This window comes from Kitasatospora sp. NPDC057965, assembly GCF_042887135.1.
GTDB lineage: Bacteria > Actinomycetota > Actinomycetes > Streptomycetales > Streptomycetaceae > Kitasatospora.
Map to the genome: position 1 here is coordinate 59,674 of NZ_JBHVPZ010000029.1, position 48,007 is coordinate 107,680.

52 protein-coding genes and 2 pseudogenes are annotated in these 48,007 nt (G+C 72.9%); 46 read left to right on the forward strand and 8 right to left on the reverse strand.

The window, feature by feature from the left end:
• Positions 1-122: 122 nt before the first annotated feature.
• Together ACFVVU_RS30515 and ACFVVU_RS30520 are read right to left on the reverse strand one after the other, a co-directional pair.
• Positions 123-1,370, reverse strand: a complete 1,248-nt coding sequence (locus tag ACFVVU_RS30515; RefSeq protein ID WP_387793462.1) for a tyrosine-type recombinase/integrase — start codon at positions 1,368-1,370, stop codon at positions 123-125.
• Positions 1,367-1,645: a helix-turn-helix domain-containing protein gene (locus ACFVVU_RS30520; protein ID WP_387793463.1), complete on the reverse strand. Its 279-nt coding sequence runs from the start codon at positions 1,643-1,645 to the stop codon at positions 1,367-1,369. Before ACFVVU_RS30520 ends, ACFVVU_RS30515 begins: the two co-directional genes overlap by 4 nt.
• A 492-nt stretch (positions 1,646-2,137) precedes the next feature.
• Between ACFVVU_RS30520 and ACFVVU_RS30525 the strand changes: the two genes are divergently transcribed.
• Positions 2,138-3,037 (forward strand): DUF5655 domain-containing protein, encoded by a 900-nt coding sequence (locus tag ACFVVU_RS30525; RefSeq protein WP_387793464.1) that lies wholly within the window; start codon positions 2,138-2,140, stop codon positions 3,035-3,037.
• Positions 3,038-3,109: 72 nt separating this feature from the next.
• Here ACFVVU_RS30525 and ACFVVU_RS30530 read toward each other — a convergent pair whose 3' ends face one another.
• The 6 genes and pseudogenes from ACFVVU_RS30530 to ACFVVU_RS30555 all read right to left on the reverse strand — a co-directional run bounded on the left by ACFVVU_RS30530 (position 3,110) and on the right by ACFVVU_RS30555 (position 9,775).
• Positions 3,110-3,940: a hypothetical protein gene (locus ACFVVU_RS30530; RefSeq protein ID WP_387793465.1), complete on the reverse strand. Its 831-nt coding sequence runs from the start codon at positions 3,938-3,940 to the stop codon at positions 3,110-3,112.
• Between the two features lie 259 nt (positions 3,941-4,199).
• Positions 4,200-6,584 carry a DUF317 domain-containing protein gene (locus ACFVVU_RS30535; RefSeq protein WP_387793466.1) on the reverse strand — a complete coding sequence of 795 codons (2,385 nt, stop codon included), beginning with the start codon at positions 6,582-6,584 and terminating at the stop codon, positions 4,200-4,202.
• Positions 6,585-6,610: 26 nt separating this feature from the next.
• Positions 6,611-7,288: pseudogene (locus tag ACFVVU_RS30540) on the reverse strand (DUF317 domain-containing protein); the annotation flags it as partial.
• On the reverse strand, positions 7,249-8,100 hold the full coding sequence (locus tag ACFVVU_RS30545; protein WP_387793467.1) for a DUF317 domain-containing protein: 852 nt from the start codon (positions 8,098-8,100) through the stop codon (positions 7,249-7,251). The pseudogene ACFVVU_RS30540 and the gene ACFVVU_RS30545, both read right to left, overlap by 40 nt.
• On the reverse strand, positions 8,097-8,861 hold the full coding sequence (locus tag ACFVVU_RS30550) for a DUF317 domain-containing protein (RefSeq protein ID WP_387793468.1): 765 nt from the start codon (positions 8,859-8,861) through the stop codon (positions 8,097-8,099). Before ACFVVU_RS30550 ends, ACFVVU_RS30545 begins: the two co-directional genes overlap by 4 nt.
• A gap of 167 nt (positions 8,862-9,028) precedes the next feature.
• Positions 9,029-9,775, reverse strand: coding sequence for a DNA-methyltransferase (locus ACFVVU_RS30555; RefSeq protein ID WP_387793469.1), 747 nt, complete (start codon positions 9,773-9,775; stop codon positions 9,029-9,031).
• A gap of 501 nt (positions 9,776-10,276) precedes the next feature.
• Between ACFVVU_RS30555 and ACFVVU_RS30560 the strand changes: the two genes are divergently transcribed.
• The 45 genes and pseudogenes from ACFVVU_RS30560 to ACFVVU_RS30780 all read left to right on the forward strand — a co-directional run bounded on the left by ACFVVU_RS30560 (position 10,277) and on the right by ACFVVU_RS30780 (position 48,003).
• A complete protein-coding gene (locus tag ACFVVU_RS30560; protein WP_387793470.1) occupies positions 10,277-11,389 on the forward strand; it encodes an NlpC/P60 family protein in 1,113 nt (370 codons plus the stop codon).
• A 94-nt stretch (positions 11,390-11,483) separates the two neighbouring features.
• Positions 11,484-11,792, forward strand: coding sequence for a DUF6112 family protein (locus ACFVVU_RS30565; RefSeq protein WP_387793511.1), 309 nt, complete (start codon positions 11,484-11,486; stop codon positions 11,790-11,792).
• On the forward strand, positions 11,793-12,485 hold the full coding sequence (locus tag ACFVVU_RS30570; RefSeq protein ID WP_387793471.1) for a hypothetical protein: 693 nt from the start codon (positions 11,793-11,795) through the stop codon (positions 12,483-12,485).
• Positions 12,486-12,602: 117 nt separating this feature from the next.
• Positions 12,603-14,096, forward strand: a complete 1,494-nt coding sequence (locus tag ACFVVU_RS30575; protein ID WP_387793512.1) for a conjugal transfer protein TrbL family protein — start codon at positions 12,603-12,605, stop codon at positions 14,094-14,096.
• A 117-nt stretch (positions 14,097-14,213) separates the two neighbouring features.
• The gene (locus ACFVVU_RS30580; RefSeq protein WP_387793513.1) at positions 14,214-15,668 is read left to right on the forward strand and encodes an SCO6880 family protein; all 1,455 of its coding nucleotides are present in this window, start codon (positions 14,214-14,216) and stop codon (positions 15,666-15,668) included.
• Between the two features lie 23 nt (positions 15,669-15,691).
• Positions 15,692-16,126, forward strand: coding sequence for a DUF6238 family protein (locus ACFVVU_RS30585; RefSeq protein WP_387793472.1), 435 nt, complete (start codon positions 15,692-15,694; stop codon positions 16,124-16,126).
• A 23-nt stretch (positions 16,127-16,149) separates the two neighbouring features.
• Positions 16,150-17,709, forward strand: coding sequence for an ATP-binding protein (locus ACFVVU_RS30590; RefSeq protein ID WP_387793473.1), 1,560 nt, complete (start codon positions 16,150-16,152; stop codon positions 17,707-17,709).
• Positions 17,710-17,820: 111 nt separating this feature from the next.
• Positions 17,821-18,600, forward strand: a complete 780-nt coding sequence (locus ACFVVU_RS30595) for a ParB N-terminal domain-containing protein (protein WP_387793514.1) — start codon at positions 17,821-17,823, stop codon at positions 18,598-18,600.
• Between the two features lie 11 nt (positions 18,601-18,611).
• Positions 18,612-19,121, forward strand: coding sequence for a hypothetical protein (locus ACFVVU_RS30600; protein ID WP_387793474.1), 510 nt, complete (start codon positions 18,612-18,614; stop codon positions 19,119-19,121).
• Between the two features lie 44 nt (positions 19,122-19,165).
• On the forward strand, positions 19,166-19,723 hold the full coding sequence (locus ACFVVU_RS30605) for a hypothetical protein (RefSeq protein WP_387793476.1): 558 nt from the start codon (positions 19,166-19,168) through the stop codon (positions 19,721-19,723).
• Positions 19,724-19,800: 77 nt separating this feature from the next.
• Positions 19,801-20,184, forward strand: a complete 384-nt coding sequence (locus tag ACFVVU_RS30610) for a hypothetical protein (protein ID WP_387793477.1) — start codon at positions 19,801-19,803, stop codon at positions 20,182-20,184.
• Complete coding sequence (locus tag ACFVVU_RS30615; RefSeq protein ID WP_387793478.1) at positions 20,181-20,924, forward strand: hypothetical protein; 744 nt, start codon at positions 20,181-20,183, stop codon at positions 20,922-20,924. Before ACFVVU_RS30610 ends, ACFVVU_RS30615 begins: the two co-directional genes overlap by 4 nt.
• 36 nt (positions 20,925-20,960) lie before the next feature.
• Positions 20,961-21,917 (forward strand): hypothetical protein, encoded by a 957-nt coding sequence (locus tag ACFVVU_RS30620; protein ID WP_387793479.1) that lies wholly within the window; start codon positions 20,961-20,963, stop codon positions 21,915-21,917.
• Positions 21,918-22,021: 104 nt separating this feature from the next.
• Positions 22,022-23,155 carry a hypothetical protein gene (locus ACFVVU_RS30625; RefSeq protein WP_387793480.1) on the forward strand — a complete coding sequence of 378 codons (1,134 nt, stop codon included), beginning with the start codon at positions 22,022-22,024 and terminating at the stop codon, positions 23,153-23,155.
• A gap of 18 nt (positions 23,156-23,173) precedes the next feature.
• A complete protein-coding gene (locus ACFVVU_RS30630; protein ID WP_387793481.1) occupies positions 23,174-23,668 on the forward strand; it encodes a hypothetical protein in 495 nt (164 codons plus the stop codon).
• Entirely contained in the window at positions 23,575-24,336 is a 762-nt protein-coding gene (locus tag ACFVVU_RS30635) for a hypothetical protein (RefSeq protein WP_387793482.1), read from the forward strand. Before ACFVVU_RS30630 ends, ACFVVU_RS30635 begins: the two co-directional genes overlap by 94 nt.
• Positions 24,333-25,163 (forward strand): hypothetical protein, encoded by an 831-nt coding sequence (locus ACFVVU_RS30640; RefSeq protein WP_387793483.1) that lies wholly within the window; start codon positions 24,333-24,335, stop codon positions 25,161-25,163. The genes ACFVVU_RS30635 and ACFVVU_RS30640 overlap by 4 nt, the downstream gene beginning before the upstream one ends.
• Before the next feature lie 159 nt (positions 25,164-25,322).
• Entirely contained in the window at positions 25,323-26,156 is an 834-nt protein-coding gene (locus ACFVVU_RS30645; protein ID WP_387793484.1) for a hypothetical protein, read from the forward strand.
• Positions 26,153-26,587: a hypothetical protein gene (locus ACFVVU_RS30650; RefSeq protein ID WP_387793485.1), complete on the forward strand. Its 435-nt coding sequence runs from the start codon at positions 26,153-26,155 to the stop codon at positions 26,585-26,587. The genes ACFVVU_RS30645 and ACFVVU_RS30650 overlap by 4 nt, the downstream gene beginning before the upstream one ends.
• A 299-nt stretch (positions 26,588-26,886) precedes the next feature.
• The gene (locus ACFVVU_RS30655; protein WP_387793486.1) at positions 26,887-27,279 is read left to right on the forward strand and encodes a hypothetical protein; all 393 of its coding nucleotides are present in this window, start codon (positions 26,887-26,889) and stop codon (positions 27,277-27,279) included.
• A gap of 17 nt (positions 27,280-27,296) precedes the next feature.
• Positions 27,297-27,767 carry a hypothetical protein gene (locus ACFVVU_RS30660; RefSeq protein ID WP_387793487.1) on the forward strand — a complete coding sequence of 157 codons (471 nt, stop codon included), beginning with the start codon at positions 27,297-27,299 and terminating at the stop codon, positions 27,765-27,767.
• 157 nt (positions 27,768-27,924) lie between these two features.
• Positions 27,925-29,694, forward strand: a complete 1,770-nt coding sequence (locus ACFVVU_RS30665; protein WP_387793515.1) for a type IV secretory system conjugative DNA transfer family protein — start codon at positions 27,925-27,927, stop codon at positions 29,692-29,694.
• Between the two features lie 68 nt (positions 29,695-29,762).
• The gene (locus ACFVVU_RS30670; protein WP_387793516.1) at positions 29,763-30,596 is read left to right on the forward strand and encodes a hypothetical protein; all 834 of its coding nucleotides are present in this window, start codon (positions 29,763-29,765) and stop codon (positions 30,594-30,596) included.
• Positions 30,597-30,651: 55 nt separating this feature from the next.
• Positions 30,652-32,109 carry a DNA cytosine methyltransferase gene (locus ACFVVU_RS30675; RefSeq protein WP_387793488.1) on the forward strand — a complete coding sequence of 486 codons (1,458 nt, stop codon included), beginning with the start codon at positions 30,652-30,654 and terminating at the stop codon, positions 32,107-32,109.
• 102 nt (positions 32,110-32,211) lie between these two features.
• Positions 32,212-33,345: a DnaB-like helicase N-terminal domain-containing protein gene (locus tag ACFVVU_RS30680; RefSeq protein WP_387793489.1), complete on the forward strand. Its 1,134-nt coding sequence runs from the start codon at positions 32,212-32,214 to the stop codon at positions 33,343-33,345.
• A gap of 193 nt (positions 33,346-33,538) precedes the next feature.
• Entirely contained in the window at positions 33,539-34,027 is a 489-nt protein-coding gene (locus tag ACFVVU_RS30685; RefSeq protein WP_387793490.1) for a hypothetical protein, read from the forward strand.
• On the forward strand, positions 34,024-34,728 hold the full coding sequence (locus ACFVVU_RS30690; protein ID WP_387793491.1) for a hypothetical protein: 705 nt from the start codon (positions 34,024-34,026) through the stop codon (positions 34,726-34,728). The genes ACFVVU_RS30685 and ACFVVU_RS30690 overlap by 4 nt, the downstream gene beginning before the upstream one ends.
• 58 nt (positions 34,729-34,786) lie before the next feature.
• Positions 34,787-35,308 (forward strand): hypothetical protein, encoded by a 522-nt coding sequence (locus ACFVVU_RS30695; RefSeq protein WP_387793492.1) that lies wholly within the window; start codon positions 34,787-34,789, stop codon positions 35,306-35,308.
• 466 nt (positions 35,309-35,774) lie between these two features.
• Positions 35,775-36,569, forward strand: coding sequence for a hypothetical protein (locus ACFVVU_RS30700; RefSeq protein WP_387793493.1), 795 nt, complete (start codon positions 35,775-35,777; stop codon positions 36,567-36,569).
• Positions 36,566-37,087, forward strand: a pseudogene (locus ACFVVU_RS30705) (DNA cytosine methyltransferase); the annotation flags it as partial. The gene ACFVVU_RS30700 and the pseudogene ACFVVU_RS30705, both read left to right, overlap by 4 nt.
• A gap of 184 nt (positions 37,088-37,271) precedes the next feature.
• Entirely contained in the window at positions 37,272-37,508 is a 237-nt protein-coding gene (locus ACFVVU_RS30710) for a hypothetical protein (protein ID WP_387793517.1), read from the forward strand.
• Between the two features lie 396 nt (positions 37,509-37,904).
• A complete protein-coding gene (locus tag ACFVVU_RS30715; protein ID WP_387793494.1) occupies positions 37,905-38,522 on the forward strand; it encodes a DUF4913 domain-containing protein in 618 nt (205 codons plus the stop codon).
• Positions 38,523-38,542: 20 nt separating this feature from the next.
• Entirely contained in the window at positions 38,543-38,905 is a 363-nt protein-coding gene (locus ACFVVU_RS30720) for a hypothetical protein (RefSeq protein WP_387793495.1), read from the forward strand.
• Between the two features lie 59 nt (positions 38,906-38,964).
• On the forward strand, positions 38,965-39,843 hold the full coding sequence (locus ACFVVU_RS30725; RefSeq protein ID WP_387793496.1) for a winged helix-turn-helix transcriptional regulator: 879 nt from the start codon (positions 38,965-38,967) through the stop codon (positions 39,841-39,843).
• Positions 39,844-39,856: 13 nt separating this feature from the next.
• Positions 39,857-40,723 (forward strand): DUF317 domain-containing protein, encoded by an 867-nt coding sequence (locus ACFVVU_RS30730; RefSeq protein ID WP_387793497.1) that lies wholly within the window; start codon positions 39,857-39,859, stop codon positions 40,721-40,723.
• Between the two features lie 13 nt (positions 40,724-40,736).
• A complete protein-coding gene (locus ACFVVU_RS30735; RefSeq protein WP_387793498.1) occupies positions 40,737-41,198 on the forward strand; it encodes a hypothetical protein in 462 nt (153 codons plus the stop codon).
• Positions 41,199-41,244: 46 nt separating this feature from the next.
• Positions 41,245-42,465: an MFS transporter gene (locus tag ACFVVU_RS30740; protein ID WP_387793499.1), complete on the forward strand. Its 1,221-nt coding sequence runs from the start codon at positions 41,245-41,247 to the stop codon at positions 42,463-42,465.
• On the forward strand, positions 42,462-43,151 hold the full coding sequence (locus tag ACFVVU_RS30745) for an HAD family hydrolase (protein ID WP_387793500.1): 690 nt from the start codon (positions 42,462-42,464) through the stop codon (positions 43,149-43,151). Before ACFVVU_RS30740 ends, ACFVVU_RS30745 begins: the two co-directional genes overlap by 4 nt.
• Positions 43,148-43,945 carry a hypothetical protein gene (locus ACFVVU_RS30750; RefSeq protein ID WP_387793501.1) on the forward strand — a complete coding sequence of 266 codons (798 nt, stop codon included), beginning with the start codon at positions 43,148-43,150 and terminating at the stop codon, positions 43,943-43,945. The genes ACFVVU_RS30745 and ACFVVU_RS30750 overlap by 4 nt, the downstream gene beginning before the upstream one ends.
• The gene (locus ACFVVU_RS30755; RefSeq protein WP_387793502.1) at positions 43,942-44,469 is read left to right on the forward strand and encodes a hypothetical protein; all 528 of its coding nucleotides are present in this window, start codon (positions 43,942-43,944) and stop codon (positions 44,467-44,469) included. Before ACFVVU_RS30750 ends, ACFVVU_RS30755 begins: the two co-directional genes overlap by 4 nt.
• 63 nt (positions 44,470-44,532) lie before the next feature.
• Entirely contained in the window at positions 44,533-45,270 is a 738-nt protein-coding gene (locus ACFVVU_RS30760) for a hypothetical protein (RefSeq protein WP_387793503.1), read from the forward strand.
• Positions 45,267-45,683: a hypothetical protein gene (locus ACFVVU_RS30765; protein ID WP_387793504.1), complete on the forward strand. Its 417-nt coding sequence runs from the start codon at positions 45,267-45,269 to the stop codon at positions 45,681-45,683. Before ACFVVU_RS30760 ends, ACFVVU_RS30765 begins: the two co-directional genes overlap by 4 nt.
• Positions 45,684-45,807: 124 nt before the next feature.
• The gene (locus ACFVVU_RS30770; RefSeq protein ID WP_387793505.1) at positions 45,808-46,470 is read left to right on the forward strand and encodes a glycosyl hydrolase; all 663 of its coding nucleotides are present in this window, start codon (positions 45,808-45,810) and stop codon (positions 46,468-46,470) included.
• 28 nt (positions 46,471-46,498) lie between these two features.
• A complete protein-coding gene (locus ACFVVU_RS30775; RefSeq protein ID WP_387793506.1) occupies positions 46,499-47,272 on the forward strand; it encodes a DUF317 domain-containing protein in 774 nt (257 codons plus the stop codon).
• Positions 47,269-48,003, forward strand: a complete 735-nt coding sequence (locus tag ACFVVU_RS30780; protein ID WP_387793507.1) for a hypothetical protein — start codon at positions 47,269-47,271, stop codon at positions 48,001-48,003. Before ACFVVU_RS30775 ends, ACFVVU_RS30780 begins: the two co-directional genes overlap by 4 nt.
• Positions 48,004-48,007: the final 4 nt, after the last annotated feature.

A 48,007-nucleotide genomic window follows, 5' to 3' on the forward strand; every position in this document is an offset into this window, starting at 1 on the left:
GGGTGTGTTTGTGTGCGCATGGGGGGCGGGTGTGTGCTGGGGGGGCACGAAACAGTCGGGGGGGGGGGTGTTCGACCCTTTGTTGTCCACCCCCCCCCCCGCCGTTGCCGAAGCTGGTGTCGTCAGGCCGAGAGGGCGAGTTGGCGGATCTGCTCGATCTCGACCTTCGGGCCGGGCAGGCCGCGGGAGGCGTTGATGTAGGTGCTGAGCTGGGCGCCGGCGCGTTCGATGGAGCGCAGGTCGGGGTGGAGGTACCGCTGGGTCGTGGTCAGCTGGCCGTGGCCGGCGATGCGCATGAGCACGTGGGGCGGTACGCCGGCGTCGGCGAACCAGGTCAACGCAGTGTGGCGCAGGTCGTGGCGGCGCAGGTACTCGTATCCGAGCCGTACGACGACGTCGTCCCAGTGGGTGGCGTCGCGCAGCACGGCAGTGGTGATCCGGCCGCCGAGGGGGCCGGTGAACAGCCTGGCGTCGGGGCGGTTGCCGACCCGGGATATTCGCCAGGCGATGTTGGGTCGCAGTTCCGGGATGATCGGGACGAGGCGGGAGCGCTTGCCCTTGGTTCCCTTGTCGATCAGTCCGCCGGGGGCGGTGGTGGTCTGCCGGCAGACCCGCCAGATCCACTTGTCGGTGTCGATGTCACCCGCGCGGACGCCGGAGACCTCGCCGATGCGGGCGCCGGTGCCGCCGGCGAAGCGTACGACGTCGCCCCAGCCGTCGTACTGGTTGTAGGAGGCTGCCACCAGGCCCTCGGCGAGGCGGTCGAGGGTGTCCCAGTCGCGCAGCGCGAGGCCGCGGGGGTCGTGCTCCTCGTCCTCGGCGGTCTTGATCAGCTTCTGCCAGCCGTACAGGCGGGCGGGGTTGATCTCGATGATGCCGTCGCGGATCGCCTGCTCCATGACCCTGACCCACACCGCGATGGTGTTCTTGAGGGTCGAGACACCGGCGCCGTCGGCGATCCAGGAGTTGAGCGCGCGGTCGGCGATGCCAGCGGTGATGCCGACGACCTGGAGGTGTCCGACACTGGGCTTGACGCGAAGGCGCCAGCCAGCCATGTACGGAGCGTGGGTCTTGAGTTCGAGGCCGCGCATTGCGAGGTCCATCACGGAGTCGCCGTACTCTGCGAGTGAGGAGGTGGCGAGGTCGACGCTGACACCGCGGCCGGCCGCCCTCGCGACCCGGTCAAGCCAGTCCTTCGCCGCGTCCTCGGTCGGGAGCATGCAGGAACGCGAGGGGCGTGTGCGCTTGTCGGTCGGGTCGGTCCAGCGGACCCGCGCGCGGAAGGGATTGGGGTTGCCGGGCCGGAACTCGATGTCGGTGGAGAACTTGACGCCGACCGGAGCATCGATCCGCTCGGGGGATATCATCATGCCGCCGCCTTCGGTACCACGAGGCTGGCGGCCAGGTAGCCGGCAAGGTCCTGGTGCCGGTAGCCGATCCGTCCACCGACTCTGACGTAGGCCGGGCCTCTGCCCTCCCGGCGCCAGCGACGCAGGGTTGCAGGGCTGACCTTGAGGATCGCGGCGGCCTCGCCCGCGGTGTGAAGGAGCGGGGGAACGTTCGGCGGCGAGCAGGCGCAGCCCTGAGGGGCTGGGCGGGACGGGGCTGGGGCGCTGCGTGCGGCCCGTTTCTGGGCATGCGGCATGATGAGGTGAGCCCTCTCTGGTCGATGGCCAAGGGGTGCGTGGTCTCCGGGGCGGACCGAAGCTGGCAGGCGAGAGCCCTCTCGGAGACCGTCACTCGCGATGGCGGGGGAGTTTAGGGGGCAGTGGCTGGGTGCCGAGTCTCAGTTGTTTGAGTCTGTCGGATGCTGGTTCGCTGGGGCGCCGGCGAGCTGCACGAGGGTCGATGGTGGAGCCGGATGGAGCGTCGAACCGCCCGCTGGCCTTCCACTGTGCCATCAATAGAGTATGCGTGGAAGCAATTCCCTGGCCGGAATGAATGTTTCTCCCACGGAGAACGTGCATGGAGGTGCAATGCCGTGAAGTCGCCTGGGAAGTCCGAATCTGTTGCGGCTTCTATTCCCTTACAGGGAAAGTGGGACATCGTTAACAGCGGCTAGAATTCCGAGGATTGATGGATGTAGGTTGGCCCGTCCATCCGCCGGAGTGGCTGGCGGGAAGGCCAAAGGGGGACTGTGGCACTGAGGGTGTTCCGCGTTGACGGCCGCGAGGCGCATGAGATCGCAGGGGCGACCGTGCAGTTGGAGCGGCATCTGCAGGCCTACATCGAACGCAACATGCAGTCCTTGCTAGGGGTGCGCTTCCTCGCGTCGGAGGTGTATACCGGTCCGCTGCACGCTGGCCGGGTCGACTCGCTCGGCCTGGACGAGGACGGCAGTCCGGTGGTCGTGGAGTACAAGCGGACCCGCGACGAGAATGTGATCAACCAGGCTCTCTTCTACTTGAGCTGGTTGAGGGACCATCCCGGCGACTTTGAGACGCTGGTGGCCCGGCGGCTGGGCATGGAGGTGGTCAGCGAGGTCGACTGGACGAGTCCGCGGATCATCTGCATTGCCGCTGATTTCAGCCGCTACGACGTCCATGCGATCGGGGAGATGAACCGCAGGATCGACCTGGTGCGCTACCGGACCTTCGGGGAGAACCTGCTGACTCTGGACCTCCTGGCTTCGGTTGCCGGGGGAGCGGTGCGCAGTGAGAACGCTGTCCTGCCGACTCCGCGCAAGACGGTTGAGCAGCGTCTGGCCGGTGCTCCGGACGATGTCCGCGCGCTGTATGCCGACCTCGACGCCCGCCTGCTCGCCCTCGGAGACGTGCACAGCGTGCAGCTCAAGCACTACGTGGCCTACCGCCGCGGTGCCAACTTCGCGTCGGTGAAGGTGTTGGCCCGCGACAGGGCCCTGCGCGCCTTCCTCCGGTTGAACCCGGCAGCTGTCGCTCTGGAGGAGGGCTTCACGCGGGATGTGACCGACATCGGCCACCACGGCACAGGCAACCTGGAGGTGCGGATCGCTTCGGGTACGGACCTGGACCGGGCTGAGCCGCTGATTCGGGCGGCCTACGAAGCGGTGGCGTAACCGCTTCATGGCGGAGCCGGGGCGGGAGCCGGCGGATGCGAGGGTGGAGGGCTCTGCTGGGCGGCCTTGCCTTCAGGGGCGGCTTCGACCTGCTGGCGGCTGGTGGACAGGAGCTGGCACTTCGCCGTGCTCGGAGGCGAGCCTTGGTTCGGCGCTGCGGGGCGTGATGGTGCGGAGGCGTGCGGCGTGCTTCGTGTCGGGGCGGGCGACCGGGGTGCGGTCGGGATGGCCCGGTACCAGGAGGTCGGGCACGGGCGTCGAGCCGACCCTCGCGGGCACGAGCGGTGTGGGCCGCGTGTCGAGCCAGTCCTCGGCGTCGCTGTAGGCGGCGAAGCGAGCTAGCTGTGTCGAGCGGAATCCGGGATCGTCGAAGTCCTGCTGCTGCAGGAGCAACAGCGTGGTCTCGTCCGTCGGTTCGGCGCTGCAGTCGCGGAGCGTCGCCCATGTCTCCCATGCTTGGTGGGTCACGGTGTCGGTCTCGACGACCTCGTACTGCTCGCCGTGGAGGAGAAGGTATTCGAGCAACTCGGCTTCATGGGGGGTGGACGGCCCGCCGGGTTCTCCGAGGGCGAGGCGGAAGGCCGCTGGATCGGCGCCGCGCGAGATCAGCCACGCTGCAGCGAGTTCGTACGTCGGCCGGCGGGCTCGGGAGATGTTGAAGGTGCGATGCTCAGTGTCGAGTTCGATGTGTGCTGACAGGATTCGACTCTGGCCAGGGTAGTCCCAGTCGGCGCCCTTGTCGGCGTAGATGAGGTATTCGTGCAGGTCATCGGGACTTGTAGTGCGGGCGATGAATTCGTACATACCGTCCGCGTGGAAGTAGTCGGCCTGGAGGAAGTCCTCCTGAGCGGCGGCGCTGGTCTGGTCGGCTGGTGTCCAGCCGTGGAAGTGGAAGTCCGGCACGGGATCCGGGGCTCCTGGTGGGCTAGAGGTCGGGTTGCGGTTGGGCCGTGGGTGAGGCCCGGGCGGGACACGATGGTGGTGCGAGCGGCGGCGACTCGCGTGGCGGTGGTGGCCCGTGGCGGGGACGTCCCGATCTGCGGCTTTACCGGCCTCTCTGCGGCGTCGGGAAGGTGAGTCTGGCCGGGGTGTGGAGGAGAGGTGGGCGAGGAGGAGGTCCTTGTCCATCCAGTCCTTGTCCCGCAGCAGGGTGCCGGAACTATCAACGCGCCTGCTGCAGACCGTGGTGGTCGGCGGTGGACACGGTGCCTGGCCGGGGCTTCGGCCTTTCATACGTGGTCGTCACGGAGCGGATCCGGGCGGCAGCCGACCGCGCGGGCGACGTGGCTCGGTATCGGGTTTCGAGCGGGCGGACGTCGAGGTAGACGAGGTGTTCGGAGGTGAGGTCTCGTCCGAGGCGAGCCACTGGTGCGGCGCTGGCCAGGCTCTTAGTGACGCTGGCCAGTAGCTCTGTGGGCACGTTGGCGGGCATCTCCAGGTACCAGCCTTCCTTGCGGCCGGGTCCGAGGCTTCCGCCGCTGATCACCCAGTCGGTGTTCTGGTCCGGGCTGTCCGGCGTGATCAGACGGGTGATGGTGGCCATCTCGGCGTTCGGCTCGGTCCACGAGATCACGTTGGGCCCGCTGTAGCTGTCGTGCCACCCTGCGCCGATCACCGGGTTGAGCGCGTCCGTGTTGGGGGAGGTCGGGTGGAAGAGGTTATGAGGTCTGGCCTTCAGGGTTGCGGCGAGTGCCTCGTGGAGTGCGGCGATGATCTCGGGCGGAGTGCGGCCGTCTGCAGAGGACCACCATTGCTCATCGTCGGACAGCGGAAGGCGGTGGATGGTTGTCCAGGCCGTGCCGGTGCCATCGGCGCGGGCCCGGGTGATCACCCGGGTACACGGACTGGTGTACACGGTGGCCCCGCCGGGTTCCTGGGTCACTGTCCAGCCTCGGTCGCGCAGGGGCGCTGCGGCCAGGTCGCGGCTGTGATGGCCGGGTCCTGCGAGGTAGAGCGGGCTGACGAGGGTCAAAGGTTCGAGCCCGCTCGGCCGGTCGAAGAGCAGCGTGGCGCGGTCCGCGGCGTCGTTGATCAGGTTCTCGGTGCGGCGGATCGCCTCCCGCCGCTGTTCGTCGGGAAGCATCGCCCAGGTGCGGGGTTCGGTGTGGTCGGTAGTGCTGGGGATGGTCTGGTCCCACATGGCGTCGCCGAGAGCCGGCGGATACCAGTCCATCCGGCGGTCGCTCAACCACGCTGCGGCTGCTCGGAGGTCCTCGTTGGTGAACCACAGGTTCAGGAGCGGGGTTTCGATGCGGGGCGTCGGACGCCTGCTTGCTGGGGCGGTTTCGGGCGTGCGGCCGAACAGGACGGGTGCACGGTGGGAGGCATCGACGACTAGGTCGGTGACCAGGGTGTACGCGAGGTGCTTCTGGTCGTGGGGCAGGTCGTTCCATGTCCGCACCGTGGTTGCGCGGGTGCTGGGGATGACCTGGTCGTTGATCATGTCGGCGTCATGGAAGTCGTCGATGGACTCCAACGCCTCCGCCGTCAGGGCGATGGCGGTGGCAACCAGGTCCTCATCGGTGTACAGCGGGCTCTGGCCTGGGGCGGGCTGGTCGGTCGCCTTCTCAGGCCTGTTGTTCGCGGCCGTCTCGCTGAGGTGTTCCAGCAGCTCCTCGTTCATCCAGTCGCGGTCGCGCGTCAGCGGCGCGGGGTCTGTGAGCGCGCGGGCGAGTGCGTCGACGACGACGGTGGGGGTGCCGGTTGTCGCCATAGCCTGCCAGTAGGGCGGGGATCCGCCGTTGTCGCGGGGCCCGATCTCGACGTACAGGTGTGGCCGGGACAGGAGGTCGAGCGCGTCGCCGGGCGGGTCGATGCGGATCTGGACCCGGGCGAGCCGGCCGGGGGCTTCGAGGTCCAGTTCGCCGTTGCGGTAGGTGCTGCGCCAGCCGGTGTCCTGGAGGGTGTGGATCAGGGTCCGGCGGTCCGTGGGGGCCTTGAGCGCGGGGTGGTCTTCGCCGGTCCAGTCGATGCTGGATCCGGTGCGGGCGAGTTCCTCGGCGACCGCGAGGACGGACTCGGGCGGCGTCTCCTTGGAAAAGCTGAGCATCCACTCGGGCGGGCCCAGTGGCTCCTTCGCTGCTGCGACGCGCCAGTGGGCGCCGGGGTCGAGCTGACCGGCCGCGAGGCGGAGCCGGTGGTCAGGGCTCCACGCGAAGTCCTGGCCGAGTACGGTCGAGGTGCTGTGGCCCCACGCCCACTGCTCGACGAGATAGGTGAAGACCTGATTGCTGTAGTCGCGGCCGGCCAGGTAGCCGGGAACGACGTCGATCGTGTCCGGGGCGGGGATGCGGGTCCTTCCTGTCGGGGCGGGGATGGGAGCAGGCGGCGGGATCAGCGCCGCGAGCGGGGGAGTGGTGGTGTGCGCGGGGTGGTGGTGGACCAGGCGAGCGAGGCCGACGGGGTCACGGGTTGCTGGGCTCGCTGGACGATGCGTGGTGTGGAGCGGGTTCTGGCGGTGAGCGATCGGTGCACGTCGAGAGGGCTCGGCGTTGGTGGGGCGATCGGCGTGATGGTGGCGTGGCGCTTGGCGAAAGGGCTCAGGCACTCGCGGTAGCGAAGCGCGGGCGTGTCGGTGAGCATCGCGGTGGCGATGGCGCGGAGGATCCGAACCGGCGTTCTGGAGCTGAACCGCCCGTACCAGCCGGTGCGCGGCCCGCCGACGCTCAGGGTGTAACGCCCGTCCTGACCGGCCTGTTCGGCCTCGTCGGAGGGCAGGGGCCGGTGGCGGTGGTGGATCTGGGCGTGGCCATCAGGGGAGTCGGCGATGAGGTGCCCAACGCCCACCGGCCGAAGGCGCCACCCGGCCTCGATGTAGGGCGCCATCGCCTCGGGGATTCCCGGGCAGCGGGCAGTGGTCCAGCCGGTGCCGTCAGGGCTGTACATGGCGGCGAGTTCGGTGGTGACGGCGGTGACGATCTCAGTCGGGGTGTCGTCGGAGAAGCTGGCCACCCACGCCGGGTGGGCGAAGGGGGCTGGGGCGACCGCTAGTTGCCACAGGGTGTCCCAGTCCTGCTCGGGGATGAAGCCGAGGCGGATGCACCCGTCCGGGGTGGCGGCGAAGTAGTTGCCGAGATCGTCGTGGTGGCCCTGTGCGCCGATGTCGTACAGCGGGCGGAACGCGCGGTCGCCGGCCCAGTCGCTACCGGCCAGGTAGACAGGGTGGACACGGACGTCTCCGTCGACTTCGGGTGCGGCCGGGCGGGTGGTGGTCAGGCGGGTCTCCGGGCAGTTCGGCTGGTAGGGGGCGATACGGCGGGGTGGCCCGCTGCTGCGGTGCTGCCGAACGGCGCGGTGCGGCGGGTGGCGGCCTGGGTGCGGCCGGGGAGGGGAGCGGGGCTGGTCCTGACCAGGTCGCGGTGGGCGGCCGGAATTTGGGCACGGGAGCGGGAAGCGGCGAGGGGGTCGGTGAGGTGGTGGAGGGCTGCGGTGATCAGCCGGGTCGGTGTGGTCGCGCTGAAGAACGCCTGCCACCGCTTCGGCGCACCGTCGCCGACGGGTGTTCCGCCCCACAGGCAGACGGTGGCCGGGTGGTCCTGGGCGTCGGGAGCCGCGTGAAAGAGCCCGTTGTCCCAGCGGATGATGCCGGCCGTCGCGTCGGGTGCCTCGAAGGCCATCTTCCGCTCGTCGCTGACGTCGCGCCAGCAAGCATCGGCCAGCAGCTCAGCCAGGGTGCTGCGGGTGGACCTTGTTCCCCACAGGGCCTCTTCGTAGGCGTGTCCGGTGTAGGCGAGCGCGCTGGAGAGCGTCCCGGCGACGGCCAGGGAGATCTCGTGGGGGACGGCGCGGTCGAAGTCGGCACTCCAGGCGCGTTCACCGATCGGGCTGTCGTAGCCGACGACGCTCCAGCGGATACCGGCGCCGGGCCGGTGGCTGAGCCGGACGCGGCCGGTGAGGCACTCGCTGACCAGCACCGTGTCCGGCCCGTCGTGAGGCCGATGCCGGCTCCACGAGGGATGGTCGGCGTGGAAGGCGTCGAGGGCGGTGTCGTGATCGCCAGGCCCGGCCAGATAGCCCGGTCGCACCAGGAGCTGGTCCCCGGGGTCATGGCGGTCGGCGTTCACAGGTGGGTCCGCGGCGGCCGGGCCGCCACCGGGTGGGTGCGCAGCAGGGAGCGATGGAGCATGGGGATCTGCGAGGCGCGGCGTTCGCAGCGGTCGGGGTCGGTGACGGCCTGCAGGGCGGCGGTAAGGAGCGTGGTGGGGGTGTAGCGGCTGAACTCGGCCTTCCACCAGGTGGGTTCATCGCCGCGGGCTCCGGCGGCGAGCGTGAAGACGGTGTCCAGCGGGCCGGTGCCGGGCCGTTCGATGAAACGGTGGATGCGCAGGCTCGCGGTGCCGTCGGGGTGGTCGAGGGTTCGGGTGGTGCGCAGGTCGCCGCCGCGGATCCACTGGTGGGCGCGGGCGGTTTCGGTGTCGAGGGCGTCGGCGGTGCCCGCTGACGGGTGGTCGTGGCCCCACAGCTGCAGGTCGCGCTCGGTGGCGGTCGGCTTGGACATGGCACTGGCCAGGCGGTCGGCGACGGCGGCGACGATCTCGGCGGGTGTGGTGGCGGTGAACCCGGCGTGCCACTCCAGGGTGCCGCTCGGGCTGGCGAAGGACACGATGCTCCAGGCGTGCGGGCCGGGGGCGGCGCTGTCCAGCGTGACAAGGGCGGTGGAGCGCTCGTGAGCGGCGATCAGCTGGTGGCGGTCGCCCGAGAAGAGGTTCCAGTCGTCGTGGCTGTCAACGAAGGCATGCAGTGCGCCGGCGCCGTCGCCGGGGCCGGCGAGGTAGCCGGGGTGGACGGCCATCGGCATGTCGTGGGTGAGGGACGGTGCGGGCATAGCAGCTCCTGGGGAGAGGAAGGGGCCGGTGGCGGCCCGGGCGGGATGTCGCCCGGGCCGCCACCGGTACGGGGCTCCTGGCCGGGTGCCGTCCGCTTCTCGGGGATCGCGGAGGCCCGGGCGCGGTGCGGCGGCTCGCGGTGGTGGGTGGCCGGCCCGGGGGTGGGTTAGACCGGTGCGGGCGTCTGGAGGGACGCCTGGGCTTCGGCCAGGCGCCGCTCGGCGATGTCGGCGTAGGCGTCGGTGACCTCGATGCCGAGGAAGCTGCGGCCTTCGAGCAGGGCGGCGACGCCGGTCGAGCCGGACCCGGCGGTGAAGTCCAGGATCGTGCCGCCCGGCGGGCAGATCTTCACCAGGTCGCGCATCATGCCGACAGGCTTTTGCGTGATGTGCTCGCGCTTCGACCCGCTGGGCTGGCTGCCCTCCAGCAGGCCGCGCAGGTAGACGGGGTTGCGGTCACCGTCCATCGCGCCCTTGGAGCCCCAGACCACGAACTCCGTGTTCTGGGTGAACCGGCCCTTCTGCGGGCGGGCGGCGGGCTTGTACCAGGGCACGATGCCGCGCCACAGCCAGCCGCCGGCCTGCAACGCGTCGGTGGTGGTGGGTAGTTGCCGCCAGTCGGTGAAGACGCAGGCGGTTGCGCCGTCGACGCTGGCCCGGTGGGCCTCGGCGAGGAGCTGGGACAGCCAGAAGCCGTATGAACGTTGGTCTTTGTTCTCGCCGGGGAAGTCCGGCAGGACCTTCTTGCTGCCCGCGGTCGTGTACTTCTCGCGAGCACTGCGCCCGACCCGCTCCTGCGTGGTCCGGCCGCCGGAGTTGTAGGGCGGGTCGCAGATCACGCAGTCGACCTCGCCGCTCGGCAGCTCGGTGAGACGGGTCAGGGCGTCGCCCCGGAAGAGGGTGTAGTCGGTCAAGTGAGCATGTCCTCGCAAGGGATGTAGGGGGTGGGCGCCCGCTGGCGCAGGGGAGCGGCCGCATGCAGGGGGCCGGCTGGCCGTGAAGCCCGGGGGGATCGGGATCAGGGAGAGAGGCTCGCCGCTCACCTCGCCGCGGGGCCTGATCGGACAGTAATAGCCTCGATATCTCCCGGGCAAGGAATTCGCGAAGATTCTCGAATATCTCTGAATTCCTTGCCCGGGAGATATCGGACCGCTTAACGTCTTCATCGGCGCCGCGAGCACTGACCCCCTGACCTGGAGCAACGAGAACCAGACCACCCCTTGCGGGTGCAGGGGCGTTGGGCCCGGCAGCCTTTCCGCCGCACCCAGCGATGCGCGGATTCCCCTTTATGGCGCCGGTTGCGCGCTGCCGCACACTCGATCGGAGACCCACTTGACGGGTATATCCCTGCCCTCGACCCATGCCGCCCGCGCCCCGGGCGCGCACCCGGGAGGCACGAACCGCCGACCGCGGCGGTGAAGAAGCTCGTCGCCGGTCTCGGCGCCGGCGTCCTGTGCGCCCCGTTCCTGCTGATCCTGCCGCTGTCGATCGTCTCCGCCAACAACGCGGCTGCGGCGTGCGCGTCCAGCGGTCCACAGGCTGTGGACGCGGCGGCGGTCCAGGCAGCGGTCCAGCAGATCCTCGGCGGCCAGGTCGGTCCGACCGCCCCGGTGCCGGGCCTGGACCTGCCGAGCGTGCAGATTCCCATGGCCCAGCAGATCGTCGCCACCGGGGTGGCACTGCAGGTGCCGCCACGAGGCCAGGTGATCGCGCTGGCCACGGCCATGCAGGAGAGCCGGCTGCGGAACCTGCCGGGCGGCGACCGCGACTCCCTCGGCCTCTTCCAGCAACGCCCTTCCCAGGGCTGGGGTTCAGCGGAGCAGATCCTCGATCCGGTCTTCGCGAGCACCTCCTTCTACCAGGCGCTGCTCAAGGTGAAGGGCTGGCAGGAACTGCCCCTGACCGTGGCTGCGCAGGCGGTGCAGAGGAGCGGATTCCCCGACGCCTACGCGCAGTGGGAGTCGCTCGCCCTGGCCCTCCAGCAGGCGATCGGCACTGCGATCGGCTCCCCCGCCGGTGGCGACGCGCCCGTCGGCGGCGCCGCGGGCTCGTGCGCCCCGACGGGCGCGGACACCGACTGGGGCCTGATCCCGCCGGGCTCCCTTCCACCCGGCTACCAGATCCCCACTGATGCGCCCCCCGCCGTCCAATCGGCCATCCGCTGGAGCCTCGGCCAGCTCGGTACCCCCTACCAGTGGGGCGGTACCTGCACGAACAGCCACGGCCCCGACCCGATGGGCCGCTGCGACTGCTCCAGCCTCATGCAGCAGGCGTACAAGACCGGCGGCGTCACTCTCGCCCGCGTCACCTACGACCAGGTCAACCAGGGCAGCGTCATCGCGCTGGCCGACCTGAAGCCCGGCGACCTGCTGTTCACCGAGCGCGGTCCGACGGGGCCGGAGCACGTCGGCATGTACATCGGATCGGGCCTTGTCGTGCACGCCCCGCGCACGGGTGACGTGGTGCGCATCGCCGAATTCAGTGCCTGGAAGCCCGGCGTGATCGCCATCCGCCGCGTCGCTGCCTGAACGGCCTCCCTCTTCCCTTCCTTCCCTCGCAGCCGCGGGCGCGGCTCCGCGTCCCGGCGCGCAAGTCTCCCTTGGAGAAGCGTTTTTGTCCCTGATTCTGGCCGCAGAGGCGGTCTCCCATCTCGCGCTCGACCCCGGCGTCGCCCCGGCTGACGGCGGCCTTCCCGGCCTTGGTGTCCTCAAGCAGGTCGTCAGCAGCATCAACCTGTTCGCCGTGGTGGCGACGGTCGGCGCGCTCTGCGTGGCCGGCATCGTCTGGGCCTGGGGCCACCACACCGGCAGCCACGGCGCCGAAGCCAAGGGCAAGCAGGGGGCCCTGGTCGCCGCTGGCGTGGCCCTGCTCCTGGGTGCCGCGAACGGGCTGGTGTCCTTCTTCTCCGCCCTGGGGACGCAGGTCAAGTAAGTGCCCAAGTCCCAGCTGAACAGCGGCGATTCGGTCTTCCGGCGACGGCTGCTGATCGGGCTGGGCGTGCTGCTGGCCACCGCCCTGCTGGCCGGGCTCGCCGCCCGGCTGGCGGGCGGCGGCCGCGACGAGCGCCCCGCCGCCACGCCCACCGCATCCGCCTCCGCTCGTCCCGGCTCGTCGGCTACGGCCCCGGCCGCCACCCCCACGAACACCGCGACCGAGGCCGGCCCAGGCGTCGCCCGCCCGCCCCGCACCAGCACCCCGACCGAGTTCGCCTCGGCGTTCGCCCAGACTCTGTGGTCCTACGACACCCGCGCCCTCGACCAGCAGGCCTTCGTCAACGGCCTTCGGCTGTGGCTCACACCCGAGACCCAGTACGCCGACGGCGCCTCCGTCGAGGCCCAGGTCCCCGACCCCGTGCTCTGGTCCCGCATGCGCGACAACGCGCAGACCGCCACCGCCGCCATCGACGAGGCGCACCTGCCCGGCGCCTTCCAGCAGGCCGTCGCCAAGGACCCCGGAGCGCTGACCGCCGCCTACATCTACGCCGTCACCGTCACCGGCAAGGTCGAGGTCGCCTGGACCGGCGCAGGCCGCGGCGCCGAAACCCGGGCGATCACCCTCGCCGTGCAGTGCCGCCCCCAGCAGCCCTGCGCCCTGGCCGCCATCGCCCCCACCGTCTACCCGTGACCTACCCGGTCCCCTGCCTAAGGAGCTGAACGGCCCATCGGTTTCTGTGATCTTCCCGGGGCTGGTCTGCTGTGCGACGTCGTCACCGGCGGCGTCGGCGAATCCATCACCACGAGCATCGGCAACTGGATCGCCAAGTCGATGGGGGACTTGGCCAAGTCCGCCGTCGACATGGCCTCGCGCGCCGTCGACGAGACCACCGCCGTCGACCTGAGCGCCTCGTGGTTCCGCACCAACTACAGCCTCATCCTCCCGATCGCACTGACCCTGTTGGTGATGACCTTCATCCTCCAACTGGTGCGCGCCGCCTGGCGCCGGGACGGCCAGGCCCTCGGCCAAGCCGTCACCGGCACCATCAGCAGCACCTTCTTCGCGATGTGCGCGATCACCTTCACCTCCGTCGTGGTTGCCGTGGTTGAGGCCCTGAGTAGGGGCCTGTTCACCATCGCCAATTCGTCGATGGACGACGCGGTACGCCGGCTGGTCAAGGTCTCGATGGTCGGTATCACCACGCCTCTCGGATGGGCGGTGCCCACCCTCGTCGCCCTGGCCTGCGCGATCGGCGCGATCCTCTACTGGGGCATGATGATCTTCCGCAAGGTCAGCATCCTCATCCTGGTCGCCCTGGCGCCGCTCGCGGCCGCCGGCGGACCGTGGGAGCCGACACGGGACTGGAAGAGGCGCTGGGTGGAGGCCACCGCCACCGTCGTCGTGTCCAAGCTCGTGATGACGATCATCATGCTGATCGGCGTCTCCGCGATCGGCCAGAGCGACACGAAGGACGGCCTCACCGCCCTGTCCGACATCATCGCCGGCCTGGTCGTGATGGCGCTGGTCCTGTGCTGCCCCTTCATGGTCTACAAGTTCGTCCACTGGGCGGGTGACGGCCAGGCCCACGACCTGCACCGCTCCACCGCGGCAGGACTGCAGACCGCCGCCGCCCACGCCAAGAAGGGCGGACAGATGGCGATGAGCGCAGGCGGCGGCGGTGCCACCGCGGCGGTCGGCACCACGGGCACCACGGGCGGCGCGGGGGGCGGCCCGCAGGGTCCCTCCCAGGTCTCCGGCATGGACAGCGGCAGCCAGTCCGGTGCCAGCCCCTCGGGCGACACCGCCTCCCTCTCGCTCGCCAAGGCCACCCCCGCCTCCTTCAAGTACGGCGCCCAGAGCCGGTCCGGGCCCGGTGACGGCGGCGTCCCGCTGATCAGCCGCCCCGAAGCCGACCGCGCCGACGGCGACCAGGGCAGGCAACTCGTCTCCCGCCCCGGCACTGCTGGCTCATCGGGAGCGGCCGGCCCCGCCGGATCCCCGGCCTCGCGTATCGCTGGCTCCTCACCCCGGATCTCGACGCCCGCACCCGCCACCGCCACCGCCGCGGCCCCGGGTTCCCCGACCGGTTCGCCGGCGAACGCCGGACCCGCACCCGTCGTTGACCCGGCAGGCTCCGCGCCCCGGATCCTGACACCGGGATCCGCCGCAGCCCCCTCGACCGGTGCCTCGCCGCCGGCCGGGCCCGCGCCCGCCTTCGACCCGGTGATCGCGGCACCCGCCGCACCCGCCCAGCCCCCGGCCGGCCAGCGGTTCACCTTCCCCGAGCGCACGTCCTCCTGACACGCTCCCGGCTTCCCCGCGTCCCCGCAGCGCCGCTGCCCACCGCCCTCCCGGACGACGTTCCGGGAGGGCCCCGGGACCGCTTCCCCCATCCCCGCACCGTAGGCAGAGAGCCCCCTGACCAGCGAGACCCCGTCCACGATTAGATTCCCCACCCGCTCCCGCCGGGGCATCCTCCTCGGCCTCACCACTCCTCAGCTCACGGTCGCCGGCCTCGGCGCGCTGCTCCTCCTCGTCGTCCTGATGAGCACGGGCGTCCTGGCCGCACTCGCGCTCAGCCCGCTGTGGGCGCTCCTCGGCGCGGCCGTCGTCGTCCGGATCCGCGGCCGGTCGGCCGCCGAATGGGCCCCGATCGCGGCCCGCTACTGGCTACGCCGAACCTGCGGCCAGCTCGTGTGGCTGGCACGCCCGTCCACCCGGCCACGCGTCGAAGGCCTCCTGCACCTGCCCGGCACCGCCGCGTCCCTGCGCGCGATCACCTCGCCGGACGGGCGTCTGGGCGCCGTCCACGACCAGCAGCAGGCAACCCTCACCGCCGTCACCCGGGTGAGCAGCCGAGCATTCGCGCTGCTCGACCCGGCCACGCAGGCCGACAACGTCTCGGGTTGGGGACGCACCCTTGCGGCCCTTTCCCGCTCCGGCCAGATCGCCCGCATCCAGGTGATGGAGCGCACCGTCCCCGACAGCGGCGACGCCCTCCAGCGGTACTGGCTGGAGCACGGTCGGCCCGACACCCCGCTCGCCGGGCCGATCTACGAGGATCTGCTCGCCGCCGCTGGACCCGCCGCCGCCCCGCACGAGGCCTACATCGCCATCGCGCTCGACCTGCGCAAGGCCCGCCGCCTGATCAACCAGGCCGGCGGTGGCCTGGGCGGCGCATGCACGGTCCTCTCCCAGCTGACCGCCTCCCTCGACCAGTCGGTGCGCGGTGCGGGTCTGGTGTCCGGCGGCTGGCTGACCGCGGGCGAGATCGCCGCGGTGGTCCGCACCGCCTACGACCCGGCGGTCCTCGGCGCGCTGGAGCGTTGGTCCGACTCCGGCCGTGCCGAGGCCGACGTCGCCGCCGCCGGTCCCGTCGTGGTCGTCGAAGAGCCGGAGAGGATCCGCACCGACAGCGCCCACCACGCGGTGTACTGGATCGACCAGTGGCCCAGGACCGAGACCTCGGTCGGGTTCCTCCACCAGTTGCTGTACAGCAGCGGCGTGCGGCGCACCCTCTCGCTGATCTACACCCCCCAGCAGCTGGACGCCGCGATGAAGGACGTCCAGCGCAAGAAGGCGACCATCGTCGCCGACGCCGCCGAACGCGTACGCCGCGGCCAAGTCGACTCCGAAGCCGACACGGTGGAGTACGCCGACACCAAGCAGCGCGAACTGCAGCTGATCGCCGGCCACGCCGACGTGGAGCTCACCGGCCTGCTCGTCGTCAGCGCCGACGACGCCGACCAGCTCAGCGCCGCCTGCGCCCAGGTCGAGACCGCCGCCGTCGCCGCCCAGATCGACCTGCGCCTCCTGGAGAAGCAGCAGGCCATGGCCTTCACGGCCGCCGCACTTCCCCTCGCCCGCCCCTGACCACCGAAGGGCGACCCCGTTCCGTGCCCCACGACCGTCCGGACCTGCTGCGCTTCGCCAGCGCCGCCGTCGACGTCCACCACCACACCCAGCTTGCCGAGGAGAAGGCCCTCTCCCGAGCCGAGCTGGACACCCTCCACGCCCACACCTCCGCCCTGTTCGGCCTGTTGGACACCGCCACCGTCCGCGCCCGCGAACACACCGCGCCCGGCGGCGACCACCTCCACAACGCGCGCTTGCGCATGTGGCAGGTGTGCGAGCACCTCCACGACGCCTACCATGCCGCCCCGCGCGCCGACGGCCGCCTGCCGACCCGCGAGGCCTGCGCCTCCAGGCTCCCCGAGGGCGCTCCCGGCCTGTCGGTCTGCCGGCGGCGGACCACAATCTCCGCCCGCGTCCGCCAGATCACCACGCCCGCCGACCTCCACGCACCCGCCCCCGGCCTGATCCGCCGCTGAGCACCGAAGGGACCCGCCCGCACTTGAGCAAGCACACCAGCGCCACCGCCAGCGCGCTGTTCACGCCCAGCCGTAGCGACCGGGCCCTGCGCCGCCAGGCTCGCCGCGACCTCGCCGCCGCCCACCGCGAGGCCCGCCGCGCCAACCAGCCCCGCCGCCGGGCCGCCGCCGAGACCGACGAACTCGACGCCCGCCCCCTCTACCCGGCCTCCGGCCGCCCTGGCCCCGCCTCGCTGCGCGGCGGCAAGCTCAAACTTCCCACCCACCGGATGACCACCGCCGTCGCGGGCGGTATCTACCCCTTCCTCGCCGAAGGCGGCCTCGGCGCTGGCGGCATGTACATCGGCCGCGACGTCCACGCCGAGGCCGGGTTCTGCTTCGACCCCTTCGAGTTGTACGCGCGAGTCGAGGGGTTCACGAATCCGAACCTGTTGCTCGCCGGAGTCATCGGCATGGGCAAGAGCGCCCTCGCCAAGTCCCTTGCCCTGCGCAGCATCGCGCACGGCTACCGGGTCTACGTCCCCTGCGACCCCAAGGGCGAGTGGACGGGCGTGGCACAGGCACTTGGCGGGCGCACCATCGCGCTCGGCCCCGGCATGAGCGGCAGGCTCAACCCGCTCGACGCTCCCGCGGCACCGGCAGGCGCAGACCCGGCGGAGTGGGCGACCGAAGTCCGCAAGCGCCGGCTGCTGCTCCTGGCGAGCCTGGCACGCACCGTGCTCCACCGGGACCTGGCGCCGATGGAGCACACCGCCCTCGACGTGGCCCTGGACGAGGTCGTTGCCGACGCCGACCGCAACAGCCGGGTTCCGCTGCTCGGCGACGTCGCCGCCATGCTCGGCACCGCCCGCCGCCTCGACGACGCCCACGGCGACCCCGCCCGCCGCCTCGGCGCCGCCGCCGAGGACCTCGCCCATGCCCTGCGCCGACTCGTCGCCGGCGACCTGGCCCAGATGTTCGACGCCCCGTCGACCATCGCGTTCGACCCCACGGCGCCGATGCTCACCATCGACCTCTCCGCGCTCGGCGCGGGCGGCGACGACACCGGCCTGATCCTCGCCATGACCTGCGCCTCCGCATGGATGGAGGCCGCCCTGTCCGATCCCACCGGTGGCCGGCGCTGGGTCGTCTACGACGAGGCGTGGCGCCTGATGCGCCACCTGCCGCTGCTCGAACGCATGCAGCAGCAATGGAAGCTCAGCCGAGGCCTCGGCATCGCCAACCTTCTGGTGATCCACCGCCTGTCCGACCTGCTCTCGGCCGGCGACGCCGGCTCCCGAGGCCGCGCCCTCGCCGAAGGACTGCTCACCGACTGCGCCACCCGCATCATCTACCGCCAGGAGCCGGACCAACTCGCCTCCACCGCGAGCCTCCTTGGCCTCACCGGCGTGGAGACCCAGGCCATCGCCGCGCTCACCCGAGGCCGCGGCCTCTACAAGATCGCCGGCCGTTCCTTCGTGGTCCAGCACCTGCTCCACCCGGCCGAACGCCAACTGTTCGACACCGACTCCCGGATGCAGGCGAATCCCCGTGAGTTCAACGCCTCCGGAGCCGTGAATGCGCCTACTGCGATGGCCGGTTGATCCCTGGGACTCGCTCCCGAACGACGCGAACGCGCCGTTCACCTTCCCGACACCACGCCCTTATGGAGCTACCTCATCCAGATCCACCCGACCCTTTCCATCTTCCCCCTGCTGGACGACGACGAACTGCACGCCTTGGCAGAGGACATCAGGGAGAACGGTCTTCTTCATCCAGTCGTCCGGGATGTCGACGGCCAGATCCTGGACGGACGCAACCGCCTCAAGGCGTGCGAAATCCTCGGGATCGAAGCACAGTTCGTGGCTTACGAGGGAAGCGCCCCCCGAAGCTACGTTCTCTCCGCCAACCTGCGTCGTCGCAGTCTGTCGCGAGGACAGGCTGCGATGATCGCCGCCAAGGCCTGTTCAGATTCTGAACAGGAGGGGCGTTCAGAATCTGAACAGTCGGCCCGTTCAGTTTCTGAACAGGCCGGTGTCTCCCTGGGCCGCATCGGGCAGGCATCGACGGTGATGCAGTACGCGTCGGACTACGTGGACCGCGTCATCAGCGGTGTTTCAGGCCTTGACGCGGCTTACGAGGTCGCGCGTGAGAGGAAGAACCAGGCCAGTTCCGATGAGGCCCGCCTGGATCGGCTACGCACTGAGGACCCTGAACTGGCCAACCGCGTTGTGGAAGGAGAGCTGACCCTCAACGGGGCGCTGGCCGAACGCAGGGAGCGAGTCGAGGAGCAGAACCGGCAGCGGCATGTGGCCACCCAGCTCCTGTGCGAGATCGTTCCGGCCGTTGCCGAGACCCGGGGCACCGAGGTGTTCCGCCAGTTCGATCCGAGTCTTGCTCCGGCCGGGCGAACGGTCACCCGTGAGGTGATCGCTCACGCGATCAGCGCACTGCGGGAGATGGACGCGGTCTGGAAGCAGAGGGGACTTGCGTGACCAACGCTGCTGTGAGCATCAAGGAGCGTCTGTGGGAGCTCAGCGAGCAGGCCGCTGACAACGTCACCCAGCTCACCGGGCACATGCAGGTGAGCGACGCCGAGTCGGAGCTGTCCAGACTGGTCGACCTGGATCCCTGCAGGGAGGAATTGCACGAAGCTCTTCGCTCGGCCGGGTGCAAGGGCGAGATCCGGAAGCTTGGTGAACGTCACCGGCCCAAGTGGAACCAGGACGGCTCGTTCGCCTTCAATCCCCGCGACATCTGGAAGCTCGGCGGCGGGCTCTGGGTACGGGCAGAGCTTGCCACCCGAGTCGACGGGATCGCCACCGCGCGACAGTCCACCAGGAACCGTGGGCAGGTTGACTCGGCCGATGACCGGCTTCAGCAGTACATGGCCGAGCGCCAGGAGGCCTTCCGCCTCAACCCGGAGATCGTGACCTTCGGCGACCTTGAGCGCATCCACTTCGGCTACACCGGCGGCTCGGACGGTGGCCCGGACAGGGATGTCGACCAGGCGTAGCCAGCCGCCGTGCGCCGCGCGACCAACCATCAGATCGGAGCCCCGTGGCTACATTCACCATCCCCATCGCCGTCGACCCTGCTACCGACGTACTCGCCGCGCTGCCGGTCGACGGAGCCAGCCGCCGGTTGTTGGACCAGGCCGGATTCGTCCACGACGAGGCGACGGGCGTGCAACGGCTGCGTGAGAGCACGTCGCCGACCAGCGCGTCCCGGGCCGTCACGGACGCTGTCCATCGGCTCAACGCCGTTGGCTACGACGTCCTGCGCCTGTACTCCGACACCGAACGCCGAAAGGCGATCACGCAGCCTGCCCCGGATGACCCCACGATGACCCGGGCGCCGGGCACCATCTGGATGCACCACGTGGCATCCGATGTGACTGCCGGGCGGCTCGTCGTCCACGCCCTGCACCGCGAAGCGGCCGGCCCCGTACGCCTGCTGGCTGGCTTCCCGACGGACGGGACGGCAGCGGTACTCGCCACCGAAGGCAGCGGGTTCTTCGCCGTCACCGAGTACAAGGATCTCGACGCGGCGGTGGCCGCCTTCGGGTACCCACTAGTTGCACCGTTCCCTCAGCCGGACTCATGTGCGACGGCTTGAACACGGGGAACTCACACCGACACGACACGTCGTGCGATTACCCCCTGAATCTCTGCCCCCACTGCTGGAGGAAGCACTTGCCCTCATCCCTCACCCGTCTCGACGCCCAGGTGGAGGCCGTGCTCGGAGCGAGCATCGCGACACTGCACGCGCAGGATGACCTCGCCCCGGACGCCGCACGCATTGTGGACGCTCACCGGGCGCTGACCAGGGCCGAGACCACCGTCGCGTTCGAGCGCGTCCGGCTGCTGATCTGCGCTGATCGCCAGCGCCGGGTCGACGACGGCCTGCTCACCGACCTCGACACCCAGCTGGAGACGCTGGAGGACGCCGCCGCCGCGCGCGACCAGGCCGAGACCGACCTCCTGGCGCGGCTGCGGGAGATGCGACACCGGCCCGCAAGGTGCGCGCCGGCCCCGGCCGATGCAGCCGCTGCGGAGGCATCTGCGGGTCGCCGGTGAGCAGCGGACACCCGCTGAGGTTCGGCTGGACCTTCGACCTGGGGGAGTTCGTCCTGGCGCCGCGCTACCCCCGGCCGACCGTCACGAGCGTCCTGGCCGACGCCGGCTTCCACCAGCGGGCGGAGCCGTTCGGTGCCTGGCACATGAGCCGTCGCGTGCCGGGAACCGAGCAGGCCGCCGCCGCCGGAGAGGCCGTGCGCCGACTCGTCGGCTCGGGCATCGAGGTCCGCAACTGGCACGCCCCGCACCAGCGGCCCATGGACGTGGTGCGCCACTATGCCTGGCTCACCTCCGGCGGGCCGTTCCCCAACGCCGAAGCGGTCGCCCGAGCGGCCCGGGCCGAGGCGAAGGCCCGCCTGGCCGCACCCCTTTCCTCCAGCGACCGCGAGGTCACCGAGCAGGTCGTGCGCGGCGACCTGAGGGTGGAGGCGCGCCGCGCCCTCGACGACACCGAGTGGATGCTCGCCGCCGAGCCCGCAACCGGCCACTACATCGAGCTGCGCCACGACCTGGTCGGCGGTTCCCTGTCGGTGGTCGGTGACATCCCCGGCCGGTTCGCCGACGACGCCCGCCGCGGCTTTCGTCGGCTCATCCTGCGCGAGACGCGCCCTGCGTCCGCCACGCGGCTGCGTGCCGCCGCAGCACGCTCCCGCCTGCCGGGCGCTCGCTGCGGGTCGGCGTCCACGGCCGTCCCCGCCGCCCTGTCGCCGGCGCCCTCCCACGCCGCCCAGCGCCGCTAGCCCCCCATCCCCCTTTCCGGAAGGACTCCCCATCCCATGGCCGACATCTCCTTCACGCCCGGCGATGCCGGCGCCATCACCGCCCGGCTCGGGCCCGATGTCCCCGACAGCGCCCACCGGCTGCTCGAACAGAACGGTGCCACCCGCAGCGCCCCGGGGGAGTACCTCTTCACCGGTCCGGACGCCGTGGCCCGCGCGGCGCAGAGCGCGTTCCTGCTGGACGCCGGCGAGCTGAGCGTCGAGACCGCCTCCGGGCCGGTCCGCAGCCTCGATGCCGCGCTGGACGGCGCCGACGTGGTGTTCGCCCGCCACCCCACCGAGGGCATCGTCGCGGCCACCACGACGGACGCCACGACTGGCCTGGTGCCGGACGTGCTGCGCCGTTTCGGCTGGCAGCACGACGGCTCCGCCCCGGACCGCGACATCTACCTGCCGCCGGCCGATGCCAGCGAGCGGCTGGCCCTGGCCGCGGCGGCCAGGGCGAGCGCGGTGCTCCAGGGACTGGGCCTGCAGGTGGCGACCGTCGGCCTGGCGACCCCACCGGCCTCCTCGAACCGGCTCGCCGAGGCCGCCGAGGACCTGGTCCTGGAACGGGCGGGTCTGCGTAGTCTGACCGACAGTCGCGACGTCGCCGACCTGCTGGACGCCGCGCTCGACCCGAGGACCGGCGCGTTGCCGAACCTCGACCAGTTGCTCGCCGACGTGCGCATCTACCTCGACCAGCTGCCCCCGGACCAGGGTGAACTCCTGGCCGCCCGCGCCGACACGGCCCGCCACCGGACGCAGGGACTCGCCCAGGGGCTGCGGGAGCTGCAGTCCGACCTGGCGCACCTGGGCGCCGTCGTCGAGGAGCCGACCGCCACCGCGCGCAGCGCGCGTGCCACTGCGGCCAGTGTCGTCACGGCCCGCGGACTGAGCGCCGGGCCGATCATCCAGGCCGCCCCGGCCGCCCACGCCCTGTCCTCCGTCCCCATGCACGCCGCCAGCCGCTAGAGGAGAACCGCATCACCGACCGTCCCCCCATCACGATCGCCCGCCATCCCGAGTACGGCGTCACGGCCACGGGTACCGACCAGGCCACCTACCAGCAGCGCAGGTTGCTCGCTGACTACGGCTTCACGCCGATCCCCGGCCGCGACGGGGACCTGGTCTTCACCGGCACGACCGACAGCCTCGTCCTCCACGCCCGCCAGACCGTCGCCGCCCTGCGCTCCACCGGCGCCGTCGTCCAGCCGGACCGGGAGTTCGAGTACGACACCCACCCCGGCTACCCCTCGCCGTCGTCGATGGCCGCCGCCCCCGGCGCCAGGATCGTCACCGGCCCCGTCGCTCCCGCCGCTGAGCCGGTGATCCTCGCGGGCCCGGCCGCCGCCTCCCGCGCGGACGTTACGATCGGCACCCACCCCGAGCGCGGCATCACCGCCACCAACACCACCAGCACCCCTGCGGCGGCCCGGCTGCTGGCCCAGGCCGGGTTCTACCGGGTGCCCGGCCACCGGGACCTGTTCTCTCTCACCGAGCAGCAGGCCGCCGGCGTCGAACGCGCCACGCATACCGTGGGCCGGCTGCGCGCCGCCGGGCTGAGCGTCGCTGCAGACGCCCTGTACGACCCCGATCAGGCCCGCGCCGACGACGACCCGTTCCGCACCCGGCTGTTCCGGGTCGACGAGCAGCCCGCGCCCGAGCACTCCCACGCCGGGCCCGACGACCCGTTCCTGACCAAGGTCGTGCGCGCGGCGCGGTCGCAGAACAGCGGCGAACCGGCTCCCATGACAACACCTGCTGTCGCCCCCGTGGACCCGTTCAACACCCAGCGGCCCACCGCCGGTCCGGCCGACCGGTCTGCCGCCGATCCCCGGATGGGCGCGCTGGTGAGCAACCGGCAGCGCACGCTCGCCGCGATCGAGGAGATCCTCGACGGCCTGGCCCAGCAGCTGCGCGACGACCCGCAGTCGCTGGACCCTGCTCAGGTGTCCGCCGTCCTCGCCGAGGCCCACACCGTGCTGGGCGGGGTGCGCCAGGACCTCGAACAGATCTCGGCCACCACCGCCCCCCGCACCCGCGCGGCCACGCACGCCCCCCGGCCCGCCGCCACCGCTGCGCTCGGCGCACGCGCCCAGGCCGCCCGGGCCACCAGCCTGCGCCTGGGCAGGGTCAGCGCCGCGCAGCCCGTGGAGGCCGCGACCCGGCCCGTCGACCCGCGCCTCGAATACAGCATTCACAGCCGCTGACCTGGAGGTATTCCCCCTTTGCCCATCAAGACCATCTGGGCCGTCACCCACGGGTGCGGTCACGACGCGGACCACGACCTCTCCTCCCGACCGGCCGACCAGCGTGCCGGCTACGCCCGCTGGCTCGCCGGGCGCGACTGCACCGCCTGCTGGCGGGCCCAGCGCGACGCCGACGGCGCCGACCGCGCGGCCTGGCTGGAGCAGAAGCGCGCCGCCGAGCAGCAGGCCGCCACCGAGTGGGCCGCGAAGTTCCGGATGCCGCCGCTGGACGGCCCCGAGAAGGCCATCGCGTGGGGTGAACGCTCGCGCCACCAGCTGATGGCCGCCGCCTACCGCGACCTGGTCGTCGAGGGCGACCTCGACGAGAACGCCTGGCTGGACATCGAGGAGCAGGCGCGCACCATTGACCGCGCCAGCTGGTGGATCGACCAGCGCGACGCCGCCCCCGCAGACCTCCCCGAGCTGCTGGCGGCCGCCACCGGCGAGGACCGCACCACCGAGAACCCGTACTGACCGAGACGATCCGCATCGCGCCCGGGGGCTCCGGCTACGCCGAGGCACTGGGCGCGGACCCGAACGCCCTCGCGCTGCTGAGCACCCTCGGCGTCGCCCCGCCACGTCGTGCAGGACACCCGGCCGCCTTCCCCACCGACCACGGCCCCCTCACCCGGCTCGCGCTGGTAGCCGAGGCCGCCCGCCGCCTGGAGCGCTCCGGCCACACCGTCGACCTCGGTCCCCGCCTGCGGCTCTCCTCCACAGCGGAGCAGGCACTGGAGATCCTCGCCGACCTCGCCGACCTGATCGGCGAACTGTCCGACCTCCTGCCGGCCATGGGGATCCACGAACTGGCCGCCGTCGCCGGGCAGATGACCACCGGCACCGGCAGCGCGATGGAAGCCACCCGCGCGATGTTCGAAGCAGGAGCCCGGACGGCGCGTCGAACCGACGCCCCCGAGCACGAGCGCGAGGAGATCGCCCGCTGGTTCCAGGCCGGTGCGCACGCTGCCGCCCGGATGGCGGCGCTCGCCGCCGCCACCGCCTACCCGGCCTCGGCCGATCCGGCCGCCGAGCGCGCCCGCGCCGCACGCACCAGGTCCCCGGCAGCCCGCACCGCAGCCGTTCCACCGGTCAGCACCGCCCCGGCCACCGCCACCAACACCCCCACGAGGAGCCGCGCTTGACCGAACCCCCTGACACCCACGCCTACGCCCAGCGGCTGCGCGCCCTCGCCGACCACCTCGACGCCGAGCAGCACAAGCCCAGCCAGAGCGCCCTTCGGACCCTGGTTGGCGAGTCCGGCCTTCTGACCCTCGCCTCCGAGATGGCCGCCGCCGTGCACACCGACCTCGGTGCCTGGAACGAGGCCGTCCCCGCCAGCCAGTTCGGCACCCACCTGCGCGTGCTCAGACGCCGGATCGCCAGCACACAGGAGCGGATCACCGCCGCGCTCGACGATGCCGCCCTGTCCCTCCCCGAGACGATGAGCCTGCTGGCCGACCACACCACACCCGCCGAAGCCGCGGCGGCAGCCCAGGCGGCGGAACAACGGCTGTGGGACGGTCCCGAGGTGCGCGGCACCGAACAGGTCTACCTCCTCCGGCCAGCCGGCACCGCTCACACTCCCCAGCTCGGACTCGTCACGACCGGCCTCGGCTTCGTGAACGCCTACGGCACCGCGAAGTTCACCCGCGCCGCCGCCGAACAGGTCGTCGCCGACATGCGCTTCAACAACTGCTTCGACGCCGCCTTCGAACCCGACGGGTCACTGGTCTACAACTGGCCCCCAGCGTACGACGACGATGCCGGCCGGATGCGCGTCGTCCCCGACGACCGGGGGCTGTACGAGATCGGCGGCCAGTGGCCGTGGGACTACCGCCGGCCCGGCAACGCCTTGCCTCGCGCCCAGGCGGCCCGCATCACCACCCACAAGGCCGCGCTCCCGTCCGGGCAGCCCGAGCCCGGTATCCACCCCGGCACTCCGGCCCGCGCCGAGGGACGAACCCGGTGACCGCAGCCCCACCCGCCGCCGGCCGCCGCCCGTTCGCCGTCGTCCGCCAGCCGCCGGACGAGCCCGGGCCGGAGCCCTGGCCGCCCGCACTGCGGCAGCACCACCGATCGGTCCCGCCTCGGAACCGACACCGCCACCCCCACCAAGGAAGACCCCCGCTTGACCCAGACCCCGACCACCCACGCCTACGCCCAGCGGCTGCGCGCCCTCGCCGACCACCTCGACGCCCAGCCGGACCTCTCCCAGCAGACGATGCTCCGAGCCCTCGTCGACCGTGAAGGCCTACTCCCGCTGGCCGGCGAGATGGCCGCCACCGTCCACACCGACCTCGCCGCCTGGGACGAAGCACTTCGCGCTGACTCCTCCAGCGCGCACCTGTCCGAACTGCGCCAGCGGATCGCCGACAACGAGACGGTCCTCCTCGACGTGACCGACGAGGCAGCCCTGCACCTGTCGGGCGCCACGCGCCTGATGGCCAACCACCGTGGCCCCGACGACGCCGCAGCGGCAGCCCTGGCGGTAGAAGCGCGGCTGTGGGACGGTCCGGAGGTCCGCGGCAACGAGCGGGTGCACCTGCTGTGGCCCGACGGTTCCTCGCATGCGCCCCAGCCCGGACTCGCCCAGACCAGCCGCGGATACGTGGACCCCTTCGGCACCGCGAAGTTCACCCGCGCCGCCGCCGAGCAGATCGTCGCCGACATGCTCGCCGACAATGTCGGCTTCGAGGCCGCCTTCGAGGCCGACGGGTCTCTGGTCTACAGCTGGCCGCGGGAGCACGACGGCGAGGGCGGCCGGATGCACGTCGTTCCCGACGACCGGGGGCTGTACGAGATCGGCGGCCAGTGGCCGTGGGACTACCGCCGGCCCGGCAACGCCCTGCCTCGCGCCCAGGCGGCCCGCATCACCACCCGCAAGACCGCGCCGCCGTCCGGACCGCCCGAACCCGGTGCCCGCTACGGGAGTCCGGTCCGCGCCGAGGGACGAACCCGGTGACCGCAACCCCACTGCCGTCCGCCGCCACTGCCACCGCAGCACTGCGCGAAGTCGCGTACCGGATCTTCAGATCCTCCGACCCTGCGGAAGTTGCCGACCTGGTCGAGGAGATCACCCGAGATGACGGCACCTTGGAGGCGCTGTCGTCCGCGCTCGCCGCCGCAGGCCGATGGGCCAAGGACCGGCCAAGCGGCGGCCACCTGTGGCAGCCACTCAGCAGGGCCTCGGACGAGATCTGGGAGGCCGGCACCGACATCGCCGAACTCCCCGCGCAGCTACGCGCGCTGCCCGCCACCGCGACCCGCGTCCGATCGGCGGCGGCGCGAAACCGCGTCGGGAGCGCTGTCGTGCCCTCACCGCCAACCCCGTCACCAGCATCGGTCGCCGCAGCCGTCGGCTCACAAACGCGGCGCGACGTTCCTGCCCGGTAGCCCGGTACCGGCACCTTCCACCCGCCCCCTCCCTGGGGCCCGACGAGAACGTCTTCGCCCTGATCCCCTCCATTACCCGCTACGCCAGCACCCACGACCTGCTCGTCGCAGCCCACGCCCAGGCCCGGTGGCAGCCCGGCCGGCCCCCGCCCCGGATCATCGCAGCCTGGCACCCCACCCCCGCCCCTGTCCTCCCCGCCCCCGGGACAGCCGAACTGGCCGCGCTCGCACAAGAGCTGGACCACGACCTGATCCGGCTGCGTCCCCAGCGCGACCGCCGTTCGGGCCTCTCACGAGACGTGTGGCACTGCGCCCTGCGCGCCCACCCCGCCTCGCCTCCTCTCAGCGACGCCCGCTGGGAGGACGCCGTGCGGCGCGTCCTGGCCGCCACCGGCATCGCGCCCGAGGACGACCCGGTGGCGTGCCGGTGGATCGCACTGCGCGTGGACGGCCACGAGGCCCGCATCATTGCCCCCCTGGCACGCCGCGACGGCGAGGCCCCACGGATGGACCGCGACCTCTCCCGTGCCATGGCGGCCTGCCAGCTCCTCGAGTACGAGCACGCCCGCGGTTCCAGGCGCCGGCCGGGCGCCGCCGTACACAGCACCGCGCCCCGTGCGGGGATCCAACAGGTCGCCCAGGCCCGACCGTTCGTGCCGCACGCCGCGCAGCCCGGCCTTCGCCCCCGCTAGCCGAAAGGCCCCACCCCGTGCCAGACCCCAGACCGCCACGCGCGGTCGACCTCGCCCACGACGCTACCCGCCGCGCCGGACAGGCCCTCGCCGACCTCGCCGAGGTCATCGAACCGCTGGACCCGGAGGAGGCCGCCGAGGTGCTGTACGGCCTGGTCCTCCCACCCGGCCCGGCCCACGCGCTCGCCGGCATCCTGAACCGCTTTGGCCACTGGGCCGCCGAGGGCTGGGACAACCCCCGGATCTACGAACCGCTGATCCGCGAGGCGGCCGAGCTCACCCTCGGCGCCTACCGCGTCACCACCGTCGCCAACCAGATCGCCAACCTCGGCGAAACCCTTGCCGGTTCGCGCTCGGCGGCCGCCCTCGCGACCTCGCCAGCAGCCCAGGCGGCAGAACCCCGCTCCGTTCTCCGGAGCCCATCGTCGCCTGTGCCTGCCGCTGTGGTCGTGCCGCAGGGCCGCATCGTCGAGCCGCCCCGGCGCTGACCACCGCGCCGATGTGAGGCCCGGCTCCGGGCCCACCCGTCTCCAGACCGACCGCTGGCTTTCCCCGACGCCGACCGCGCTGACCGAGGCCGCAGTCCGGTTTCCCGCGCCCGCCGCCACGTTCCGCGGCCCGGCTCCTCCCCGCAAGGACCCACCCCTGCCCCCTGCTTCCCCCACCCCACCGTCCTCCGCCCCGGGCACCGATGCCCTCCTCTACACCCTCATCGGCTCCGGACTCGCTCTCGCCGCCTTCGGCTCCCTCGCCTGGATCGGCGGCAGCACCACCACCCTTCTGTCCGGCCACAGCTCGTGGCCCCCGTTCCAGCCGGTCACTGCCGCACTCCACCCGGAGCAGCTGTGGCCCGACCTGGCACCCCTCCCGCGCCTGATCGGCGCACGCATCATCCCCGCCCTGGCCGCGGCCGCCACCGCAGGCCTGGGACTTCGCCTCTGGCTGCGCCACCGCCGCGCGAAGGGCACGGGCCTGGCCACCAGCCACGACCTGGCGGTGCTCCTACCCAAGGAGATCACCGCCAAGGCCCGCAGCCTGCGCCCCAGCCTCGCCGCCGCCAAGCCGGGTTCCATTCAGCCGGCCGACACCGGCATCCTCCTCGGGACCCTCGGCGACGGCGGGCCCGAGGTCCGCACGTCCTGGGAAGACGTGGCGGTCGCGATCATGGCCCCCCGTAGCGGCAAGACGACCAGCCTGGCCGTGCCGTCGATCCTGGCCGCTCCCGGCCCCGTTCTGCTCACCTCGAACAAGGCGGCTGGCGATGCCTACACGGTGACGCTTGACGCCCGGTCCGAGGCCGGACGGGCGTGGACGATGGACCCGCAGCAGATCGCCCACACCGAGCAGGCCATGTGGTGGGATCCGCTGGCCGACGCCAAGGACCTCCCCGGCGCCCGCCGCCTTGCCCAGCACTTCGTCACCGCGTCCGTGGACGAAGGCGAGCAGGGCGACTTCTGGAGCACGGCCGCCGCCAACACCCTCACTGCACTGTTCCTGGCGGCCGGCGTGGCCGGGCGCCCGATCACCGACGTGCTCGGCTGGCTTGCCCAGCCCGCCGACCGCACCCCGATCGACATCCTCAAGGAGCACCAACTCACCGCCATCGCCGCCCAGCTGCAGGGCACTGTGTCGGGTGCGGTCGAGACGCGCGACGGCATCTTCGAGACCGCCCGCCAGTACGCGGCCTGCCTGCTGGACCCGAAGATCTCCGCCTGGGTCACCCCGAGCGGCACCCTGCCGGAGTTCAAGCCCGCCGACTTCGTCACCCGCAAGGACACGCTCTACCTGCTGTCGAAGGACGGTGGCGGCTCGGCGTCGGCGCTGATCGCCGCCGCCGCGGACAGCGTGATGCGCGCCGCGGTGATCCAGGCGGAGCGCGACGGCGGACGCCTCGACCCGCCGCTGCTCGCGGTGCTCGACGAGGCCGCCAACGTGTGCAAGATCAATGACTTGCCGGATCTCTACTCGCACTTGGGGTCCCGCGGGGTCATCCCGATCACGATCCTCCAGTCCTACCGGCAGGGCCAGCGAGTGTGGGGCGAGGTCGGCATGGACGCCATGTGGTCTGCCGCCACGATCAAGTTGGTCGGGTCAGGTATCGACGATGCGGACTTCGCCGACAAGCTGAGCCGGCTCGTCGGCGAGCACGACGTCGAGACCGTCTCGCACTCCACCTCCGAGTCCGGCCGCTCCACCTCCGTCTCGATGCGCCAGGAGCGGATCCTGCCCGCCGACCAGATCCGCGCCCTCAAGAAGGGTTCGGCCCTGCTCTTCGCGACCGGCATCAAGCCCGCGCTGCTGAGCCTGCGGCCCTGGTACAAGGAGCCCGGCGCCGACGTGATCGGCAAGGCCTCCTCCCAGCAGACCGCGGCGATCACCGAGCGGGCCAAGGCCAAGGCGGAGGCCGCCGCGTGAGCACCGCCACCACGAACACCCCGACCGTGCGCACGCTTTCTCTAGGCGCCGGCGTCCAGTCGACCACTCTGCTGCTGATGTCCGCGCTCGGTGAGGTGCCCCGACTCGACTACGCGATCTTCGCCGACACCGGCTGGGAGCCGAAGAAGGTGTACGAGCACCTCGACCGGGTCGAGCGCGAGATCGCGCAGCCCGCCGGGATACCCATCCTCCGGGTCTCGTCGGGAAACATTCGCGCCGACGCCCTCGACCCGGGCCACCGCTTCGCCAGCATGCCGCTCTACATCCTCAACAAGGACGGCTCACCGGGGATGACACGGCGCCAGTGCACCGGCGAATACAAGATCAAGCCCATCAAGCGGCAGGTCCGGGACATCCTCGGATACCCGTATCCAGCGCGCATTCCGGCCGACGTCTACGCCGAGCAGTGGATCGGGATCTCGACCGACGAGTTCCACCGCGCGAAGGACGCCGACGTCCGGTACACGCGCAACCGCTTCCCGTTGATCGAACTCGGCCTCTCACGCGGCGACTGTCTGGGCCTGCTGGCCGAGCACGGCCTGGAGAGCACCCCGAAGAGCAGCTGCCTGGGGTGTCCGTTCCACGGCAACGGCCAGTGGCGGTCCATCCGCGACGGCGACCCGGAGGAGTGGGCCGACGTCGTCGAGTTCGACGCGCAGATCCGCGCCGGGAACGCCCGGGCCAACGCCGACGGGCGGCCGCTGCTCGGCCAGGCGTACCTGCACCGCTCCCGGGTGCCGCTGGACCAGGCGCCGATCGACCGGCTCACCCGCCGCGAACAGCTCTCTCTGCAGGAGCGGCTGGCCTTCGACGAGCTGGAGTTCGGCCCGCAGGACAGCTGCTCCCCGTACTCCTGCCGCTCCGGCGACCCCGCCTCGTGACCGGCACCCGGCGGGCGCGAACTGCCGCCGGCCGCCGCCCGGGGGGACCACCGGCATGGGCGGCCCGCTGAGCGACCCGGGGCGGGCGCGGTCCGGCTACCGTCCCCTGTCCTCGGCGGGGGAGCCGATGTGGTTCGGCCCCGACCACCGGATGGGCCCCTGGTCCTACGGCGAGCTGATCGCGCGCGCCCATCCGTGGCCGGTCTCGTGGCTGTTCCCGCCCCGCCCCGGTGATCCGCCGCGGATCGTCAACTTGTTCGCGGGCCCCGCCGGATGGGAGCAGGGGCTTCGCATCCTGGATCCGCGCCCGGGCGCGTTCGACGTCGTCGGCGTGGAAATCGGCCCCGACGCCGCCGCGACCGCGAGGGCCGCTGGCCACCGCCGGATCGTCTGCGACGTGCGGACCCTTGACCCCACCCACCCCGCCCTGCGTCACGTCGTCGGGCTGATCGTCAGCGCCCCCTGCCAGGTCTGGACACCGGCCGGCAAGCGCCAGGGCCGGGACGAGCGCAACATCCGCCTCCTGGAGGAGGTGCTGTCCCGGGCCGTCGAGGGCAGCTTCGGGCACTGGCACGACGATGGCGAGTGCGACGAGGCCGGCACCTGCACGATCTGCTGCGATCCCGCGTGGGACGGCAACGGCGGCTGGACCGGACCGCTCCTGTCACGGGCCGACGTGCGCGAACCGATCGCGCAGATGAGCGATCCGAGCATCGGCCTGATCGCCGAAACCGTGATCTGGGCACTGACGCTGACCGCCCGCTTCGACGCGCTGTGCTGGTTGGCGATGGAGCAGTCCAGTGCGCTTCCACACGTCGTGACCGACGCGCTGCGCGATGCCCTCGACCTCGCGGACTGGTACAGCAGCGACGTCCGGACCCTGGACGCCGCCGACATCGGGCTCGCCTCCCACCGGCGCCGCACCTACCTCGTGGCCGGCCGCCACCAGGGGGTGAGCCTGAGCGCTGCACAGCCCGCCGACCCGATGCCGGCCCGCACCGCCGCCCAGGCCCTCGGCTGGCGGCAGGGGATCCGCGTGAATACCCGCGGCAACAGGAGCACGGCCGGCGGCAACGAGTGGTCGGCGGACGCCACCGCCACCGCCATCACCGGACGCAGCCGCAGCTGGTACTGGGCCGATGACCCGGAGCGCCGGATCACCACCGGTGAGGCCTCCCTGCTCGTGGGCATGCCCGCCGACCACCCGTGGGAGGGCTCGCCATCCGCCCAGCACGGGCAGATCGGCGACGTCGTGGCCCCCACCGAAGCCGCCCGCGTCCTCGCCCAACTCGTCGGCCGGCCCTGGCCGGAGCCGGTCCGCAGCTACCTGGAGAACCTCTACAGCCCGGCTTCCCAGGCCCTGGCCGCCGCCACCGACGCGCGCCTCCTCACACGTCGCGCCGCGGCAGCCGCATCGTCCTCTCCGGCGCTGCCCGGCCTGGAGGACCTGGGCTCTTTGCCCGCCCCAGCCCCCACCCAATCCCCACGCCGGGCCGCCGGCCCCGGCCGCTAGCCCGCCGCCCACACCGATCCCCAGGAGGCCCGTGGACAGCAATGCCCCAGGTCCCGCGCCGCCCGGCCAACCCCGGCGCTCCGGCAGTCCGGAGGCGACACGGTGACCCCGCAGATGGAGGCCGAGCAAGCCCTGCTCGGCGCGGTCCTCCTGGACCCGGCCCGGCTAAAGGCCGTCGACTGGCTCGAACCGAAGCACTTCTACCGACCCGCGCACGCCGCCCTCTACCAGGTGCTGCTCGACCAGGCCGCCGCCGGACACCCCGGCCTCGACCCGGAGGCCGCCGAGGCGCGGGCGGGGTGGGCGACGGACGCGATGACCGCGGCGGCCGAAGCATGCCCCGCCTTCACTGCCGGCTACGGGCACACGCTGATCGCGGCGTGCCCCGTGAGCGGCCACGCCGCCGCCTACGGCCGGATGGTGCTGGAGAGCTGGATTCGCCGACAGGTCCACGAGCACGCCCACCGACTGCTGGCCGCCGCCCGCACCGGCGACCTCGACGCGACCCTCCACCTCACCGCCCGCCTGCGAAGCGCGGTCGGCGACCTCGCCCGCGCCTGGGGGCCCGTGGACACCCGTCCGCACCCCTCACCCGGACCGTGGCCGCTCGAACTCCCCGACCACGCCGTCCAGGAGACCCTGGGCCAGGAGAGGGCACTACTCGCCTCCCTGACCGCCCTTCCCCGGCAGGTGGGGGACGTCACCCGCCGAGTGCATCCCTTGGACCTCCTGGACCGAGGGCACCAGGCGCTCTACCGGGCGATCGGAGCTCTCGGCCACCGGGGCGAGCCGATCGACCCGCTGACCGTGCTCTGGGAAGTCCAGCACCGCGCAGCCGACGCCATCACCGCCGACGCCGTCCGCTCCATCACCCGGGCCGGGTTCGCCGGCGACCCGGACTACTGGGCCGACGAGGTCCTGAAGGCCGCTGTGCTGCGCTCGGCCACCGCCTCGGCCGGCGCCGTTCGGCTGATGGCGCTGGACTCCTCGATCCCTGCAGCCCGCCTCCTCGGCTCCTGCCTGCACGCCCTGCGGCAGACCGAGCAGGTGCAGAAGCGCTGGCGCACCGCCGCGCCCGATCGGGAGGCGGCCGACCGGGCGAACGGCCCGCCCGAGCACCGCCGCAGCGCCGCTCGGGCGCGCACCTTCGTATCGGTCCCCGACACCGCCCCCGTAGCGCCCTCACCCGCGCAGCAGGCAGCTCCGGCCCGGGCCGCGATCAAGAGCACGCACTGACCGGCCCCGGCCCGGTGCCCGTCCATCCACCGAGACCAGGAGAACTCCTCTGCCCACCCCCATTCGACCGCCCAGCCCGGAGGCCACCCGGCTGCGAGCCACGGCCGACGCCATCGACGCCCTGGCCGCCGCCCTCCCTGGCGCCTACCGCGAGCAGGGCCCGCCCGCGATCGGCGAACTCCGCCAGCACGCTGTGCGGATCGGCGAGCAGCAGCAGAGGCTGCTGGCCACCGCCGCCGTCCTGGCCGGCGCCCCGCTCTCCGACACCACCCGACGGGCCACCGCCCGCGCCCTGGCCGATGCCGGGACGGACGTCGCCGAAGCCCTCGCCCACGTCAGCCGGGCGGGGGCGATGGCCACCAGGATCCACGAGGTCGCCGGCCTCGACGGCGCGCACGCCGAAGCCGTGCGCGCCCAGGCGGGCCTCCGGCTCAACCTGTCCTTGTCCCGGACCCGGCTCGCCCTGGACACCGCCAGCGAGGCACTGCGCCACCGGGCCCGGTCAGAGCGGGACACAGCTGTCCTGCCGCCGGCCCGCAGGCGAGCGGCAGCCCTCGCTCCCGGCTCAACCCCGCTGGCCGCGCTGGCCGCCGTGCCCCCGGCACCCACACCGCCCCGGCCGGTGGGTCCCGCGTCCGCCCTCCGGAGCGCACCGGACCCGGCGGGCGGGCGGCGACGATGAGCGACGTCTACGCGGAGGGAATCCAGCGGCTCGCCGACCTCGCCGACGGGCTCGCGCGGATCCGCCGCGACCTGCAGCGCACGGCCAACCGGCCGCCCGCCCAGATCCCGGACAGGCTGGCGCAGGACATCACCGGCCTGGCCGGCTTCATCGCCGCCGCCGCCAGACTGGGCGCCGAGCTGTCCCACAGGCCGGGCCCCGCAGTCGCCGACCTCGGTGAGATGTGGGGGCCGTTCTTCGCCGCGACCCGCGCCAGCCCGGTGTTGCACCGGCTCACCGAACTCCTCGACGACGCCTGCGACCTCGCCAACCAGGTTCGGCCCCGGTCGCAGACCCGCAGCCACTTCTATGCCCCGGGCCTCGAGCAGCGCGTCGCAGGGCAGTTTGCCGACGCCGACGAGCGTCTCGGCCACACCATCGGCGTCCTGCGCCGAACACGGGCCGGTATCGTACGGGTCCGCAAGCGGGAACTCGACCGGGAACGGGAGGCGCTGGCCGACCCGAACGGCAAGGCAGCCCGCCTGCTGGCCGCCCGCGCCCAGTACCGCCGCGAGCCGCTGGTCCTGGTGCCACAGGGCTTCGCCGAGGAAGCCGTGGCCACCGCCGCCGAGGCGGCCCGCCGCTCCGGCTCCTCCCGGATCCTCTCGCAGACCCCGGCCACCGCCCCCGCCGCCGCACCAGCGGCGGCCGTCCGGCGCTGACGCCCCACGCCTTCCGACCACAGGAGCCTTCCTGATCACCACCGACTCGTCGGCGGCGATGCGCTCCCTCGCCGACCGGCTGGAGGCCGTGCACCGCACGCTGCTGCCCCCGACGGCCGGCCACGCCACCGAGACCGCCTGGCCGATGACCCACCTGGTGGCCATCGCCGCCGAGGCCAGCGACGAGGTCCTCTTCCGCGTCGCGGACCCCGCCGCCGACCGGTCCGTACTCGCCGCGTTCGCCGCCGCCGCCGCCCGCGCCGCCCAGGCCCTGGCCCTGGTCGCCGACTCGGCCCACCAGCTCCTGGCAGCACCGGCCGGCCCCGCCCTGCCCGAGGCCCGCCACGCCCACGCTGCCGCCCGCACCCTGGTCCAGACGGCAGCAGGGGAACTGCGGGCCGCCGCCGACCGGTACGCACCCGCCCGGGACGACACCGTCACCGACCTCGCGCGCCACCGCGCCTCCCAGCCGTCCGCCGCGCTCGCCCGCTCCCGCATCGTCAGCATCCGGCCCACCCCGCACTCCCGCAGCGGCACCGACACCCCCACCGCCCCCGTCATCCCGCTGCGCCGCCGCTGACCGAACCCCGGAGTAGCTCTGTCCCTCCTCGCAAACCGACCCGACCTGGTCGCCCTGGCCGACACCTTGGACGACACCCGCGCCTCCTGGATCGCGATTCCCCACCAGGGCCCCCTCCCGTCCGCCGCACTCGTCGCCCTGGAACTGCTCACCCTTCGCACCGCCCGCACCGGCCTGCTGGACGCCGCGACGAAGCCGATCGACCCCTACGCCGCACCCGAGGAGGTCGCTGCCGCCCGGCGCGCCTCACTGGCCGCCGCACGCGCCTCCTCCCTCGCGGCGCCGGCCGACCGCCGGCTGTGCGAAGTCCTCGAAGTCGTGCTCGCCGCTGAACAACGGCCCACCTCCCCGCTCACCATCCAGCACGCCCAGTGGCTGTACCTCGACGCCGCCCGGCACCTCGCCGAGGCCTCCGCCCACGTGCGCCGGCACATCCAGCCGCCTCGAACCGGCCGCGCCCGCCGCCGTGACGCCGAGCCCGACCAGAAGAACCGCGGCGTCGCCGCGCGACTGCGCTCCGGCCTGCGCCTGCCCTTCCGCAAGGACCGCCCCGACAAGCAGCTCCCGGCCGCAGCACAGGCAGCCGCCGCGACGCCAGCACCGCGCCGCTGACCCTCCCCGTCCCCACCACCGGAGTTCTCCCCTGACCCTGACACCCCTGCCCACCGAGGAACGGGCGGCGCTGCTGCGCAACCTCGGCGACTCCCTGTACGCCACCGCCGCCTACGTCTCCGCGGCCGCCGGCTTCCGGCCGGGTGTCGCCGAGCGCCTCCACTCCGCGCTCGACGCGCTCGCCAGGACCCAGTACGTCCTGCTGGACAACGTCCGCGCCGAGGAGCCGGGCGCCGAAGGCCCGAGCAGCGACGCCTCGCCCGAGCACATCGCCCGCGAGCGTTCCGGGCTCGTCCAACTCCACGCCAGCCAGCTGCTCAGCAAGGCCGCCCTGCACATCCATCCAGCGCTCGACGCCGCCTACCGCTCCGGCCCATCCACCGGGCGGGGTGCCCCCGCCGTGGCATGGCGCTCGCTCAACACCGCCTCCCGGGCGCTCAGCGACACCGCGCGGATGCTCCACGAGGTCGCCGACGCCCTCACCGGCCCCGAGCCGCAGGTCCTGCGGGAGATCACCTCTCGCGCCCCGGGCGAGTACGCGGCCGCCGCAGTGCGCATCCGCTCCCGCCCGGCGGCAACGGCGGCCCCCGCGCAGGCCGCGCCGACCGCCGCCACGACCACGGCCGCCACCACCGGCAGGCGGCGATGAACGCGCCCGGCGGTATACGCATCGGATCGCTGTGCTCCGGCTACGGAGGCCTGGACCTCGGCGTCCAGGCCGCTCTCGGCGGCACGATCGCCTGGCACGCCGACCCCGCACCGGGCGCCGCGGCGATCCTCGAACACCACTGGCCCGGCGTGCCGAACCTCGGCGACATCACCGAGGTGGACTTCGCGGCGGTCGAGCCCGTGTGCGTGCTCGCCGCCGGCTTCCCCTGCACCGACGTCAGCGTGGCCGGTGCCAGGGCAGGCCTGGCGGAGGGAACCCGCTCGGGCCTGTGGCACACCATCGCCCGCGCCATCTCAATTCTTCGACCCTGCATGGTGGTTATTGAAAACGTCCGCGGCCTATTGTCCACCCCCGCCCACTCGCCAGCCCATGGTGATATGGAACCGTGCCCGTGGTGTCTGGGAGACACCGGCGATGAACCTCCTCTGCGGGCACTCGGTGCCGTTCTCGCAGACCTGGCCGACAGCGGGTTCGATGCGAAGTGGGAAGTGCTACGCGCCTCCGACGTCGGAGCCCCGCACCGCCGCGAGCGCGTCTTCCTCGTCGCCTGGCCTGCCGACGCCCCGCGCCCGCGACTTCAAGGGCCCGGATGCCGGCCGGGAGGACCTCGGGCATGTCGTCACGCTGCTGCTGACCCCGACCTCGAATCTGGGCTCCATCGGAGGCAGCCAGCATCCGCAGGTGAGGAAGGCGGGCGGGCACGGCCCGAACCTCTCCGACGTGGTGGAGCATCTGCTGCCGACCCCGCGGGCGAGCGACGGAACGAAGGGCGGCCCGAACCAGCGGGGGAGCAGAGGCGACCTGACGCTGCCGAGCGCGGCGGCCCGGATGGTGCCGCGACCCGCCGCCCGCACGAGCCCGGCCCGCCCGCCGACCGGCACGCTCCCGGTGATCCCGCAGGACGAGCTGCCGATGTGATCGGCGGGGAGCTGAGCCGGTGGGGGGAGTACGGGCCAGCCATCGCCCGGTGGGAGGCCGCCACACGCCCCGCTCCGGACCCGGTCGACGCCCGCGGCCGACTCACGCCGGCCCTGGTGGAGTGGGTCATGGGCCTCGAAGAAGGCTGGGTGACGGGGATCACAGGACTTTCCCGGTCGGCTCAGCTCACCGTCCTCGGCAACGGAGTCGTTCCTCAACAGGCATCTGCTGCACTGAAGTTGATGGCCCCTGGAATTCCTCTGTGTGGAAATCACCGAATTCCTTGACCGTGAGAACCCGGGTCCCATACACCACCCCATATCTCCCGGGCAAGGACTGTGCCACCGGGCAGAGTTCTGCACGTCGCCCCGCTTCCCCCGACCTTCGGAGCTGCCTTTGACCCATCCCCATCCCGACGAACCACCGGGCCGCGAGGCCGTCACGGAGGAGACGCTTGCGCAATGGCGCGCCACGATCGCGGCGCTCCAGGCGGAACGCGACTCGCTTGCCATCGTGGCCGAGCGGCTCGCCCAGGACTACGACGAGGATCCGAACCTCTTGGACCTCGACGAGGTCGAGGACGACGCCGAGGACGGTGAGGCCAGCGCCTCGCCGCTGACGATCCTCGCCTTCGACGACGACGCCCTCGCCGAGGAAGTCCGCACGATGACGCCCTGGGTGGACCACATCCTCCTGGGCGTCTACGGCCAGGAGATCACCTCGGGACGGCCGTGGTGCGCACGCTGGCCCGAGCACGACGAGGCGCTGGCCCGGATCCACCACTGCTGGCTCGCCTGGCAGGAGCTCACGGACCCCCGCTCCGGGGCGACCGGCCCGAGCGTGTGGCAGCGCGACCACCTGGAACCGCTGCTGCTCAAACTCCGCTCCGCAGACGGCCCGTTCACCGCCTGCACCACCAACCCCGACCACCCGCACCACCGCCTGCTGCCCGCACTCCCGTTCACCGACCCCGACTCCCTGCCCACCGCCGGGGGAGCGGCGGCCGGAGCCTGACCTGCCGAAGGAGCCCGCCCGTGACCGCCTCCACCGACGTGCTCCTCGGCTTCGACGCCCACCCCGACGCTCTCGCCGATCTCGACCGCCTGCCACCCACCGTCCACGAGGCGGCCGTCAGCCACCTGCGGCTGCTCGTACGGGCCCAGAACCGCGGAACAGGCATCGACCGGCGGGGCCTTCGGGATCTGACCGGCTGCCGCAAGGTCTGCCTCGATGAGGACAAGCGCTGGCGCCTGGTCTACCAGGAGAGGCCACCGGCCTCCTCCCGCGCCGCCGAGATCTACCTGCTCGCCGCCGGCCCCCGCAGCGGCCACGAGGTCTACAACACCGCCGCCCGCCGCCTGCACCTGATCAGCACCGCATCCCCGCAGCGCTCCTGACCTACCGCCGGACTTCCGCGCACTCCACCATCCGCTCCACCACCGCGAAGGACACACTCATGCCCACCTCCGTCGTACGCGATGTTGCCCAGGCCTCGCAGGTGCAGAAGGCCATGTCCGTGCTCAGCCCGCCGAACACCTTCGGCGTGCTGCGGACGCTGGACCGCAACGGCGGCCAGCTGCCCAGCAGCGCCTTCGCCGACGCGATGCCGTGGATGGGCGCCAAGCTCAGCCCCCGGCTCGGCGCGATGGAGACCGCTGGGCTGCTGTCCCGCTCCCGCTTCGGGAAGGAGAGCATCGTCGCGATGACCGAGGCCGGGCGCGACGCCCTGCGCCTGCAGCTGCCGATCACCCGCTGGGCCTCCGCCCACCAGAGCGCGCCGGAGACCGGGACCGGACTGGGCGCATACACCGAGCAGGCCCTGGCCTCGCTCAACCTCACCCACACCGTCGCGACCCTGTGGGCGCTGGCCGGCGAGGGCGAGAGCGTGTACCCCTCGGAGATCCAGGACCTGGTCCTTCCCGAGGGCGTGCACCCCTCGGCCCTCTACCGCAGGCTGGCCCAGATGGAGAGTGCCGGGCTGGTCGAGCGGGAGGGGGAGTTCCGCAACTACATGTACGGCCTGACCCAGTCCGGTCGCGACCTGATGGAGCCGGTGGAAGCCCTCGCCAGGTGGGCCGAGCGCCACGTGCCGGCAGCCGGCGCCGACCGGGAGGTGCCGACGGTGCCCCGCGTACAGGCCCCGGTCGCCCGCCCCGTCGCGCCGTCGCCGGTCAGCGCACCCGCGGCCGCGCAGCCCTCCCCGGCTGCAGCGGCGGCCGCTCGCGCCCAGGCCGCCACCGTGCGCTCGACCACCACGGTGCTCTCCTTCAGCCACCAGGCGCCGCCGCAGGCCGCCCCGCTCGTGACCGCCTCCGCTCCCGCGCGTCACCGCTGACAGGAGGCGCGCCATGGACTCCATCCCCACCGTCTCCCGCCGCCTGCCCGCACCCCTGACCCGCGCCGCCGTCGACGCGGTTCCGCGCCTGCCCGGTGCCGTGCCGAATGGCGTGCCGGCCCGGCTCGCCAACACCTACGTGGCGGTCCGCCCCGCCTACCTCGCTCCCGCCACCGACCGCTCCACCGCCCCGGCCGCGCGAACCCTGAGCGAGGCGGGCTGGACACCCGTCCCCTCCGCCGAGGGAACGGAGTTCCGAAACGGCTCCACCCAGGTGTTCGCCGCGGCACCCGAGTCGGGCCGCACCCAGGACGCCCTGGTGGCGGCCGGACCATCCTGGCAGGCCCGCTTCAGCTCCCGGACGCCGGACGAGGTGCTCGCCCACGCCGCCGCCGCCCTCGCCGAGCACACCAAGAACGGGCCCGGCCACGCCGACCCCGACGCCGCGCTGGCCGACCTGATCGAGGCGGGCTGGAGCCACTCCAGACGCGAAGGAACCGTTGACTTCACCGCCCCGGACGCCCTGGCCGAACTCTCGTGGGGACCGGACCAGGACACCGGCGAGCCGAGCCTGCGCATCCTCGCCGGTGCCGGCGGCGACTACTGGGACGCCGACCTCATCGGCGCCCACTGCCCGGACCTGCTCGTGGAATCGGTCGTCACCTACCTCGCCAGCCCCGCACCCGCCCGCCGCCGCCTGCGCGAGGTCCCCGTCGGGCTGTACGGCCATCTCGACGTGATCCCTGAGGCGACCCGCACGGCCGCAGCCGTCCGCGCCCCGGCGCTGCGATCCGCCGCCTGCGCCGCCGCGCCGCCCACCGCACTGATCCGCAGCACCACGCCGCCCCCGGCCGGTGGCTCCGCCCGCAGAACGCGGTGACCCCCTCGACCCCATGGAGAAGCCGCTGACCCCCGCCGACCGCCGGGAGCCGACCGCCCTGCTGACCTGCGACCTCGCCGAGGAATCCGAGCAGGTCCAGGCCCTCGCCCGGACCCTCGAACTGCCGCACCATGCCCGCTCGCCGCAGCACCTGCTGGCCAACAACCTGCTGCACACCCTTGTCCACCTGGCCACCACCGCCGCCTCGGCCGCCGCCGTCGTCGACGCCGCGGACCCGCTCACCGGCCCCCCGCTCACGGCGCTGTCCCGCATCGAGTCCGCCCTGCAACCGATGCTCTCCGCCGTCGGCGCCATGACCACCGTCCTCGACCAACTCGCCGAGCCGGACAGCACCATCACCGACACCGCCGGACTCGTCCAGGCCGGCCGCCTGCGCGCAGGCGCCCTGCTGACCGGCACCGCCGCCCACCTCGGAGCCGCCGCAGCCGCGCTGCGCACCAGCCCCGGCACCTGAACTCACGCTCGCCCGACCCCGCCGCCCAGGAGACACCACCTCCCGCATGCCCCCAGCCACCGCCACCCTCCGCCCGGGGATGCGCGCCGTACTCGCCCGCCCGCACGTCACCGCGATGCTCGCCGGCACCCTCGTCGGCCGCCTGCCCACGGCCATGGCACCGATCGCCCTGCTGCTCGCAGTCCGGGCCGACGGCGGACCCGTCCTCCTCGGCGGGGCGCTCGCCGCCTGCTACGGACTGGCCGCCGCCTTCGGCCAGCCACTGCTGGGCCGACTCGTCGACCGCACCCGCCTCGCCCCCATCACTGCCCTCTCCACCGCCGTGGCCAGCGCCGCGTTCACCGCCCTCGCCGTCCTCGGCGCCGCCGACCACCCCCTCGCCGCGGCCGGGCTCGCAGCGCTCGCAGGCGCGGCGACCCCGCCGCTGGAGGCCGGCCTGCGGGCGCTGTGGCCCCGATTGGTCCCGGACCCCGACGCCCACCGCGCGGCCTACACCCTCGACTCCGTCAGCCAGGAGACCGTCTTCGTCACCGGCCCGCTTCTGGCCACGGCCCTGTGCCAACTCGCCTCGCCCGCAGCCGCACTGGCGGCGTGCGCGCTCACCGGAGCCGCCGGATCCCTAGCCGTCATCCTGCGACCCCCGGCACGATGGAGGCCGCCGGCCACACGGGCCGGGCACTGGACGGGCCCGCTGCGCTCACACGGGCTGCTGCTCCTGCTCGCCGCGATGGCCCTGCTCGGCGCGAACCTCGGCTCGTTCAGCGTGCTGGCCGTCGCCCTCGCCGACCGCCACGCCATCGGCTGGCTCGCCGGGCTACTGCCCGCCTTGCTCGCTGTCGGCAGCCTGCTCGGCGGCCTCGTCTACGCCCGCTCCCCGTGGAACCTCCCGCTCCCGCGCCAGCTGGTCTACGCCTCGGCCGGCTACGCGATCTGCTTCGCGCCGCTGCTGATCACCACCGCGCCGCCCCTCACGGCCAGCCTGAGCACGCTCCCCGGCCTCTACCTCGCGCCGCTGCTCGCCATCGCCTTCCAACTCGCCGACCGCCTGGCCCCGGTCGGCACCGCCACGGAGGCCGCGGCCTGGCTGATCGCGATCATCGGCGTCGGCCAGGCCCTGGGAACCGCCCTGGCCGGACGGCTCGCCGAGCACGGCCCCGCCGCAGTCGCCGCCCTGCCGGTCCTCGCCGCCGCCCTGGCCGCCGCCGTCCTCCTCACCCGCACCGACCTGCTCGAACCCGCCACCACCGCACCGGAGAAAACCGCTTGACCCACCGCACCACCGCACCGATCCGCATCGTCTGGGACTGGAACGGCACCGTCCGCGACGACATCGACGATCACGTCGCGGCCCTCAATGCGACTCTTCCCGCCCTCGGCGGACGGCCGGTCAGCGTCGAGGACTACCGGGCCAAGCATCGAGTGCCGATCCGCGCCTTCTACAGCGACCTACTGGGCCGCTCGATCACCGACGCCGAGTGGGAGTCCAACGACGCCGCCTTCCTCGCGGTCCTGCACAGCCGCCCGGTGCGCCTGCGCTCGGGTATCCGGCAGGTGATGCTGGGCCTGCGCGCCCGCGGTATCGGGCAGTCCCTGCTCTCCCTGGCCCCGCACGAGCGGCTGCTCCACGAAGTGCAGCAGGTCGGCATCGCCGGGCTGATGGACCGCATCGACGGCCGCGTCGGCCCCTCCGTCTCCACCAAGGCGCCGGCGCTCGCCGCCCACCTCGCCGCCCTCGGCCCCGGCATCGACCCGGCCACCGTCATCGTGATCGGCGACAGCGCCGACGACGCGGTCGCCGCCCGCGCGGTCGGCGCCGTCCCGGTCCTGCACACCGGCGGCCTGCACTGCCCCGAGCGCCTGGCCACCGACGGCGCCCCGCTGGTGGACACCCTGGCCGAAGCCGTCGAGGTCGGCCTCGCCGCCGTCGCCGCCCGCGCGGCGGCCACGCGGTGAACCAGCCCTCCGACACGCCCACGTTGAGCGATCCGACGATGATCGGCACCGCGCTGGTGCTCAAGGAGTTCGGTGTCGGTCGCCTCAGGGACATACCGGGCGGGCGCGACGACGAAGGAGGCCTGCCCGGCAGCTCGGCCGGCGAGGTCCTCCGGGTTGCGCGCCGCCTCGACCACGTCCAGCAGGGCATGGTCGCCAGCGCCCGCAGCATCCGCGGCGACGTGCAGCGCGTGATCGACGGCCTCGACGCCGAGATGCCGCTGACCACCGGCGTGATCGGCACCAGCGCCCACGCGCTCGACCTCCTGTGCGCACGCCGCGCCGAGCTCCACCAGCGCCTGGACCGCCTCATCGGGCTGCACCGGCTGCTGACCGCCCAAGCGCCGGCCGAGCCCGCCGCACCGGACCGGACACCCGCGCGGCAGCGCGCGGTCGAAGCGTCCCGACTGATGAAGCTGAGTGCCTCCCAGCGCCAGGCCCTCGACGCCGTAGCGCGTGGCGATGTCACCGTCCATTCGATGAGCATCCGACAAGGGCAGCGCGTCATCAGCCCAGGAATGCGCGTCAGCGCCGTGTCCGTCACCTGGTTGCTCGACCGCAAGCTCGTCGAGCACGACCGGAGCCGTTCCCTGTACCACGGGCAGAAGCTTCGCCTTACGCCCGCCGGAGCCCGGATCCACGCCTCCCTCTCCGGGAACGCCCAGGCGGAGGTGGCATCCCCGTCCGCCGCGATGCCGGACCCGGCTCAGGCGGCCGGTATCGATCCGGTGCGCGCAGGAAGGCCAGCACGGTGACCACCACCGGACCGGCCACAGGCCCGGCACCCGCCACCCTGGTCGGCGGTGCCCCGGCGTTCGCCGGGCGCCTGCTCGTCCTGGAGCGCCTGGGCCTGGACACCTACGGCCTGGCCGACCGGCACACCGAGCCGGGAGAGCTGCGCAGCCTCGCCCTGCTGCTGGCGCGGCAGGCGGAGCGGCTCGACGACGCCGACCAGGAACTGCGCCGCCACGCCGCCCTCGCGATCCGCCGCCTGGAGCGGACCCGAAGCGGGGATCACCGGGACGTCGAGCAGTGGGGCCTGCTGGCCTCGCTCGGCCGCGACATCGAGGCGCTCGCCACCCGCTACCACCTCGCTGTCGAACACCTCGTCATGGCCGTCCACTTCTACCGCCAGGCCACCGAGTCACCTGCCGCCGGCGCCACCGCCTCCCGCCACGCGGCCTCCCGGATCCGGAGCTCCACGACCGTTCCCGTCGCCGGGGTGGAGGTCGCCGCAGCAGGGCCCGCCGTCGCGTCGTCTCCGGCCCGCGGCCGGTGACCAAGTGCCCCCGATCGACCATCCCGCGTTCCCCGGCCCCGACAGGGTCCGGAACCCCGACCATTGGACGACCACCTGACCGCCGTGCCCACCTCGCACACCCAGCAGGCCCTTGAGCTGCTGTCCCCGCCCGGCACCGCGCGCGTCTTCTTCGACGCCCGCTACCACGAACTGCCCGCTGACTCCCGGCCCGCCGACTTCTCCGTCGGCGCCGGCATGAGCGCCGCCGATGTGCGGGAGCACCAGCGGCGGCTGCAGACCGCGCGGCTGCTGGCCCACACGGGCTGCTACGACATCGAGCGGCAGATCACCACGAAGATCGCCCGGGAGCTGGCTCCAGTGTGGACGAGTGCCTACCTCACCGCCCAGTCCCTCGGCCTCGCGCGGCCCGACGAGCACGTGGCGGTGCCGATCGAGACGGTGCTTCGCCTGGCCGCCGATCCCAGCCTCACCGCGGTCCGAGCCCTGTCCGACCAGCCGGCGACGCACCGCGAGCTGACCGCCCGTCTCACGGCCGCCGGCGCCGTCGACCTGGCCGCCCGACTCCCCGAGGGCACACCGCTGCTCCCCGGGCAGGGCCTCTCCCACACGGCGGCGAACCGCGCACTGTTCCACCTGCGGACCCTGTACATCAGGCTCCACGCCTGGCACGAGAACTACGTCCGGCTCGGCTGGGGACCGGAGTCGATCGCGCGCGGCCGTCGGACCATCGCCGCAGCGCCGACCACCAGCACCCCCACGCTGTTCCCCGCCCAGGCCCCGGCCATCGACTCCGCGACCCGCCGGGCGCCGCGCCGATGACCACCAGCGACGGCGCCGACTTCGGCCTGGCCGGTCTGGACCCCGCCACCGCGGACGACGCCGTCAGCGCCCGAGTCCTGCGCCACAGCGGTGCGCGCTTCACGGTGGAACACACCCTGGGTCTGCGCACCAGCGTCGTCCTGGGCGCGGTCGAAGAGCGCCACATCGCCGCCGTCATCACCCGCGACCAGCGCGCCGGAACCTACACCGTCCGCCTGCACCACACCGGCGACGGCACCGACGCCCGCACGTGGCTGGCCGCCCAGGCGGCACGGGCGACCGCCTCCGCCACGCCCGCCGCGGCCCGCCGCGCCGCCGCCACCGTGCGCAGCACCCGCACCAGCCCAACCGGCCCCGGCCCGGCCGCCACCTACGCCGCGCCCGCAGGCCGACCCGCTGTTCGGCACCACTGACCCAGGAGACCCCATCGCCCCCACCGCCAGCTCCGCCCTCGGCTTCGACACCTACGACCTCGAGCCCGTCGACGAGGAGAGCGAGGAAGTCCTCTCGCGTCTTGCTGGCCTCGAGAGTGCGTTCATGGTCCTCGCCGCGCAGCACCGGGCCGACCCGTCCACCCGGCTGCGCACCAGCCACGTGATCGCCTTCGACAGGTCCGCTATCTACGGCGTCCCCGGTGAGCCCGACATCGTCGCCGTCCACCTGGAGCGTGACGACAGCGCCGGCACCATCCGGGCTGCCATGAAGACCGAAGCGCTGGTGCCGCTCGCCGAGCGCTGGCTCATCGCCCGGGGAGCAGACCCCGAGCAACTCGCCCAGACCGCGATCCCCATCCGCCCGGCCGACCCCCTCACCCGGCAGATCGAGGAGTTCCTGCGTTCCTCCGGCGACCGCTTCACCGTGCGCGGCAGCTTCACGGACGAGAGCGAGCCGTACGACATCTGGGTCATCGCGCAGGACACCGCCCCCTCCCCTGCCGAGGCCTCGGTGCGGGTCTGGCACAACCGACGGCAGGTCGACAGCGACACGTACACCGTCCGCGAGGGCGGCTTCGCCGACCTCGACGCCGCGTACGCGTGGACCCGGGACACCAGTGCCCCGCTGCCGCCCGTCACCTCGCCGAGCGCCCGCGCCGCCGCCGCCCGCCACAGCACCGTCCCGGCCGCCGGTCGGCCGCGCCTCGACCCGACGCCGGTTCAGCCGCCGCCCGGCCCCGGGCGCCCCCGCTCCGGCTCCCGCTGACTTCCGTCCCCGACCACGTCAGGCCCCCTTGACCGCGACATCGCACATCCACGTCCAACCCGTCTACCTCGCCGGCCCCGGCGACTGCGCCACCATCACCACGCCCCTCCTTCAGCACGGCTGGGCACAGGCCGAAGACCAGCACCACCCCTTCCTCCGCGCCCCCGACAGCGACACCACGCTCTACCAGGACCCGAAAGGCGACTGGCACCTGGTCTGCCCCTTCCCCGCGGACGGCTCGCACGCCTGGTCAGCCGTCTTCACCGCCACGACCCCCGCCGAGGTATTGGCGGCCAGCGCCCTCGCCACCGCCCAGGCCCTCGCCGGCGCCGACCACGGGCGTCTTCGTGAACTCGGCAAGCCCGACAGCCTCGTGACCCGGGCAGGGTGGAAGCGGGACTCCTCCATCACCAACCCCCTCATCTGGCGCTCCCATGACGGCGCCGCCCGGCTCCTCTACACCCCCGATTACCTCACCAAGACGGCCTCGTGGGCCGTGTCCGTCACCGCCGGCCCGCAGGCCGAGGCCGGCTGGCGCGCGCACTTCACCTCCGGCGCACCCAGATGGGTCATCAACGCAGTCCTGGAGGTGGCCGCCTCAGACCGGCCCGTTGCCCGTCCTGCCGACGCGCTGCCCCGCGCCTCCCTGATGCAGCTGACGACACCGACGGCCGCCGGGCTCCCGGATGACCGGCGCTCGGCCGCTGGCCTGCGGTTTGCCCGCCCCGTACGGCTGCACCAGGCCGCCGCCACGACCGCCTCGCACCCAGGTACCACCGGTTCGTGCAGGGGCCGCCGGTGAGCGGCACCGACTCCAGCAAGACACGCACCGCAGAACGCGACGCCGCGTTGGCCGCCTTCACCCGGGCGCTCGCCCCTCGGCTGCCCGGCGAGTGGACCGCCGACGTCATGGATCTGCCGACCGCCGCCGCCCGGAACGCACTCCACGAACGACTCTGGGACCTCGCCCACGCCGACTGGGCCCTGGGCGAGTTCATGTACTCGACCGCCGGGGTCCTGCACGGTCCGGCCGACCGCGAGCTGCTCGTCCTGCCCCGCCCCCATCCGCACGTCGGGCAGTACATCGTCGCACCGCTCCTCCCGGCGGCGTTCGGCCGTACGACGGACGGCGTCGAGCACCTCGCCCCGCACGGCATCACCGTGCAACCCGATTCGGTCCGCGCCGCCGCAGCCGTGACCGGCCGACTCCTGCCCCGCTACGACCAGGCGATCAGCGACGCGCTAGAGGACCTCGACTCCACCGCCGACAGCCCCTTCACCAGCGAGGAAGCCGACACGCTCGTTCTGCGCGCGGCGGTCCGCACCGCACTGCTCGCCAGCGGACTCCGCCTCCTCGCCGAGCCCGGCGACCTCATCGGCGCGCTGGCCGGCACCGGCGGGTTCGCGTGCGACCGGCTCTCACTCGACCACGCCATGGCGCCCCTAGGAGCTGTTCAAGGTTTGGATCATGTGGCTGGAGTCAGGGACTTCAGCCACATGATCGATCCGCGGAGGTGCAGGCCTGCCGTGTAGCTTT

Bases quoted from the DNA above. Each gene is read 5' to 3' on its own strand.
- ACFVVU_RS30515 (WP_387793462.1), bottom strand. From the start codon at position 1,370: ATGATGATATCCCCCGAGCGGATCGATGCTCCGGTCGGCGTCAAGTTC.
- ACFVVU_RS30695 (WP_387793492.1), top strand. From the start codon at position 34,787: ATGCGCTCCCTCGCCGACCGGCTGGAGGCCGTGCACCGCACGCTGCTG.
- ACFVVU_RS30520 (WP_387793463.1), bottom strand. From the start codon at position 1,645: ATGCCGCATGCCCAGAAACGGGCCGCACGCAGCGCCCCAGCCCCGTCC.
- ACFVVU_RS30620 (WP_387793479.1), top strand. From the start codon at position 20,961: ATGGCCGACATCTCCTTCACGCCCGGCGATGCCGGCGCCATCACCGCC.
- ACFVVU_RS30770 (WP_387793505.1), top strand. From the start codon at position 45,808: ATGGTCCTCGCCGCGCAGCACCGGGCCGACCCGTCCACCCGGCTGCGC.
- ACFVVU_RS30740 (WP_387793499.1), top strand. From the start codon at position 41,245: ATGCCCCCAGCCACCGCCACCCTCCGCCCGGGGATGCGCGCCGTACTC.
- ACFVVU_RS30765 (WP_387793504.1), top strand. From the start codon at position 45,267: ATGACCACCAGCGACGGCGCCGACTTCGGCCTGGCCGGTCTGGACCCC.
- ACFVVU_RS30690 (WP_387793491.1), top strand. From the start codon at position 34,024: ATGAGCGACGTCTACGCGGAGGGAATCCAGCGGCTCGCCGACCTCGCC.
- ACFVVU_RS30675 (WP_387793488.1), top strand. From the start codon at position 30,652: ATGGGCGGCCCGCTGAGCGACCCGGGGCGGGCGCGGTCCGGCTACCGT.
- ACFVVU_RS30550 (WP_387793468.1), bottom strand. From the start codon at position 8,861: ATGCCCGCACCGTCCCTCACCCACGACATGCCGATGGCCGTCCACCCC.
- ACFVVU_RS30735 (WP_387793498.1), top strand. From the start codon at position 40,737: ATGGAGAAGCCGCTGACCCCCGCCGACCGCCGGGAGCCGACCGCCCTG.
- ACFVVU_RS30730 (WP_387793497.1), top strand. From the start codon at position 39,857: ATGGACTCCATCCCCACCGTCTCCCGCCGCCTGCCCGCACCCCTGACC.
- ACFVVU_RS30725 (WP_387793496.1), top strand. From the start codon at position 38,965: ATGCCCACCTCCGTCGTACGCGATGTTGCCCAGGCCTCGCAGGTGCAG.